Annotated in this window: 55 protein-coding genes (2 of these 55 running past the window's edge); 26 read left to right on the top strand and 29 right to left on the bottom strand. The window is 60.6% G+C overall.

Annotated elements, in window-relative coordinates:
- Together OKW98_RS08320 and OKW98_RS08315 are read right to left on the bottom strand one after the other, a co-directional pair.
- Positions 1-116, bottom strand: partial view of a PQQ-dependent sugar dehydrogenase gene (locus OKW98_RS08320; protein ID WP_265388738.1) — the 5' end (the start) only. 1066 nt of this gene lie to the left of the window's left edge; 116 of the gene's 1182 nt are visible here — the first part of the coding sequence; it begins with the start codon at positions 114-116; the stop codon falls past the left edge of the window.
- A gap of 41 nt (positions 117-157) precedes the next feature.
- On the bottom strand, positions 158-499 hold the full coding sequence (locus OKW98_RS08315; protein ID WP_265388737.1) for a hypothetical protein: 342 nt from the start codon (positions 497-499) through the stop codon (positions 158-160).
- Between the two features lie 438 nt (positions 500-937).
- Here OKW98_RS08315 and OKW98_RS08310 point away from each other — a divergent pair, with 438 nt between their 5' ends.
- The 3 genes from OKW98_RS08310 to OKW98_RS08300 all read left to right on the top strand — a co-directional run bounded on the left by OKW98_RS08310 (position 938) and on the right by OKW98_RS08300 (position 3499).
- Entirely contained in the window at positions 938-1774 is an 837-nt protein-coding gene (locus tag OKW98_RS08310) for an AraC family transcriptional regulator (RefSeq protein ID WP_265388736.1), read from the top strand.
- Positions 1775-1828: 54 nt separating this feature from the next.
- Entirely contained in the window at positions 1829-2431 is a 603-nt protein-coding gene (locus OKW98_RS08305; protein ID WP_265388735.1) for a LysE family translocator, read from the top strand.
- Between the two features lie 66 nt (positions 2432-2497).
- Complete coding sequence (locus OKW98_RS08300) at positions 2498-3499, top strand: diaminopimelate epimerase (protein WP_265388734.1); 1002 nt, start codon at positions 2498-2500, stop codon at positions 3497-3499.
- 7 nt (positions 3500-3506) lie between these two features.
- Here OKW98_RS08300 and OKW98_RS08295 read toward each other — a convergent pair whose 3' ends face one another.
- The 7 genes from OKW98_RS08295 to OKW98_RS08265 form a co-directional block, all read right to left on the bottom strand.
- Positions 3507-3944, bottom strand: a complete 438-nt coding sequence (locus OKW98_RS08295; RefSeq protein ID WP_265388733.1) for a nucleoside deaminase — start codon at positions 3942-3944, stop codon at positions 3507-3509.
- Positions 3945-4006: 62 nt separating this feature from the next.
- Positions 4007-4492: a hypothetical protein gene (locus OKW98_RS08290; protein WP_265388732.1), complete on the bottom strand. Its 486-nt coding sequence runs from the start codon at positions 4490-4492 to the stop codon at positions 4007-4009.
- Positions 4493-4777: 285 nt separating this feature from the next.
- Positions 4778-5329, bottom strand: coding sequence for a GNAT family N-acetyltransferase (locus OKW98_RS08285; RefSeq protein ID WP_265388731.1), 552 nt, complete (start codon positions 5327-5329; stop codon positions 4778-4780).
- A gap of 80 nt (positions 5330-5409) precedes the next feature.
- Positions 5410-6423 carry an ABC transporter substrate-binding protein gene (locus OKW98_RS08280; RefSeq protein ID WP_265388730.1) on the bottom strand — a complete coding sequence of 338 codons (1014 nt, stop codon included), beginning with the start codon at positions 6421-6423 and terminating at the stop codon, positions 5410-5412.
- 72 nt (positions 6424-6495) lie between these two features.
- Positions 6496-7005: a sigma-70 family RNA polymerase sigma factor gene (locus OKW98_RS08275; RefSeq protein WP_265388729.1), complete on the bottom strand. Its 510-nt coding sequence runs from the start codon at positions 7003-7005 to the stop codon at positions 6496-6498.
- 117 nt (positions 7006-7122) lie between these two features.
- Positions 7123-7902, bottom strand: a complete 780-nt coding sequence (locus OKW98_RS08270) for a phosphate/phosphite/phosphonate ABC transporter substrate-binding protein (protein ID WP_265388728.1) — start codon at positions 7900-7902, stop codon at positions 7123-7125.
- 29 nt (positions 7903-7931) lie between these two features.
- Positions 7932-8873: a fatty acid desaturase gene (locus tag OKW98_RS08265; protein WP_265388727.1), complete on the bottom strand. Its 942-nt coding sequence runs from the start codon at positions 8871-8873 to the stop codon at positions 7932-7934.
- Between the two features lie 123 nt (positions 8874-8996).
- On the opposite strand from OKW98_RS08265, the gene OKW98_RS08260 reads away from it, so the two are divergent.
- A complete protein-coding gene (locus OKW98_RS08260; protein WP_265388726.1) occupies positions 8997-9410 on the top strand; it encodes a GNAT family N-acetyltransferase in 414 nt (137 codons plus the stop codon).
- Between the two features lie 112 nt (positions 9411-9522).
- The gene (locus tag OKW98_RS08255; protein WP_265388725.1) at positions 9523-10353 is read left to right on the top strand and encodes a class I SAM-dependent methyltransferase; all 831 of its coding nucleotides are present in this window, start codon (positions 9523-9525) and stop codon (positions 10351-10353) included.
- Positions 10354-10563: 210 nt separating this feature from the next.
- On the opposite strand, the gene def is transcribed toward OKW98_RS08255, so the two are convergent.
- The 3 genes from def to OKW98_RS08240 form a co-directional block, all read right to left on the bottom strand.
- Positions 10564-11103 (bottom strand): peptide deformylase, encoded by a 540-nt coding sequence (def, locus tag OKW98_RS08250; RefSeq protein ID WP_265388724.1) that lies wholly within the window; start codon positions 11101-11103, stop codon positions 10564-10566.
- Between the two features lie 60 nt (positions 11104-11163).
- Positions 11164-12168: a YihY/virulence factor BrkB family protein gene (locus OKW98_RS08245; RefSeq protein ID WP_265388723.1), complete on the bottom strand. Its 1005-nt coding sequence runs from the start codon at positions 12166-12168 to the stop codon at positions 11164-11166.
- 268 nt (positions 12169-12436) lie between these two features.
- On the bottom strand, positions 12437-12628 hold the full coding sequence (locus OKW98_RS08240) for a CsbD family protein (protein WP_133777049.1): 192 nt from the start codon (positions 12626-12628) through the stop codon (positions 12437-12439).
- A gap of 666 nt (positions 12629-13294) precedes the next feature.
- Between OKW98_RS08240 and OKW98_RS08235 the strand changes: the two genes are divergently transcribed.
- Entirely contained in the window at positions 13295-13675 is a 381-nt protein-coding gene (locus tag OKW98_RS08235; protein WP_265388722.1) for a hypothetical protein, read from the top strand.
- Positions 13676-13737: 62 nt separating this feature from the next.
- Here OKW98_RS08235 and OKW98_RS08230 read toward each other — a convergent pair whose 3' ends face one another.
- On the bottom strand, positions 13738-14574 hold the full coding sequence (locus OKW98_RS08230) for a S1 RNA-binding domain-containing protein (protein ID WP_265388721.1): 837 nt from the start codon (positions 14572-14574) through the stop codon (positions 13738-13740).
- Between the two features lie 383 nt (positions 14575-14957).
- Between OKW98_RS08230 and OKW98_RS08225 the strand changes: the two genes are divergently transcribed.
- Both OKW98_RS08225 and OKW98_RS08220 read left to right on the top strand, forming a co-directional pair.
- Positions 14958-15137, top strand: a complete 180-nt coding sequence (locus OKW98_RS08225; protein WP_037012170.1) for a hypothetical protein — start codon at positions 14958-14960, stop codon at positions 15135-15137.
- 186 nt (positions 15138-15323) lie between these two features.
- The gene (locus OKW98_RS08220) at positions 15324-15809 is read left to right on the top strand and encodes a hypothetical protein (RefSeq protein WP_265388720.1); all 486 of its coding nucleotides are present in this window, start codon (positions 15324-15326) and stop codon (positions 15807-15809) included.
- Here OKW98_RS08220 and OKW98_RS08215 read toward each other — a convergent pair.
- A complete protein-coding gene (locus OKW98_RS08215) occupies positions 15781-15972 on the bottom strand; it encodes a hypothetical protein (RefSeq protein WP_265388719.1) in 192 nt (63 codons plus the stop codon). The genes OKW98_RS08220 and OKW98_RS08215 overlap by 29 nt on opposite strands.
- Here OKW98_RS08215 and OKW98_RS08210 point away from each other — a divergent pair.
- Both OKW98_RS08210 and OKW98_RS08205 read left to right on the top strand, forming a co-directional pair.
- Positions 15971-16714: a TorF family putative porin gene (locus OKW98_RS08210; protein ID WP_416148182.1), complete on the top strand. Its 744-nt coding sequence runs from the start codon at positions 15971-15973 to the stop codon at positions 16712-16714. The genes OKW98_RS08215 and OKW98_RS08210 overlap by 2 nt on opposite strands.
- A 63-nt stretch (positions 16715-16777) precedes the next feature.
- Positions 16778-17650: a DUF6279 family lipoprotein gene (locus OKW98_RS08205; protein ID WP_265388718.1), complete on the top strand. Its 873-nt coding sequence runs from the start codon at positions 16778-16780 to the stop codon at positions 17648-17650.
- Positions 17651-17667: 17 nt separating this feature from the next.
- Here the strand turns inward: OKW98_RS08205 and OKW98_RS08200 are convergent, their stop codons facing one another.
- Positions 17668-17991, bottom strand: coding sequence for a transcriptional regulator (locus OKW98_RS08200; protein ID WP_265388717.1), 324 nt, complete (start codon positions 17989-17991; stop codon positions 17668-17670).
- Positions 17992-18116: 125 nt separating this feature from the next.
- Entirely contained in the window at positions 18117-19469 is a 1353-nt protein-coding gene (locus OKW98_RS08195) for a DEAD/DEAH box helicase (protein WP_265388716.1), read from the bottom strand.
- A gap of 178 nt (positions 19470-19647) precedes the next feature.
- Between OKW98_RS08195 and OKW98_RS08190 the strand changes: the two genes are divergently transcribed.
- The 4 genes from OKW98_RS08190 (at position 19648) to OKW98_RS08175 (ending at position 23833) form a co-directional block, all read left to right on the top strand.
- Positions 19648-20991, top strand: coding sequence for a mechanosensitive ion channel family protein (locus tag OKW98_RS08190; protein ID WP_265388715.1), 1344 nt, complete (start codon positions 19648-19650; stop codon positions 20989-20991).
- Positions 20988-21764 carry a hypothetical protein gene (locus OKW98_RS08185; protein ID WP_265388714.1) on the top strand — a complete coding sequence of 259 codons (777 nt, stop codon included), beginning with the start codon at positions 20988-20990 and terminating at the stop codon, positions 21762-21764. Before OKW98_RS08190 ends, OKW98_RS08185 begins: the two co-directional genes overlap by 4 nt.
- A 265-nt stretch (positions 21765-22029) precedes the next feature.
- A complete protein-coding gene (locus OKW98_RS08180; protein WP_265388713.1) occupies positions 22030-22500 on the top strand; it encodes a MarR family winged helix-turn-helix transcriptional regulator in 471 nt (156 codons plus the stop codon).
- Between the two features lie 55 nt (positions 22501-22555).
- Positions 22556-23833: a PrpF domain-containing protein gene (locus OKW98_RS08175; protein ID WP_322114170.1), complete on the top strand. Its 1278-nt coding sequence runs from the start codon at positions 22556-22558 to the stop codon at positions 23831-23833.
- Between the two features lie 97 nt (positions 23834-23930).
- Here OKW98_RS08175 and OKW98_RS08170 read toward each other — a convergent pair whose 3' ends face one another.
- The 3 genes from OKW98_RS08170 to OKW98_RS08160 form a co-directional block, all read right to left on the bottom strand.
- Positions 23931-24167 (bottom strand): hypothetical protein, encoded by a 237-nt coding sequence (locus OKW98_RS08170; protein WP_265388712.1) that lies wholly within the window; start codon positions 24165-24167, stop codon positions 23931-23933.
- Between the two features lie 152 nt (positions 24168-24319).
- Entirely contained in the window at positions 24320-25186 is an 867-nt protein-coding gene (locus OKW98_RS08165) for a carboxylate/amino acid/amine transporter (RefSeq protein ID WP_265388711.1), read from the bottom strand.
- A gap of 389 nt (positions 25187-25575) precedes the next feature.
- Positions 25576-25890 carry a 3-phosphoglycerate kinase gene (locus tag OKW98_RS08160; RefSeq protein ID WP_065992674.1) on the bottom strand — a complete coding sequence of 105 codons (315 nt, stop codon included), beginning with the start codon at positions 25888-25890 and terminating at the stop codon, positions 25576-25578.
- A 50-nt stretch (positions 25891-25940) separates the two neighbouring features.
- Between OKW98_RS08160 and OKW98_RS08155 the strand changes: the two genes are divergently transcribed.
- From OKW98_RS08155 to OKW98_RS08145, 3 genes are all read left to right on the top strand, one after another.
- The gene (locus tag OKW98_RS08155; RefSeq protein WP_265388710.1) at positions 25941-26867 is read left to right on the top strand and encodes a LysR family transcriptional regulator; all 927 of its coding nucleotides are present in this window, start codon (positions 25941-25943) and stop codon (positions 26865-26867) included.
- 772 nt (positions 26868-27639) lie between these two features.
- Complete coding sequence (locus tag OKW98_RS08150) at positions 27640-28197, top strand: peptidylprolyl isomerase (RefSeq protein WP_265388709.1); 558 nt, start codon at positions 27640-27642, stop codon at positions 28195-28197.
- A gap of 188 nt (positions 28198-28385) precedes the next feature.
- Entirely contained in the window at positions 28386-30218 is a 1833-nt protein-coding gene (locus OKW98_RS08145) for an ABC transporter ATP-binding protein (protein ID WP_265389674.1), read from the top strand.
- A gap of 160 nt (positions 30219-30378) precedes the next feature.
- On the opposite strand, the gene OKW98_RS08140 is transcribed toward OKW98_RS08145, so the two are convergent.
- On the bottom strand, positions 30379-31506 hold the full coding sequence (locus OKW98_RS08140; protein WP_265388708.1) for a GNAT family N-acetyltransferase: 1128 nt from the start codon (positions 31504-31506) through the stop codon (positions 30379-30381).
- Between the two features lie 280 nt (positions 31507-31786).
- Here OKW98_RS08140 and OKW98_RS08135 point away from each other — a divergent pair, with 280 nt between their 5' ends.
- Positions 31787-33106, top strand: coding sequence for a putative porin (locus OKW98_RS08135; protein WP_265388707.1), 1320 nt, complete (start codon positions 31787-31789; stop codon positions 33104-33106).
- A 330-nt stretch (positions 33107-33436) separates the two neighbouring features.
- Here the strand turns inward: OKW98_RS08135 and OKW98_RS08130 are convergent, their stop codons facing one another.
- The 4 genes from OKW98_RS08130 to fadD2 all read right to left on the bottom strand — a co-directional run bounded on the left by OKW98_RS08130 (position 33437) and on the right by fadD2 (position 43611).
- Entirely contained in the window at positions 33437-34567 is a 1131-nt protein-coding gene (locus tag OKW98_RS08130; protein WP_265388706.1) for a beta-ketoacyl-ACP synthase III, read from the bottom strand.
- 409 nt (positions 34568-34976) lie between these two features.
- On the bottom strand, positions 34977-38888 hold the full coding sequence (gene hrpA / locus OKW98_RS08125) for an ATP-dependent RNA helicase HrpA (protein WP_265388705.1): 3912 nt from the start codon (positions 38886-38888) through the stop codon (positions 34977-34979).
- Positions 38889-39855: 967 nt separating this feature from the next.
- Entirely contained in the window at positions 39856-41553 is a 1698-nt protein-coding gene (gene fadD1, locus OKW98_RS08120; protein WP_265388704.1) for a long-chain-fatty-acid--CoA ligase FadD1, read from the bottom strand.
- A gap of 369 nt (positions 41554-41922) precedes the next feature.
- Complete coding sequence (gene fadD2, locus OKW98_RS08115; protein ID WP_265388703.1) at positions 41923-43611, bottom strand: long-chain-fatty-acid--CoA ligase FadD2; 1689 nt, start codon at positions 43609-43611, stop codon at positions 41923-41925.
- A gap of 227 nt (positions 43612-43838) precedes the next feature.
- Here fadD2 and OKW98_RS08110 point away from each other — a divergent pair, with 227 nt between their 5' ends.
- Together OKW98_RS08110 and OKW98_RS08105 are read left to right on the top strand one after the other, a co-directional pair.
- Entirely contained in the window at positions 43839-44783 is a 945-nt protein-coding gene (locus tag OKW98_RS08110) for an alpha/beta hydrolase (RefSeq protein ID WP_265388702.1), read from the top strand.
- Positions 44784-44823: 40 nt separating this feature from the next.
- Positions 44824-45294, top strand: coding sequence for a MaoC family dehydratase (locus OKW98_RS08105; protein ID WP_074891661.1), 471 nt, complete (start codon positions 44824-44826; stop codon positions 45292-45294).
- 436 nt (positions 45295-45730) lie between these two features.
- Here OKW98_RS08105 and ccoM read toward each other — a convergent pair whose 3' ends face one another.
- From ccoM to OKW98_RS08095, 3 genes are all read right to left on the bottom strand, one after another.
- Positions 45731-45847, bottom strand: coding sequence for a cytochrome c oxidase subunit CcoM (gene ccoM / locus OKW98_RS27325; RefSeq protein WP_322114169.1), 117 nt, complete (start codon positions 45845-45847; stop codon positions 45731-45733).
- 134 nt (positions 45848-45981) lie between these two features.
- Positions 45982-46143 carry a hypothetical protein gene (locus OKW98_RS08100; protein ID WP_265388701.1) on the bottom strand — a complete coding sequence of 54 codons (162 nt, stop codon included), beginning with the start codon at positions 46141-46143 and terminating at the stop codon, positions 45982-45984.
- A 66-nt stretch (positions 46144-46209) separates the two neighbouring features.
- Positions 46210-46557, bottom strand: coding sequence for an aspartate-semialdehyde dehydrogenase (locus tag OKW98_RS08095; protein WP_265388700.1), 348 nt, complete (start codon positions 46555-46557; stop codon positions 46210-46212).
- A gap of 206 nt (positions 46558-46763) precedes the next feature.
- Between OKW98_RS08095 and rapA the strand changes: the two genes are divergently transcribed.
- Positions 46764-49610: an RNA polymerase-associated protein RapA gene (gene rapA / locus OKW98_RS08090; RefSeq protein WP_265388699.1), complete on the top strand. Its 2847-nt coding sequence runs from the start codon at positions 46764-46766 to the stop codon at positions 49608-49610.
- Positions 49611-49759: 149 nt separating this feature from the next.
- Here the strand turns inward: rapA and OKW98_RS08085 are convergent, their stop codons facing one another.
- Positions 49760-51115, bottom strand: a complete 1356-nt coding sequence (locus tag OKW98_RS08085; protein ID WP_265388698.1) for a spinster family MFS transporter — start codon at positions 51113-51115, stop codon at positions 49760-49762.
- Between the two features lie 340 nt (positions 51116-51455).
- Here OKW98_RS08085 and OKW98_RS08080 point away from each other — a divergent pair, with 340 nt between their 5' ends.
- Positions 51456-51800: a YkgJ family cysteine cluster protein gene (locus OKW98_RS08080; RefSeq protein WP_265388697.1), complete on the top strand. Its 345-nt coding sequence runs from the start codon at positions 51456-51458 to the stop codon at positions 51798-51800.
- Between the two features lie 112 nt (positions 51801-51912).
- On the opposite strand, the gene OKW98_RS08075 is transcribed toward OKW98_RS08080, so the two are convergent.
- On the bottom strand, positions 51913-52212 hold the full coding sequence (locus OKW98_RS08075) for a DUF2288 domain-containing protein (protein ID WP_265388696.1): 300 nt from the start codon (positions 52210-52212) through the stop codon (positions 51913-51915).
- 327 nt (positions 52213-52539) lie between these two features.
- Here OKW98_RS08075 and OKW98_RS08070 point away from each other — a divergent pair, with 327 nt between their 5' ends.
- From OKW98_RS08070 to livG, 4 genes are all read left to right on the top strand, one after another.
- A complete protein-coding gene (locus OKW98_RS08070; protein ID WP_265388695.1) occupies positions 52540-53667 on the top strand; it encodes a branched-chain amino acid ABC transporter substrate-binding protein in 1128 nt (375 codons plus the stop codon).
- A gap of 215 nt (positions 53668-53882) precedes the next feature.
- Entirely contained in the window at positions 53883-54809 is a 927-nt protein-coding gene (livH, locus tag OKW98_RS08065) for a high-affinity branched-chain amino acid ABC transporter permease LivH (RefSeq protein WP_265388694.1), read from the top strand.
- Positions 54806-56068, top strand: coding sequence for a high-affinity branched-chain amino acid ABC transporter permease LivM (locus OKW98_RS08060; protein ID WP_265388693.1), 1263 nt, complete (start codon positions 54806-54808; stop codon positions 56066-56068). The genes livH and OKW98_RS08060 overlap by 4 nt, the downstream gene beginning before the upstream one ends.
- Positions 56068-56268, top strand: the beginning of a protein-coding gene (gene livG / locus OKW98_RS08055) for a high-affinity branched-chain amino acid ABC transporter ATP-binding protein LivG (RefSeq protein WP_122536637.1). The gene runs 567 nt beyond the window's last position; 201 of the gene's 768 nt are visible here — the first part of the coding sequence; it begins with the start codon at positions 56068-56070; its stop codon lies beyond the right edge, outside the window. Before OKW98_RS08060 ends, livG begins: the two co-directional genes overlap by 1 nt.

The following is a 56268-nucleotide window of genomic DNA, read 5'->3' as shown; positions in this document are numbered from 1 at the left end:
CTCTGGTAAGTCGCAGCCGTCGCTTGCACGGAGAAGCCTAGTAACGCGGAGGCACACAGGGTCGCCAGCAAGGTTTTGCGCAGGGCGATCTTGTGAAAAGGGGTGGCACGCAACATAGGCGATTCCTTCTGAATGGGAAGAGAGGCTGGCAATAGTTTCAGTTGCTGCGGCGTTCGGTATCGCCGGAAGGCCGAGCGGGTTGCTGCCGGGTTGGATAGCCGTTGCCGATGCCACCGTTTTCAAGGGTGGGCGGCCGTGTCTGGGTCGGGCCGAGATTCGGGCCACCGACACGGGGCGCAATGGAATCGGTGCCCTGACGGCTGTTGGGGTTGGCGCGGCGAACGGCGCCGTTGTCGGGGACGTTGATCGAGCGGCTCGGATAACCGGCGGCCGCCAGAAGCGGCGGCAAGTGCGCGGTGTGATCATCGGCCTGCGCCAGCCCGGCGGACAACCAGGCGCCGAGCAAGACGACGGCGAGGCGTCGCGGAAAAGGGTTCATCATTTACCTTCTGCGGGATGGGTAACGATTCCGGTCTTTGATGGCGTTCGAGCGCGTAGGTTCGCGCCGTCATGGTGGATGAGCAACGTGTAGGACCTTTCGCTTTGTAACAAGAGTAGTCGGCGGGCATGTCGAACAGACGCCCTGGACAGGCGACGCAATGGTGTGGGTTCACGCAATCCAATGTAGGAGCGCGCTTGCCCGCGAAGGCGTTGGGTCAGATTGCATCTTCGTCACAGACACACTGCATTCGCGGGCAAGCGCGCTCCTACAAATGCGTGGCAAGGCGACATGCGGAGGCAGGACTCAACACCTCGTCGCCTGCTGCACAAATCTTCCAGACCTGCCGTAAGCTGCGCGATACGGTGGCCGAGACTGACTGCCCACCCGCACCGCCCTGGACGCCCAACCCGCACCGCCCAATCATCGAGGCCCGCGATGTCCGACCGCAACTGGATCGAGCTCAAGCAGGACGCCACGTCCGGCATCGAGACAGTGCGCGCGCATTTCGAGGGCCATGCCTACGATCCGCACTGGCACGACAGTTATCTGGTGGGCATCACCGAACAGGGCCTGCAGCAATTCAATTGCCGTCGACAGCAGCACAACAGCACGCCGGGCAAGGTGTTCCTGCTCGAACCGGGCGACATCCACGACGGCACTGCCCCGGAAGCAGGCGGCTTCACCTACCGCACGTTGTACCTGGACCCGCGCTGGCTGGACCGGGAGTTGCGCGCGCAGTTTGAAGACGCGCCGGACAACGCCCAATTGAGCTTCGCAGCCACGCTGGCGCAAGACCCGCGTCTGGCCATCGCCACCGCCAACGCCTTCGAAGCGATGCACCACGACGAACTGCGCATCGTCCGCCAGACCGCCCTGGATCACCTGCTCGCCAACCTCACCAGCCATTTGCGCTGGCGCACCCTGATCAGCCCTGATCCACGCCTGCCACTGGTGGCGCAACGGGCACGTGATTACTTACACAGCCACTTGCATCAGGACATCGGCCTGGACGATCTGGCGCAGGTGACGGGCGTTGACCGTTTCCGCCTGAGCCGCGCGTTCAAGGCCGCATTCGGCCTGGCGCCCCATGCCTACCTGATACAACTGCGCCTGACCCGCGCCCGGCATCTGCTGGCGCGGGGCGAGGCGCCTGTCAGCGTCGCGGCGACCCTGGGTTTCGCCGATCAAAGCCATCTGGGCCGCTGGTTCCAGCGCGCCTATCGCATGACCCCGGCCGACTACCGCCGACGCTGCTCAAACGTTCCAGACTGACCGCCCACCGCGCGCCGATCATTGCTCCACGACCAATGACCGCCGAGTGGCCTTATGCAAACCCTCCTGCCCTTTCTGCTGTTCGCTTTCGTCGCGTCCATCACGCCCGGCCCGACCAACATTCTGGTACTGACCAACAGCTCGCGTTATGGCCTGCTCCGCACGCTACCGATTGTCCTCGGGGCCTGCACCGGTGCGGCATTGCTAGTGCTGATGGTCGGCACCGGGCTGGGCGATGTGCTGGCCCGTCATCGGCAAGTGCAAACGCTGATGTCATGGGCCGGCATCGCCTGGCTGACCTGGCTGGCGTGGCAGATCTTCAGCGCGCCCGCCGAAGCGATCGACCCGACGCAACCCCGCAGCGGCCCGACCCTGGGCCTGTGGGGCGCGGCGAGCCTGCAACTTGTCAACTCGAAAACCTGGATGATGGCGCTGGCCGTGGTCAGCGTGTTCGCGGGGACCGACGCCGATCGCATGCTGCGGGTGATGTGGCTGTCGCTGGCGTTCTTCCTGGTGTCGATCCCGTGCATGAGCGCCTGGGCCTGCCTGGGCGTCAGCGCCGCGAAATTCTGTCGTTCGGCGCACAGCATGAAGCGCTTCAATCAGTTGATGGCGGTGCTGTTGCTGGTGTCTGCGTGGTTGACGTTGGTGGTGTGAAGCACTGGCGGCGACGCGTGGGTCGGCGTGATTTAATGCGCGTCGACTCCCTGATCCGGACTGACCATGGCTCGCTTCTACGACGCTCGCGGCAATATCTACGCGGTGATTGCTCCCGATGCCCTGCGCACCCTCGGCGTCCCCCTGCCCCAGTCACCGGCAGAAGCCGCCGCCACCCGCCAAGCCTGGGCCGCCCAGGCGGTCACGGCGATCTGTGACTGGCCCGCAGGCCAGCGTCCACCTTGCAGCAAATCTCATCGCTCGGACGGTCTTCTGGTGGGACCCTTTCAGGACACCGCGCCGTTCGACCTGTTGATCGTCAACACCGACGGCACCCTCGCTGAACGCAGCGGCAACGGCCTGACCATCTTCGCTCAATCACTGACCGACTCAACACTTATCACCGGCAGCGCGCCGTTCACCCTGCGCGTTCATCACGACAATGCTGACTCGCTCAGCCCCGTCGCAACGCAAGCGGTCTCGGCAGCAGTCGAGGATGTGAACGGCTTCTGGCTGGACATCGGCGCGCCTGGGTTCGGCCGGCAAGCCGTAGGCGCGACAGGACCCGGTGTCAGCAACGCGAGGCTCAATGGGCGCAAGGCCAACCGGGTCGAGCCCATAGCGGCCTTGCACCCGGCATGGCAGACCAGCGTGTTCGTCAGGGTGGGGAATCCGCACTGCGTCACGCTGGTGGCGGATGTCGATGAACTGCCCAGCTTCGAAGACCTTCACGAGCCCGAGTTGTACGCTGCCCTGACCCGCATCGCATTCATCGCCGGCAAATCAGGAAGCGGCGACCCCTGCCCTGGCGGGGTCAATCTGCAATGGGCTGCGCGCCTGGGACCGAACCGTATCGCGGCGCGCGTGTTCGAACGGGGCGAAGGCCCGACGGCGTCGTCGGGCACAAGCGCCAGCGCGGTCGCGTCAGCAGCGTGGTTCTGCGGGTGGGTTCAAGCGGGTCTGGTGGAAGTGGTGATGCCCGGCGGCACCGCACCGTTGCGCCTGATCGAGCGCGACGGGCAGTTGCAGCAGGTGCAGTTGTTCGGGACGGCGCGAGTCAAGGCCTGACGCTGACCTACTCGCCAATGTCCTCATTCCACAGCTCAGGCTTGTCGGCAATGAACTGCTTCATCAGTCCCACGCAGGTCTCGTCGTGCAGCACATTCACCTCCACGCCACGGGACTTGAGCAACTCTTCTTCACCCAAAAACGTCTCGTGTTCGCCGACGATGATTTTGCGGATGCCGTACAGCAGGATCGCGCCGCTGCACATCGCGCAGGGCGACAGGGTGGTGTAGAGCGTGGCTTCGCGGTAGACGCGGGCGGGTTGGCGGCCGGCGTTCTCGAAGGCGTCCATTTCGCCATGCTTGATGGCGCTGCCTTCCTGGACGCGACGATTGTGGCCACGGCCGATGATCTTGCCGTCGTGAACGATGACCGAACCGATCGGAATACCGCCTTCGTCCAGGCCCTTCTGCGCTTCATCAATGGCCGCTTGCATGAACGGGTCCATGGTCTCTCCTTTCCTTCGTGACGGGGGATGATCGAAAAAAACGCCTCAGATAAAACGTGCGCTCAAGGCTTGGCTTTTTTCAGTGCGTTGTCCAGCGCGGTGGACACGTAAACCTTGAGCAACTCGCTGGAGCGGTCCTTCATGTCAGCGCCGACATCGCGCTGCTTGTTGCGGAATTTGCTGGCCACATCTGGCGCCGGGTCGGCGGCGTCCAGTGCTTGCAGCTCTTCGGGGCTGAAGGATGCGGCGTAGGCGGTCGCGAGGTTGCGGTCCCATTCTTGCTGATACTGCGGCTGCAAACTTTGCAGTTCGTCCTGCACGATTTCCTGCGCCTTGGTGCGGCCGACGGTCTCGACGATCGTGGCGAAGGTCACCGTGTGGGATGCCACCTGATAGCCGAGCCAGCCCAGGCTTTCGCCCAGATGCCGATCCTGTACGAAGGTCAGTGCGGAATCCTTGACCACTGGCGCCGGCGGGGTCTCGCCAGCGAGTGCCACGTTCTGCAGGCCCATCACCCCCGCCAGCGTCAGCCCGAGTGACGCTTTCATCATCGTCAACGCTGTCGATCTGCAATATCCCATGTCCTCTCCCGGCGACTTTTTATCGGTGATCAACGCTTTGATTGTCTGCTGGACGCTAACAGTTGAGGGCCGAGATATCCATCAATGAGCGATCCCCGGCCGAGCAGTGCACAACGTGTAGGACCGGCTTTAGCCGGGAAGAGGCCAGCGTGTACGCCGTGAGTTCTGCATTGGAATAGCTGACGCCTTCCCGGCTGAAGCCGGTCCTACGGGGATCGCGTACCTGTTGGCCCGGCTTCAGCCGGGAAAGTCTCAAGCCAATTCTGCTGAACCACCCAGCGCCCATTGCTGCGCGGTCATGCGGTAAATCCTGACGCCCTGGCGATGATACTGGCTGTGGACGAACCCGCCGAACCCGAGCTTTTTGATCACCTTGACCGACGCGAGATTGGTCGGCTGAACGATGGCAATCAACGATGGCACCTGCAGCGCTTCAAAGCCGTAAGCCACCGCGCTGCGCGCCGCCTCGGTGCCGAGACCTTTACCCCAGAATCGGGTCGCAAGCCGGTAGCCAATCTCGATCTCGTCCTTCTCATCAACCCGCTCGGCATTGAGACCGCAGAAGCCAGCCAGGGTTGAGGTGGATTTTTCCACCACTGCCCAAGGACCAAAGCCGCGCTCACGGTAGGAGAACTGGCACCAGTCGATGAACTCACCGGTGGCCTTTTCCGACAACACGCCTGCCACCGAATGGCGCATCACCTCGGCATCGCCCAGGATTTGCGCCAGCGCGGGGGTGTCGTCCGGGGTGAGTTCGCGCAGGATCAGGCGTTCGGTGTGAAGGGGAATGAATGAGGGGTTCATGAAGGGTGACTCGTGCATGAACGGAATTGCCTGCGAGACAAGCGGCAGCCCGCTTGTCCCACGGTTTGGTGAGAAAGCGCTTACAGGCCCGCCTTCACCTTGCTGGCAACCTCAGCTGGCACCCAGGCGGTCCAGACTTCCGGGTGATCCTTCAGGAAGCTCTTCGCCACGACACTTGGCTCTTGGCGCTTCTCGCTCATCTCGCCCAGGGTTTTGTTCAACTGGTCGATAGGCAGATCCACCTTTTCGAAGAAGCTCACCAGATCCGGATACTGCTGACGGAACGGTTCCGACACGCCGATGGCCAGATGCGCAGCGAGGGAGCTGGAGCCAATCGGGTTGGGATTGCTGGCATCGGCGAGGGTTTTCCAGGCGGCTTCGTTGAACGGCGGCTCTTCCAGTTTGATCAGCTTGAAGCGACCCAGCAGCGGCGTCGGCGACCAGTAGTAGAACAACACCGGCTTGCCGCGACGGATAGACGACGCGACTTCAGCATCCAGCGCCGCGCCCGAACCGGTGCGGAAGTTCACGTAGCTGTCGTTGAGTTTGTAGGCCTTGAGCTTCTGGGTGTTGACGATCTCCGAGGTCCAGCCGGTCGGGCTGTTGAGGAAGCGGCCCTTGTCCGGGGATTCCGGGTCCTTGAACACGTCTTTGTATTTGGGCAGGTCGGACACCGATTTCAGGTCTGGCGCCAGCGGTTTGATGCCGCGCTCCGGGTCGCCCTTGATGACGAATTCCGGCACCCACCAGCCTTCCGTTGCGCCTTTGACGATATTGCCCAGGCCGTGGACCTTGCCTTCCGCCTCGGCCTTGACCCACGCAGGGCTGCGGCCCGCCCACTCTTCGCCGATCACCTGAATGTCGTTCTTCGCCAGCGCCGCTTCGAGACTGACCGTGCTGCCCGGCAGGGTGTCAGTGGGATAGCCGTATCCTTTTTCCACGATGGTGCGCAGGATTTCGGTGATCAGGCTGCCGCTCTCCCAGGTGATGTCACCGAAATGAATCGGCGCGGTTTTTTCTGCGCCGTACGCCGACCCCGTCAGGGCAGCCAGTGCCAGCAGCGAGCCGCCCAGCAATTTTTTGATTGGTGTCATGGATGTCTCTCGTCGCTCGAAGATGGGAGGAGCTCAATCGGTTTGGCACAGTGGCCAGGCACAGCGCACGCTCTATTCCAGACAAGCGCGACGGCAACAGGTTTCAGCCTGATCCATATAGTCGCTCACCGAGCGCTGGGAAATACCCAGATGCGCGGCAATTTCAGGATAGGTCAGACCGCCGCGACGCGAGAGCACAAAGGTTGATTTGATCTTCGCGGGCAGACGGTCGAGGCGGCGATCCAGACGGTCAAGCATCTGCAGCGTGGCGGCGTGGCTTTCTGCCGAGGCGTAGGGGATATCCGCTTCTTGGGACAGGCCTTGCAGATAATTGCGCTCCTGATCGCGCCGCCGCCAGCGCTCATACACCAGGCGTTGGGCGATGGTGGTGAGCAGCGCGCGCGGGTCGCGAATCGGCACGACGTTGGGCGAAGCCAGCAGTTGCAGGAAGGTTTCGGACGCAACATCTTCGGCGCTCTGCTCGGAGTCCAGCAGCCGGCGCAAGCGCAGGCACAGCCACCCATGGTGCTGCACAAACAACTCGCTGAGGTAGTGGCGATGCATCACATCGGCGCCAGCCATAAGACATCCCCTGCCCTGATCTTTTTATCGTCGGGAGTTTCCGAGAGGGCATGCTAGCAAGCGCGGTTATGCAGTAAAAATACTTAAAAGTGATTCTTATAGATCACTACGGAATAACTAGAGCATAGGTAGGCCATGGGATACCGCCTGCTGCTGATAATCCAGCAGCACCTGATAATCCGCCTCACTTGCCGGCAACACTTCGCTGATCGCCAACACGTGGGCGACATCGGGGAGTTCGTTCAGCGCCTGATTCATCGCCTCGCGGATGGCATCAGCATCGGCGCCTAGGCGGGTGATGTAGGGCAGACACGGCCCGTTCGCCGTGCGCGCAATCACCTTCACTCCGGCGACTTCCTCACTGGCGTCGCCGGTCAGGTAGTCGAAGGTCACGCTGTCGATGGCGGCCAGATCGCCATCGCCCGCTTTGATCGCGGCCAGGCTTGCGCGATGACCGCCGGTGAGCGTGACGTCAGCGAAGAACTTCCCATGCTGTTGAAACGGCGCCAAGGCGTGGCGAAACAGGTTCATGCCGGAGTTGGAATCCCGAGAATTGAGCAGGCCATGACTGCCCCTGAACTCGACGAGGGCCTGACGCGGGTCTTCTTCGCGGGCAACCAACAGGCTGCAGTGGTTGCCATCGGCACTGTGGGGCAACTGATAAACAGGACGCCCGACCACCTGCACCTGGCCCCGCAACGCCGTCATCAGCGGATAGCCGCAGGTTTGCGTGAGCAGCAAGTGCGGCGACAGCCATAGCGCCTTTAGATCCAGAGCCTGCGCATCGAGCCGCTCCACGCCGAGGATGTCCAGTACGCGGCTCAGCCACTGTTCCTGCGCCTGCTCAATGCGCGGCGGCGCGACGTACATCAACAGCTCGGCGAAGCCTTGGGGCATGTTCGGTCTTCCTCATCAGACGTGGGGTTTCAGATGTAGGGATGTTGCGGGCTGTCGATAGGATTGAAGCTGTGACGACGAAAGAGTTCCGCGTAACCGGCCACCAGAAATCCGCCGCTGCGTGCCAGCCACTGCTCGCGTCGCGCCCGATACACGACGGGCATGTGATACCACGACAAGCCGGGCAAGTCGTGGTGGACCAGGTGCAGGTTCAGGTTCAGGAACAGCCAGGCCCACGGCCACGAGGCCTCGTTGATCACCGTGCGCTCCTGCGGTTGCTCGCCGGGGCGGTGCTCGTAGTAGGAGCGAACCATCGACACCGCCAGCGCCGGCACGCTGCACAAGATCACGTAATGCACGGCCGAGATCGCGCTGTATTGCTCGATGAACAAAAACATCAGCACCAGCAGCCCGCCATGGGTCGACCACATCCCCCAGGCCTGACGTTCGCCACGCAGCAATCGCCGGGTTTCGCCGACGATCAGGCTACTCAGCGCCAACGGCACGCCAAACACCAGACGCCCGGGCGGGGTCTTGTCGAGCCAGCGCAAAATACGCATCAGCTTGCCGGTCTGTTTCCAGTGCAGCTGACTCAGGTAGCGGCTTTCCGGGTCGCGGCCGGGAACGGTCAGATCCTCGTCGCAGTGGTGCTGCATATGGGTGTCGCGATACAGGGTATACGGGTACCAGACCGCGAAGGGCGCGTAACCGAGCACCTTGTTGAGGCGCAACGAACGCGTCGGGTGGCCGTGCAGCACCTCGTGTTGCACGGACATCCACAGCACCAGTAACGGGATCATCAACAGCGTCGTCGGCCAAACGCCCAAGTGCGGACTGGCGAGCAGCAACGTCGGCCAGCCTGCGTACACACCGATCAACAGCAACCAGGTCGGCCATTCCGTGCGGCCCATAAAGCTTGCGCGCAGTCGCTTGATCTCTTCGCGCTGTGCGTCGTCCAGGTAGTGGGGCATTGCCGGTTCCTGCATTCGGGCTGATAACCGGTTGTGCAATGGCGCAGGAAAAACTTGTAGATCGATTGGTTATGACGGTAGAACGATGCGCTGGATCCACCCTCAACCCGACGCCTGCCGCACATGCCCGACATCCAGTTTTCGACCCTTCCCGATGTGCAACGCCCGTTGCTGGAGAAGTTCTACCGCGCCCATCGCTCGCCCATGCGCGCCAAGGGTGAGGCGCAGATGTGGGTGGCGCGCAGGTCGGAGATCGTTGGCGGTTTATGCCTGAAGCCTTTTACGGACGGGCACTGGTTGACCGGGCTGTTTGTTGCGCCGGCCGAGCGTGGGCGAGGTGTCGCAGCGGGGTTGATCGCGGCAGCGCTGACGTCGGTTGAAGGCAAGGTCTGGTTGTTCTGTGAGCCTGAGTTGAGCAGGTTTTATCAGCGCATTGGCTTTGTTGAGGCTCAGGATTTGCCGCAGGAACTGGCCACACGGCTGGCGCGTTATCGGCAGACGAAGGGTTTGATCTCGCTTGTGCGCAGCGCTGATTGATCGGCTGGCAGGCTTAGAACCTTTCCTGCAGTACACCAAACCAAACGTGCCATCGCAGGCCCGGCCTTGCGTGCTAGCCTCGCCGATCATTTCTTGAACAAGCAGGATGCACATGAAGCCGGCGCTTATGGTTTTCTCTCTCGCGGCACTTTCGGCGACGGGCTTGGCGGTGGCGGCGAGTGCTGCGCCGGAATCCACCGTCAGTCACGAGCAGTTCACAACCGTGCTCAGCGGCAACTGGCGTTTACCGCAGAATGCGGCGCGCGATCAATACCGCCACCCCGAGCAGACACTGACGTTTTTTGGTCTGCGCCCTGATCAGACGGTCATCGAAATCACGCCAGGCAATGGCTGGTACAGCGAACTGTTGGCGCCGCTGCTCAACGACAAGGGGCATTACGTCGCTGCAATCGTCGACCCCGCCACCAGCGATGACGCGAAGAAATCCGCCGACAGCCTGAAGCAGAAATACGCCGCCGACCCAGCGCATTACAGCAAGGTCGCGGTCGTGGCCTACGCGCCCCAGGCGCCGGTCTTCGGCAAGCCAGGCTCGGCCGACACCGTGCTGACCTTCCGCAACGTGCACAACTGGGTCGACGCCGGCAACGAAGCGGCGACGTTCAAGGCGTTTTACGAAGTGCTGAAACCGGGCGGGACGCTGGGCGTTGTCGATCACCGGGCCAAACCCGGCACCACCGCCAAGGACAACGCACAAAACGGCTACCTGCCGACCGACTACGTGATCAAACTGGCGCAGAACGCGGGTTTCACACTGGCTGGTCAGAGCGAAATCAATGCCAACCCCAAAGACACCAAGGACTACCCCGACGGCGTCTGGACGTTGCCACCGGCACTGGTCAAGGGTGAGCAGGACAAGGCGAAGTTTCTGGCGATAGGCGAGTCCGACCGCATGACCCTTCGGTTCATTAAGCCGGTGAAATGACTGGCGTCGAGATGATCTTGCTGGGGCACTGCATTCTTCTGCAGGAGCCGGCTTGCTGGCGAATGAGGGGTTCCAGGCGACATCAATGGCGCTGACACATTGGGTTCGCCAGCAAGCCGGCTCCTACAGAAAACCGCATTCAGCCAGCTACAGCGACCTCGCTCCCGCAAGGGTCAGCGCGATACCCAGCGGACTTCTCAAATTGCATCGTCACTCGTCCGAGTTCGGGTCCATCCCCGGGAACAGCACTTCGATGAAGCCGAAGCGGCTGAAGTCGGTAATGCGTGACGGGTAAAGCCGGCCGATCAGGTGATCGCATTCATGCTGGACGACCCGCGCATGAAAACCGCGGGCTTCACGCTGGATAAGCTTGCCGTCCGGGTCAAAACCTTCGTAACGGATGTGCTCGTAGCGATCAACCACACCGCGCAGGCCCGGCACCGACAGGCAGCCCTCCCAGCCCTCTTCCAGGGTTTGCTCCAGCGGCGTGATCAGCGGATTGAGCAGAATAGTCTGGGGGACCTCCTCTGCATCCGGATAACGATCGCTGCTCTCGAAACCGAAGATCACCAGTTGCAGATCAATGCCGATCTGCGGCGCGGCCAGGCCGACACCGCCGACGCTTTCCATGGTCTCGAACATGTCCTCGATGAGCGTCTTCAGCTCACGGGAACCGAACATCGATTCAGGGACAGGTGGCGCGATGCGCAGCAAACGCTCGTCGCCCATCTTCAGAATTTCGCGAATCATTGCGGGCCCTCTACAACAGGCAGAAGCGCCACCAGTGGACGCCTTCTGCCGTGAGCGTTATCAGAATTTATCGGTCTTCAGCACCGACGGCACAGGGGTGTAGTCGTCATCATGGTCATGGGTGTGATCGCGGCCAAGGCCCGAGACATGCTGCTTGAGGTGCACCGCCTCACCGTCAGCGATGCCGTCGCGTTCGCCCGCTTCCTTCTCACCCTTCTCCTTGCCTTCGGCAGACATATGTTCAATCACGGCGTTCATCTCAGCGCCCAGCAATAACACCGCCGCCGAAATGTAGAAATACAGCAGCAACACGATGATCGCCCCGATGCTGCCGTACATCGCGTTGTAGTCGGCGAAAGTCTTCACGTAATAGGCAAAGCCCAGAGAAGCAACAATCCACACCACGACCGCAAGCACTGAGCCCGGGGTGATGAAGCGAAAGCTCTGTTTAACGTCGGGCATCACGTAGTACATGATCGCCACCGCGACCATCAGCAGGATGATGATCAGCGGCCAGCGCAGAATCGTCCACAGCGTGACAATGAAGTCTTCCATGCCGATCTGCGAGGCAAGCCAGTTCATGACCACCGGGCCGGTGACCATCAGCGCGGCAACCGTGAGCAACATGCCGGCGATGCCGATGGTGTAGAACACCGACAGAGGGATGCGTTTCCAGGCCGGGCGCGCTTCAACCACGTCATACGCGGCGTTCATGGCACTCATCATCAATCGCACGCCGGCGGAGGCGGTCCAGAGCGCGATGACGATACCGATCGACAGCAAGCCGCCCTTGGACTGTTGCAGCTGGTCGATGACCGGGTTGACTTGGTCGAGGGCCTGCGGCGGCAGGACCAGCTCGGACTGCAGTCGCAGCCAGCTGAAAAAGTCCGGCAGGTGCAGGAAACCGATAAGGGCAATGAGGAAGAGCAGAAACGGGAACAGCGAAAACAGCATCTGGTAGGCCAGCGCGGAGGCGTACGTCGACATCTCGTCATCGACAAACTCTTTGACCGTTCTGACCAACACTGTCTTGATGCTGAGCTGGCGCAAGTCCGGGAATATCATGGCGTCTCCTTTCGCGACACAGATGTAGCCGAAGCACGGTTATTGATTCAAGGGTATCTACAAGCGGTATGCATACGAGCGGGCAATCGCGTTGAAATTCCGTCAGTTGCCCGAACGGGCAGGCTTTTTACAGGCTGGCCGGGGTGTTGGCTACATTTGATGTGTTTCACGGGGTCGGGAGCGCAAACGATAACGGCCATCAGAAGATGGCCGTTACGGTGTTGCGAATCAGGTCGCCTGAAGCATGCTGGCTCCGGACGCAAGGGATTCAGACCTTGTCGACGCCTTTTTTCACGGCGTCTTTTGCGTCGCCAACGGTTTGTTGGACTTCGCCTTTGATTTCTTGCGCTTTGCCTTCGGCACGCAGTTTGTCGTTGTCGGTCACTTTGCCGACGCCCTGCTTGACGTTGCCTACTGCTTCGTTAGCCATGCCTTTGACTTTATCGCCGGTGCTGCTCATAGGGTTCACTCCAGGGTGAGAATAGGATGTCATTAACTCGACACTAGAACTGACCGGAGCCGTGAATCAGAGGTTCCAATTATTTCGCTAAGCCGCGTGGATTAGTGCTCTGCCTAACGGCAGAGCTGTTTCGCCTTCGGCGAGTTACTTGGCAAAGTCGAAAGTCGCACCATCCCCAAGTAACCAAAGGTGCTTGCTCCTGGCTGGGTTCCTCCTGCGTCGGAATACCCTCACTCCGACGACGCTCCGTGGGCCCGCGCCGAACGGACATCCATGTCCTGACGGCGCTCTCGCCGCATCCATGCGGCTCGGCCCACTGCGCATCGTCTGCGTTCGGCCTGCGCCCAAGTCGCGTTTGGTGGTGTCTGGGCTTTATGCGTATGAAGATCAAGAGCAGATCAAAAGCGCGCTAAGCAGATCAAGGGCTTCCCGGCTGAAGCCGGTCCTACAGCGGGCGGCGCCGGTGCCACTGACTGCATGCATTGCTTTTAGTGGGACCGGCTTTAGCCGGGAAGAGGCCCGTCCAGGCGCTGACATCCGGAGAACACCAGTCGCGCCAGCCAATTTTGCCTTTATGTTTCCCCGAGAACCCCGGAGAATGCGCGACCGAACCGGCGGCGCTCAGGGCGTCGGGCCAGGTTGACGAGACCGTGATCCAGGAATGTTATGAAACTCGATAAGCAGCAGGCCATTGCGCGCCGTAATGAACAGCTCGGCGGCGCCGTGCTCGGCACCAATAACACGCACTTCGCCGTACTCGACCCCAAGCGCAATATCTGGTGGTTTGATTTGCCCATGAGCCGTCTGGCGGTGGGTCAGTACGAGTGGCTGCATCTGCTTCTGCACACGCCGAGCACGGATGAGTTGATTCACCTGAAGGTGACGACCAAGTTCATGCGCGACCAGAAAGACGATGTGGTGATCCGCAATGAAGGCAAGCGCAAGTCCACCGTGAGCCTGGAGCTCTCGGCTGACAAGGATTCGTACTTGAAGGACATGCGCCCGAACGGCGCGAATCTGAGCTTCGCCAGCTTCGTACAGAAGTGACCTGGCAAAGCTAATCAGAAGGCTGCAGCGCAGGTTATCCAGCGCTGCAGCCGAGTCTCACGTCAGACCAGTTCGATACGGTCGGCGTGAATGACGATCTGGCCCTGTTTGTACAGCGCGCCGATCGCTTTCTTGAAGTTGCCTTTGCTGACGCCGAACAGGTTACTGATGACCTGCGGATCGCTCTTGTCGCTGACGGGCAAGACGCCGTTGTTGTCACGCAACTTGCCGAGGATCTGCGCGTTGAGGCTGCTGGCAAGCTGTTCGCCCACCGGCTGCAGGCTCAGGCTGATGTTGCCGTCGCTGCGCACTTCCTTGATGAAGCCTTTTTCCTGTTTGCCCGAACGCAGGAACTTGAACACTTCGTTCTTGTGAATCAGCCCCCAGTGCTTGTTGTTGATGATCGCCTTGAAACCCATCGCGGTCTCTTCGGCTACCAGCAAGTCGACTTCCTGGCCCACTGAATAGTTGGCCGGCACCTTGTCCAGATAACGATCCAGACGCGTGGTCGCGGTGATGCGGCGCGTGTGCTTGTCGAGGTAGACATGCACCACGCAGTAGTCGCCGGCTTTCAGCGGCTGCTTTTCTTCCGAGTACGGCAGCAGCAAATCCTTGGGCAGTCCCCAATCCAGAAAGATGCCAATGCTGTTGACTTCAACCACTTTGAGGCTGGCAAATTCACCGACCTGAACCTTGGGTTTTTCGGTGGTGGCGATTAACTTGTCATCGCTGTCCAGATAAATAAAGACGTTGAGCCAGTCTTCATCTTCGCTGGGAATATCTTTGGGGATATATCGATTGGGCAGCAAGATTTCGCCATCTTGCGTCCCATCCAGATATAAACCGAAGTTCGTGTGTTTAACCACTTGCAAACTGTTGTAGCGCCCGACTAAAGCCATGTGCAGATACCCTCGTTACGTGGGCGGCATTCTACCCGAATTCGGGCGGGCGTTCCGGCGGGCATTTCGGATCGACGTCTGGCGACGGCGTCTCCGCGTTGCAAATCAACGCGTTGATGAACGGCACAGCGCAGGCGGTGTCGGGCTCAAGCCATTCGTCAGGTCGTCGAGCCTGGGCTCAGCCTTGAACGCTGGCCGGATTCGGCAGAACAGCAGATTGAACATCGCAGTGAAAACAGTGAGTTAGCCGTTATTTTCGGAAAATGTTTGCGCTGCTCCGCACGACCGCTAGCCCTCCCCTCATCCGATAATACCCAAGCAATTTCCGGCCAATTCCGATAGGATGGCCGGCCGTATTAAATTTATATAGGTCAATAGCAGCCATGCGTGTAAAAGCATCCAACTCGAAAGCCAAGCCAGCTCCTGCCGTTGAGACCAGCGATTCGATCAACGCGCAAATTGCAGCTTTCCTGAAGTCCGGTGGCGAGATCCAGCAGATCGCCAAAGGTGTCAGCGGCCAGACCTTCGGCCCATCCAAACAGATCTCCCTCGGCAAAAAGTAAATTTTCTCCCGCCTCCGCGGTCGACATCCAGGCGCTTTGATCACAAGGCGCCAGGTCTATCGCTCCCTCGCTGCACAAAGCTCTGCTTTACTCTCGTCACATGACTGCTCATTGATGCTGCTACCCATGGGTCATGGGAAACAACGGACGATGCCCTGAACTGCTGAAGTCTCTGCGGAAACCGATATGAACAAACGGATGATCATCGGCGCCCTGCTAAGCCTCGGGCTGACCGGCTGTGCGACCCACGGCTGTGACACCTCGGTGGCAGGCAGCCCATGCCGCGCCGACTATCTGCTGTATCAGAACGACATGCTCCAGGCCAAGCTGCTGATCAACGAGCGCCGCGCGGAAAACGATGAGCTCGCCAGTGCGCTGCTCCAGCGGGCAGTGCGGGAAGACACAACCGGCGAGGCCGAGTTTTACCAGGCTGTTCTGCTCTTGCGTCAGAACGCCAACCCGAAGAGGGTGGATGCCAAGCTCAACGATTCAGCCGATCGCAATTACCCGCTGGCCATCGCCCTGCAGGCGCAACGTGCCGGTATGGAAGATCAGGAAAAGGCCCGCACCTACCGTGCCCGATACGAAAAACTCGATGTCGCCACCAGCGGTTACCCCTCCTTTCCCCAAGCGTTAATCGTCGTCAATCAGCTGATTTCCGCTGCGAACTGATCGCAAGGATCAGCGCATCTGCATCGAATCGACCAATGGTCGCGAGACAGCGCCAATCGGCGGTATCCTTGCGACGCTCTAGCTCGCGGTTCTTGTCGGGCCATTCGGCTTCCGGATAGATACCTTCGACCCACTCCTCTGAAACCTGAAAGGAGTGAAGCATGCCTTATGCTCGCTGTTTTACCCGTTGGACCGGTGCGGTGTTCGCCTGCGCCGCCCTCATGCATCACGCCGCCAGCGCTCAGGTGATCGAGCGGGAGCTGGGCGACTTCAGCCTCAAGCTTGGCACCACGCCGAGCCGCACCATGGCCCAGGGCCTGGTGACGCCGAGTGGTGCCGATTCCAAGTTCCATGGCGGCCTCGACCTGACCCACGACAGCGGTTTCTACTTCGGGCAATGGTCACCCAGCGCAGGGCTGACCCCCGACACCGCGCTGGAAGTCGACTCCTACATGGGGTTCAAGAAGCCTTTCGATAAAACCCTCGGTTACGAGCTTGGCGTCATCCGCTACAGCTACCCGAATACCGACCAGCTCGACAGCCACGAGCTTTACGCCGGTTTCCGGATTTTCGACAGTCGCATCGGCACCGCCTTCAGCACCGACGCCGGTCGCCAGGACAGCACCCTGTTCCTCGACCTGGGCAGCATGATTCCGCTGGGCCTGGACCTGCGCATGCAGTACGGCAACCACCAGCTCGACTCGCCTTCGGTGATTGACGGCGGTGGCGTGGTCAACGCCTACAGCGACTGGTCGTTCAACGTGTCGCGCCCGTTGCTGGGCATGGACATGAACCTGATGTACAGCGGTTCGAGCCTCACCGGCGCCGATTGCAGCGCCTACAGCGGGCACAACCCGCAGTGCGAAGGCACCGTGACGCTGAAGGTCGTGCGCTCGTTTTTCTGATGGGTTGAACCGCTGTGACCTGACTTGCTCTATAACGGGGAGACGAACCGGCAAGGAGCTGTTATGGGCATTGTGTTGAAGACCTTTATTTCGCTGTGGCTGAGCCTGACGCTGTTGGCGGGGTGCAGTCAGATTGGTCTGACGTATCGGCATCTGGACTTCATCATTCCCTGGTCGCTCAACGACTACCTGGACATGAACGCTTCGCAGAAAGACTGGCTCGATGAGCGCTTGAAAGAGCACTTGAGCTGGCACTGCACCACGCAAATTCCCGGTTACCTCGACTGGCTGGACCGTCTGCAAGGGATGGTCGAAAACAATCAGGTCAACCAGGAGCAGCTGACGGCACGCACCGCCGAAGCGCGGCAAGCCATCGCCACCCTCTCCAAAGAAATCACGCCCTCTGCGGTCGAGCTGCTTCGTCAGCTGGACGATCAGCAAGTGGCCGAGATGGAATCCGCGTTCGCCAAGGACCTGCGCAAGCACGAGGCCGAGTTCGTCGACCAGCCGCTGGACAAACAGATCAGTGAACGTGCTGAACGCATGGAGAAACGTCTGACCCCGTGGATGGGCAAACTCAATGCCGCCCAGCAGGCGCGGGTGATGCAGTGGTCGACGTCCCTGGGCGAGCAAAATCGGCTGTGGATCGACAACCGCGCGCACTGGCAGTCGCTCTTACTGGCGGCGGTGAAACAGCGCAAGGCTGGGGATTTCGATCAGAAGATTGCCAGTCTCCTGCAAGACCGTCAGACCTTCTGGACACCTGAGTATCGCGAAACCTATGACCATACCGAGCAGGCAGCGATTTCTTTGATTGCGGATCTGATGGCGCAGAGTACGGCTGAGCAACGACAGAAGTTGCTGGCGAAGATCGCCGATGTGCGCAAGGACTTTACTGATTTGAGTTGCTACAAGAGCATGAAAAAAGCGTCCTGATCAGGACGCTTTCAGCATCAGGCGATCTGCGCCTTGGCGGCCACCTCGTCAAAGGTCTCCGGATCCAGCGCATCGGCCTGTTCATCCAGTACCTGACGCGGATGGTCGTTGCCCGGGATGCTGCTGTCGATCATCGCCAGCAAGCTCGCGCCCCGTGGGGCGAGGCTAACGCCTTCGCCCTTCCCGCCTGCGCCGCTCATGTGGGCGGCAATGAAGCCACGCTCGAGCAACAACGCGTTCAATCCTGCGGCAGACGCCTCTGATGCATCGGCGTTTGCGACGCTGTTTTGCACGTCGTGCAACAGGCGCTCGATCAGGTCCCAGTCGTATCGTTTAGACATGTTTCAACCTCCAGTGGGCCAACAGGGCAATACCCGTGACATCCGGTCATCGGGCTTGATGCTCAGTGGTTGTGACCCAGTGGAGGGCCAGCCGTTCAGCGGGCTGGCCGGGAGGCAGGAGGGGCTTATTCAGCGACCGGCGGACGCGTTACGCGCTTTTTCAGCGGCGCCATCCCGTCCTGGCTGACCAAAGGCTCGGCCTTCGGACGGTTTACCGACTTGCGTTTGGTCGGGCCCTTGGCGACGGCTTTCTTTTTGTCGCCCTTCTTGTCACCTTTGCCATCGGTTTTTTTCTTCTTCACGCCGACAGCCTTGCCCGACGCCTTGACCTTTTTCGGCCCGGTGTAGGTGCCTTTGACTTCCTTGATCGTGCGGCGCTCGAACTTCTGTTTCAGGTAACGCTCGATGCTGGACATCAGGTTCCAGTCACCGTGGGTGATCAGCGAGATCGCCAGACCTTCGCCACCCGCACGGCCGGTGCGGCCAATACGGTGAACGTAGTCGTCACCGGTACGCGGCATGTCGAAGTTGATGACCATGTCCAGGCCGTCAACGTCCAGACCACGGGCCGCGACATCGGTCGCCACCAGGATCTTCACGCCGCCCTGCTTCAGACGATCAATCGCCAGCTTGCGGTCCTTCTGGTCTTTGTCGCCGTGCAGCACGAAGGCTTTGTACTCGAGTGCCACAAGACGGCCGTAAATGCGGTCTGCCATGGCGCGGGTGTTGGTGAAGATAATGGCTTTCTGGTAGGTCTCGTTGGCCAGCAGCCAGTTGAGGACCTGCTCTTTGTGCACGTTGTGGTCGGCGGTGATGATCTGCTGACGGGTGCCCGGAGCCAGCTCGCTGACGCTGTTGACCTGCAGGTGCTGCGGGTCTTTCAGGACTTTGCCGATCATTTCGCGCAAGCCCGAACCACCGGTGGTGGCCGAGAACAGCATGGTCTGCTCACGATTGGAACACTCGCCGGCCAGACGCTCGACGTCTTCGGCAAAACCCATGTCGAGCATGCGGTCGGCTTCGTCGAGGACCAGCAGTTCAACCTGCTTGAGGTCGAGGTTGCCTGCGTTGAGTTGCTCCAGCAGGCGGCCCGGCGTACCGATCAGGATGTCCGGGACCTTGCGCAGCATGGCGGCCTGGACCTTGAAGTCTTCGCCGCCGGTGATCAGGCCGGCCTTGATGAACGTGAACTGGGAGAAACGCTCCACTTCCTTGAGCGTCTGCTGGGCCAGCTCACGAGTCGGCAGCAGGATCACGGCGCGGATGTCGACGCGAACCTTGGCCGGGCCCATCAGGCGATTGAGCATCGGTAATACGAACGCGGCAGTCTTGCCGCTGCCGGTCTGCGCCGTCACCCGTAGATCGTGTCCTTCCAGCGCCAGCGGAATGGCCGCTGTTTGCACAGGCGTAGGCTCGACGAAATTGAGTTCGGCCACGGCTTTTAGCAGGCGTTCGTGCAGGGCGAATTGGGAGAACACGGGTGTTACCTCGGCGTAATACAAAAAAACAGTCGCATAGGGTACCGGTTTAAGCCGGATTCGCCGAGCCTCTTTAGCTCAAAGGGCCTATTTTGTTACCGGATTTGCCCTACTCTGCCCTCGCTTCCTTATCAATGCTCTAATCGCGCCCCCTTTCTGATCAGGAGATCCAGCGCCCATGGACACCCATTCGCTTTGGCTACGCGCCCAGGAAATCTGGACGCTGCTGGAAAACCAGCCAATGCTGCGCACGATCACCGGTTTGCTGTTGCTGCTCGTCGCTGCTTTCGCGCTCGGGCGGCTGGCGCGATGGATGATCCTCTACGCCATGAAGGCGCTGAGCCGCCAGCCGTCGCTGTTCTGGCTTCACGATTTTCTGCACAACAAAGTCTTCCATCGACTGGCCCAGGTCACGCCCTCGGTGGTGATTCAATTCGGGCTTAACCTGGTCCCGAACCTCAGCAATGCTGCCAATCACGTGCTCGGCAATATCGCGCTGGCGTTCACCATTCTCTTTCTCATGCTCACCGTCGGCGCGCTGCTCAACGCGTTGCTGGACATCTACGCGCGCACCGAGCACGCCCGCACCCGCTCGATCAAGGGCTACGTGCAGCTGACGAAAATGATCCTGTACGTGTTCGCGGGCATCATCATCGTCGCCACGCTGATCGACCGCTCGCCGTTATTGCTGCTCTCGGGGCTCGGCGCGATGTCGGCGGTGATTCTGCTGGTCTACAAGGACACTCTGCTGTCCTTCGTCGCCAGCGTGCAACTGACTAGCAACGACATGCTGCGCGTCGGCGACTGGATCGAAATGCCGCAGGTTGGCGCCGACGGCGACGTGGTGGACATCACCCTGCACACCGTCAAGGTGCAGAATTTCGACAAGACCATCGTCTCGATCCCGACCTGGCGCCTGATGTCCGAGTCGTTCAAAAACTGGCGCGGCATGCAGCAGTCCGGCGGGCGCCGGATCAAGCGCAGCCTGTTCATAGATGCCAGCGGCGTGCGGTTCGTTTCCGATGAAGAAGAACAGAAGCTGACCCAGGTTCGCCTGCTGACCGACTACATGGGCCGCAAGAAAGCCGAGCTCAAGGCGTGGAATCAAGCCCAGGGCAACGTCGCCGAGATGTCGGCCAATCGTCGGCGCATCACCAACATCGGCACGTTCCGCGCCTACGCGCTGGCTTACCTGAAAAGCCACGTTGATATTCACCCGGACATGACCTGCATGGTCCGCCAGATGGAAGCCACGGCCCAAGGCGTTCCGCTGGAAATCTACTGCTTTACCCGCACGACCAGTTGGGGTGACTACGAGCGCATTCAGGGGGATATCTTCGATTACCTGCTGGCCGTGCTGCCGGAGTTTGGACTGGGGGTTTATCAACAGCCAAGCGGGGCGGATTTGCGGATGGGGTTGGCGAAGATGTCGTCGAATGACAGTGCGCAATTGCCAGTGGCATCCAGGCCGGAAGTGGCAACGCCAGTCAAAATCCCTCTGCGCGGATCGGAACATTTATGAGTCAGGTCCCCAACGCTTACCTCGGGGTATGGAAACGGCGGTTGATCCAGCGTCGCTCAGGGCACTCGGACAGCGAGACGGCGGTGTATTGGCTTCAGACACCGCGACTGTTCGCCGACCTGCGAATCCCCAATCACCCGCTGCCGGGTCTGGCGCTTGAAAAGCTCAGCGACGCTCAGCATCTGGCGTTGAGTGAACAGCAAGGCTTCGCCGGGGTGACGCAGGTCGACACCGACATTTGCCAATGGCATCGCAACATGGACTATCAGCCGGTCAATGGCGACGAAGACATTGGACGCATGCACTTTGAGACCAGCGATTGCCTCATCGAAACAGCGCTGGATGACAGCTACTACGAAATATGGGATCGACTGCCTCGCTCGGTTGGCGTATGTCGCGGGCAGTGGTTGCAGGCGGTAGATGACCCGACACGTCAGGCCTGCCTGTTGCTGGCCGGCGACTACTTTCTGTTCGCCGCGAGCCGTCCTGAGCCACTGCCGCCGGGTCCCGATTTACGAACGTTGCTCAGCCACTCCGAAAGCCGCGAAAAAACCCTCTCGCTGCTGGCCTGCGAATTGTCGTTCGGCCAACACAGCGCAGGTGAGGCGCCCTGGAAAATCGAGTGTTCGACACTGCCCGCGAACATAGGCCAGGTTCTGTTGCCAGCTTCGGTGGATCCTAATGCCCCGGACTTATTTGCCAGTGAAGCTGTGTTGTCTTCATTGGGGACGTTTATGCCACCCGGGGGTTGGTGCTGTGCGCCAGATCCATAACTAACCGATTCGCTAAAGCTCGAGTCACAGCATCGCGATCTGTTACGTGCCACATCTCAAAGCCGGAAGCGAGGCGAAGACCGTGTTCTCCTATCCTCGGACCTCATAGGTGAGTGCGCCTACTGGCAAGTCATCAGGTGAGACCGAATGCTTGTGCGCGTTCGGGCCAGCCCCTCATCTGCATCAGATAACCAGCAATCGCGATAGCGCTTTACCGACTAATACATTAGCGCTAATGTAAATTCCGAATCATCAGGTGCCATTTATGGTTCAGAAAATAACGCCCGGCCTGGGTGAGCTACTCAGATTGGTGTCTGAAAAGGTCGAGCAGGGCGCAGAGGCTCACTATCGGCTCATGGGCCTGCGTTATCGAGCACGCTACACACCCGTCCTGCGAGCGATCCAGGTGGGCGCCGACAGCGTGACTGCGATTACCGCCTGCACTCATTTAACCCAGGGTGCGATTAGCCAGACGGTCAATGCCATGGAAGCAGATGGCCTTATTCGTCGCGTCCCGCTGGCGGACGGCAGAAAAAGCCGGCTTGAACTCACCCCTCACGGCGCCGGCCTGGTCGAAACACTGACCCGTCATTGGGAGACGACTTTTGCGGTGATCGAGGAGCTGGAAATGGAAATCGGCCATCCACTGCGAAGCGTTTTGGAAGACACGGCCAGCGCGTTGACGCGGCTCGATTTTTCGGAGCGGCTTGGGCGAATGAAGGCCCGCCAAGATTAAAGATTTACGCTAACTCAATTGCGTTGTTGATTAACTGCCCGACAAGGAGCTGCCTGTGTCTAACGACAATGCGTTTTCTCTAGCTGGATCTGGATTAACCCTTCGGCGTCATTCAGGCGTCCTGGAAATACCCGTGCATTACATGCGTGGCGGGACGTCGACAGGCATCGTGGTCTGGGAGGCGCTTCTGCCCCAGGACGAGTCCCTGCGCGCTGAACTCCTGCGACATTTGATGGGCGTCCCGCAGGCCGGTGCCGAACGAGGCAACCGCCAGATAACGGGGCTCGGACGCGGACCCGCGACCAGTAACAAGGTGTTCCTGATGGGGGTCGAGCAGACAGCCAATGGCGTACGCCTGATCAGTACACTCGCCCAACTGGCCAGCGATCATGCTGATATCGATTGGAGCGTCAACTGCGGAAACATGTCCAGCGCCCTGCCGTTGTGGGCGATCGATGCCGGTTTGTGCCAATTGCCACCGGGTCAGACCTGCGAAATCGAGATAAAGAACACCAACACGGGCGTGCTGACCATCGCGCGAATGAAACGCGATGAACACAGCCATTTCGCCACCGCTGAAATTCCTGGAGTGACGGGCGCCTTTCCCAGCGTCGATCTGTTCTTGCAGTCGCCTGTTGGCAACAAGACCGGGGCGCTGCTACCCACAGGCGCGGTGATGGATGTCATCGCAGGGCATGAGGTGTCGTGCGTCGACGTGGCGGTGCCAATGGTCATTGCTCAGGCAAGCAGCTTCGGTAAAACGGGCCACGAACCCATCGCCGAGCTTGAAGCCGATCTGCCCTTCATGGAAGCGCTGCGAGAGGTGTGGATTGAAGCGGGCTTGAAGATGCGTCTGCGCCGCAGGGACGGTGAATTGATGAGTCGTGCCGAAATCGAGCGCAGCGAAACCATTCCGAAAGTGTGCATCGTTGGCGCGCCTCGCAATGGCGGCAATATCGCGGTTCGTTACTTCACCCCCCAGACCGGGCATGCGTCGATGGCCGTCTCGGGCGGTTGCTGTCTGGCGGCAGCCTGCTTGATACCAGGCACTACCGCGCACCGATTGGCGACTGGAATTGCTGCCTTGGGCACTGAGTTCGCCGATGTGGAGGTCAGTATCGAAAACCCCGCCGGGCGTTTGGACGCTACGGTGGTGGCTGCGCTGGAAGACGGCGAAATCAACATAACCAGCGCGGCCTACCGTCGGAGTGCGCAGATCCTCATGCGAGGGTATGTGCCGCTTTACCGGGCCTCTGCCGAACTCGCCAGTGCGCTGTCCGAGCGTATGCCATCCAATGATGTGCCGAGTGCCAGTTTCTTTAACGGAACTTGAACCCGAGATACATCCACAATCCCCACTCAATTAACTAACCCACAAAAAGCCCGGCAATTGCCGGGCTTATGTTTTGCGTTTGTAAATCTATAAAGACTTAACGATCACGCTGGTAGCTAGAACCAAACTCTTTGCGGTTTTCAGCAACGGTCACGGTGCCGGAAGTCTGGGTAGCGAAAGGCTTGACGGCCTCTTTGCTGGCGACTTTGCTATCCAGAACGGCAGCGCTGGAAGCATCGACGATGGCGCGTTGGTTAATGTGCTCAGGGCTGGCGAATGCAGAACCGGTAGCCAGGATGGACAATGCGAAACCGAATGCGATGGACTTTTTCATGATGTAGATCTCCGCGAAGTGGCTGGTAAGTGTGTTAAGTCGTTTCGTTGGGGCCAATCTATTCGGTTGATCCCGACATGAAAAACCACGCATGGAGATATCTAACATCACCCTCGCTGATGTCGTTAACGCGGGCGTCTAACCCGGCTGTTTCAGAGAACGGCTCGGCGTTGCACAAGACCGCGGCGACTGATCCATACCGATGAAACAATCACCAACCCGCCTAAAAACAGCTTGCCCAGGTCCTCGTTCTGCCCCCAGATCAACAGATTGATCAGCAGCCCCACCGGCACGTGCAGGTTATTCATCACCGCCAGTGTGGCGCCGTTGACAAGGCACGCGCCTTTGTTCCACCAATACATGCCGAGCGCGGTGGAACACAGGCCGAGGAACAACAACACCACCCACTGGTGAGGCGCATCCGGCAGATGCTGCGCGTTGCCGAACAGCAGAAACGCCGGTAACGCCACGGCCAGGGCGCCGAGGTAGAAATAGCCGAAACGGCGGTAGTGCGGCAGATCACTCGGGTAACGGGCCACCAGATGTTTGTAGAGCACCTGCCCCGCTGCGTAGGTGAAGTTCGCCACCTGCAGCAACAGGAAGCCGCCGAGGAAATTCGGATCGACCCGGTCGTAGCGGATGATGACCGCGCCGAGCACCGCGACCAATGCGGCCAACAGGCCCCACGGATTGAAGCGCCGATTGAGGGCATCCTCGATCAGCGTGACGTGCAGCGGCGTCAGGATGGTAAACAGCAGTACTTCGGGAACCGTCAGCACACGGAAGCTCAGGTACAGGCAGACGTAGGTGACGCCGAACTGAAGCGCGCCGATCAGCAGCATGCCACGCATGAATGGCGGCTCGACCCGACGCCAGCGCGTCAGCGGGATGAAGACCAGGCCGGCCAGCACGACTCGAAGCAGCACGGCAAAGTAGCTGTCGACATGCCCGGCCAGATAAACGCCGATCAGGCTGAAGGAAAACGCCTGAATCAGCGTCACAAAAAGTAGATAGCCCATGGTCGCCCCTTTTTTTGAAGGCGGCGACCTTAGCCGGTTGGCCATGGCGTGTCTATTGAACGGGTCGGCGGGGCCACCGTTTGCGGCGTTGTCTGACCCGGAAAGAAAAAACCCGATCGACCCGGCGCATTCCTGCAGGTCGATCGGGCAATGCACTCAGGAGCGAAGGAGTGCCAATGGAGTGTCGATGAACGCGAGCATCATCGGGCGGGGGATTAACGGGCGATTAAGGAACGTATTGGATGTTGCTCCAGCACGGAAACGCCCCTGTGCTTGGCCTGTCAGCGGCTGGCGTCTCGATCAAAGAAGCCGACTATCGACCCGAACCCATCTAAGAATTTGTTTTATCGACGTAGCCGAAGTACGCTCCGTCGACGCCGATGCGCGGGTTACAGAGGCTCACAGCTTAGGGAGATGCGCAGCTTGACGATGTCGCGGGTGAACTTGGCGGTGACTTCGGTGCTGCTCTTTGGCGCGACCTGGACCCGGCGCGTGCGCGGGGCTTCCGGACCGTTGCGAAAGACCACGCTGCACTTGGCCGGGACATCGCCAAAGTTATTCAGGGTGATGTTGCCGATGTCGTAGGCGACGTCATGACTGTTGTAGTCGACCTGCACGCCCTTGATGTCTTTCTCGACGTCGATGGGGTAGGCGAACGCGCTCAGCGGCAGCATCGCCAGCAGCACACAACAGATTCTTTTCATGGGGCAGTCTCCATTCAGGGACCGCCAGCTTAGGACAACAGGAGCGAGAGATGAAAGCGCCCCGCGTCACCCTTGATCAATGGCGCACGCTGCAAGCCGTTGTCGACCATGGCGGCTTCGCGCAGGCCGCCGAAGCGCTGCACCGCTCGCAGTCGTCGGTCAGCTACACCGTCGCCCGAATGCAGGATCAGCTCGGCGTTCCGCTGTTGCGCATCGACGGCCGCAAAGCGGTGCTGACCGAGGCCGGCGAGGTGTTGTTGCGGCGCTCGCGGCAACTGGTGAAGAACGCCAGCCAACTGGAAGACCTGGCCCACCACATGGAACAGGGTTGGGAAGCAGAGGTGCGGTTGGTGGTCGACGCTGCGTACCCGAACGCGCGACTGGTGCGGGCCCTGACAGCCTTTATGCCGCAGAGCCGCGGATGTCGGGTGCGGCTGCGTGAGGAAGTGCTGTCGGGCGTCGAGGAAGTGTTGCTGGAAGGTGTAGCCGATCTCGCCATCAGCGGCTTCAGCATTCCGGGTTATCTCGGGAATGAGATGAGCAAGGTCGAGTTCGTCGCCGTCGCCCACCCCGGGCACGCGCTGCATCAGTTGCAACGTGAGCTGAATTTCCAGGACCTGGAAAGCCAGTTGCAGGTGGTGATTCGTGACTCCGGGCGCAATCAGCCGCGCGACGTCGGCTGGCTCGGTGCCGAACAGCGCTGGACGGTGGGCAGCCTCGCCACCGCGGCTGCGTTTGTCAGCAGCGGGTTGGGCTTTGCCTGGCTGCCGCGTCATGTCATCGAGCGAGAGATCCAGGAAGGCGTGCTGAAGATCCTGCCGCTGGACAAAGGCGGCAGCCGTCATCCGACGTTTTTTCTTTATTCCAGCAAGGACAAACCTCTGGGGCCTGCGACGCAGATTCTCATTGAGTTGATTCAGAGTTTCGACACCGCGCCGCTGGATGTGCCCTTCCCGGGGCCGCAGCAGATGCTGTGAAGAACCCGTGCAGTCAGTGGGACTGGCTTTAGCCGGGAATGCGTCGGGCATCACACCGCAAGTTTGAGGGTGCTGCATCCGGCCTCTTCCCGGCTGAAGCCGGTCCTACGAATGCACCGCATTACCCTGTGGGACCGGCTTTAGCCGGGAAAGCGTCGGGCGCCACACCGCAAATTTAATGGTGTTCACACTGGCCTCTTCCCGGCTGAAGCCGGTCCCACGAGAACAACGCGTGCGGTCTGTGGGACTGGCTTTAGCCGGGAAAGCGACAGGCGTCACACCGCAAATTTGAGGGTGCTCAGACTGGCCTCTTCCCGGCTGAAGCCGGTCCCACAAGAACAATGCGTGCAGTCAGTGGGACCGGCTTTAGCCGGGAAGGCGTCGGGCGTCACACTGCGAAACTGAGGGTGATCACGCTGGCCTCTTCCCGGCTGAAGCCGGTCCTACGAGAACAACATGTGCAGTCAGTGGGACTGGCTTTAGCCGGGAAAGCGTCGGGCGCCACACTGCAATTTGAGGGTGATCATGCTGGCCTCTCCCCGGCTGAAGCCGGTCCTACGAATGCACCGCATTACCCTGTAGGACTGGCTTTAGCCGGGAAGGCGTCAGGCGTCACACCGCAAATTTGAGGGTGTTCACACTGGCCTCTTCCCGGCTGAAGCCGGTCCTACGAGAACACGCCTCGCCACACCCCCACTGTGCAAATTCCCGCAAACGTGCTTCCCTTACGTCCTGTTTTTTCGCAGTCGACATCAATATCAGGACTCTGCCCATGCTGAAGAAAATCGCCCTCTCCGCCGCTGCCGTGTTGTTCGCCGGCAATTTGATGGCCGCTCCGGCGCCTCACGTTGTGCTGACCACCAGCTTCGGCGATGTGGAAATCGAGCTGAACCAGGACAAGGCGCCCGTCAGCACCCAGAACTTCCTCAAGTACGTCGACAGCAACTTCTACAACAACACCATTTTCCACCGCGTCATCCCGGGCTTCATGGCTCAGGGCGGCGGGTTCACGGCGCAGATGCAACAGAAGCCCACCAACGACCCGATCAAGAACGAAGCCGATAACGGCCTGCACAACGTGCGCGGCACTGTCGCCATGGCGCGGACCTCGGACGTGAATTCGGCCACCAGCCAGTTCTTCATCAACGTGAAGGACAACGCGATGCTCGACCACGGCACCCGTGACTACGGCTACGCGGTGTTCGGCAAAGTCGTCAAGGGCATGGACGTCGTTGACCAGATCGTCAATGCGCAAGCCGGCAACAAGGGCGGCATGCAGAACGTGCCGCTGGACCCGATCCTGATCAAGACGGCCAAGCGCGTGAACTAAGCTTGCCGCAAGCGTAAAAGCCGGGCGCCTGCCCGGCTTTTGCATTTAAGGGCCCGGCCCCTTGAATCAGCGTGAGCAATCGCGTTTTCATGTGGTCTGATCCGAAGACTGCCATCGGGCCGCTCTCAAGCCGCTGCACCCAATCCCCATTCAAAGGAGAGCCCGCTCAAGCGTGGGCGTCATTGCCAATGCTCTATCGCCGTTTTGAACAGCTGATCGATATCTTCCGCGAAGCCCCCACCGCCGCCCCGCCCAACACCGTCACGTCGTTCTACGTGTATTACCTGCGTCAGGTGTGGCCCAGCTTTGCCGCACTGCTGGTGGTCGGACTGATCGGCGCGTTGATCGAAGTCTCGCTGTTCAGCTACCTGAGCCGCATCATCGATCTGGCCCAGGGCACGCCCAACCCGAATTTCTTCCGCGAACATGCGTTCGAGCTGACGTGGATGGTCGTCGTTGCGCTGGTGCTGCGGCCGATCTTCGTTGCCCTGCATGACCTGCTGGTGCATCAGACCATCAGCCCCGGCATGACCAGCATGATCAACTGGCAGAACCACAGCTACGTGCTCAAGCAGAGCCTGAATTTCTTCCAGAACGACTTCGCCGGGCGCATCGCCCAACGCATCGTCCAGACCGGCAACGCGCTGCGCGACTCGGCGGTGCAGTCGGTTGACGCGTTGTGGCACGTGCTGATCTATTCGATCAGCGCGCTGGTGCTGTTCGCCGAGGCCGACTGGCGCCTGATGATTCCGCTGCTGAGCTGGATCTTCGCGTTCACTCTGGCGCTGTGGTACTTCGTGCCACGGGTGAAAGCTCGCTCGGTCATCTCCTCCGATGCGCGATCAAAACTCATGGGCCGCATCGTCGATGGCTACACCAACATCACCACGCTCAAGTTGTTTGCCCACACCAATTCCGAGCAGCAGTACGCCCGCGAGGCCATCAGCGAACAGACCGAGAAAACCCAGCTGGCAGGCCGCGTGATTACGGAAATGGACACCGTGATCACCACGCTCAACGGCATTCTGATTGTCACCACCACGGGCCTGGCATTGTGGTTGTGGACCCAGTCTTTGATTTCTGTGGGCGCGATCGCGCTGGCGACCGGTCTGGCGATTCGGATCGTCAACATGTCCGGCTGGATCATGTGGGTGGTCAATGGGATTTTCGAAAACATCGGCATGGTGCAGGACGGTCTGCAGAGCATTGCGCAGCCGGTGGGCATTACCGATCGGGATGCTGCGCCGAAGCTGGCCGTCAGCCGTGGCGAGGTGAAATTCCAGGACCTCAACTTCCAGTACGGCAAGGGCAAGGGCGTGATTCATGGCCTGAACCTGGACATCAAGGCGGGCGAGAAAATCGGGTTGATCGGGCCGTCGGGTGCCGGTAAATCGACGCTGGTAAATCTTCTGCTGCGCTTGTATGACGTACAGGGCGGACGGATCCTTATAGACGATCAGGATATTTCCCACGTCGCTCAGGAAAGCCTGCGTTCGCACATCGGCATGATCACCCAGGACACGTCGCTGTTGCACCGCTCGATCCGCGACAACCTGCTGTACGGCAAACCGGACGCGACCGACGCTGAATTGTGGGAAGCCATGCGCAAGGCCCGCGCCGATGAGTTCATCCCCTTGCTGACGGATTCCGAAGGCCGTACCGGGCTGGATGCTCATGTGGGCGAGCGCGGCGTGAAGTTGTCCGGTGGTCAGCGTCAGCGCATCGCCATCACCCGCGTGCTGCTCAAGGACGCGCCGATCCTGATCATGGACGAAGCGACGTCAGCGCTGGATTCAGAGGTGGAAGCGGCGATTCAGGAGAGTCTGGAAACGCTGATGCAAGGCAAGACGGTGATCGCGATTGCCCACCGGCTGTCGACCATCGCACGGATGGATCGCCTGATCGTTCTGGAGAACGGCGTCATCGCTGAAAGCGGAACCCACGCCGAGTTGCTGGCGCATAAAGGGTTGTATGCGCGGTTGTGGGCGCATCAGACGGGCGGGTTTGTCGGGGTCGATTGATCAAGACACCGCGCGAACCGTAGGAGCCGGCTTGCTGGCGAACGCGATTGCCCAGCCCATTGACGGTGAGTGGCAAATCCGGTTCGCCAGCAAGCCGGCTCCTACAGAGGAATGCGATGGGTCAGGCACATCGACGGTGGCTGCCGCATCGCGTTCATCTTCATTCCGCCTGCCGATACGGCAACGCCCCGCGCGCTTCTTCGGCGTACGCCAGAATCCCCGCCCGTTCCTGGGTCAGAAAATCCGCCACCGCTTCTCGCAGCCCCGGGTGCGCCAGGTAATGCCACGAGTGGGTGATGACCGGCTCGAAGCCGCGAATCAACTTGTGCTCGCCTTGGGCGCCGGCGTCGAAGCGCTTGAAGCCGTGGGCGATGGCGTAATCCATGCCCTGATAGAAACACGTCTCGAAGTGCAGCCGGTCGAACTCGGCCAGGCAGCCCCAGTAGCGGCCGTAAAAACTGTCGCCGCCAATCAGACTGAATGCCATCGCTACGGGCCGTGAACCCTGTCGCGCCAGCACCACACGAATCGCTTGGGGCATGCGCTCGGCCACCAGGCTGAAGAATTCTCGGGTGAGGTAAGGCGTTTGCCCACGCACTTCGTAGGTATTGGAATAGCAGGCGTAGACGAAATCCCAATGCGCCTCGCTCAGCTCGTGCCCTTCGAGCCAGTCGAAATCAAAGCCCTGCCCCGCCACTTGCTCGCGTTCTTTGCGCATTTGTTTGCGCTTGCGCGAGCTCAAGGCGTCGAGGAAATCGTGAAAATCCCGGTAGCCACGGTTCTGCCAGTGGTATTGGCAGCCGATGCGCTGCAGCCAGCCGGGTTGTTCAGCGAGCAACGCGTCAGCCACCGGGTCGGTGAAGTTGACGTGAACGCTGGACAGCTCCTCGCCCTGGGCATAGCCCGGCAGGCAGGCCAGCAGTTCGCGGCCCTCTTCGGGGGTCTTCGCCAGCAGGCGCGGCCCGCTGACAGGACTGAACGGCACGGCCACCAGCAGCTTGGGGTAATAGGCCAGACCGGCGCGACGGCAGGCGTCCGCCCAGGCGTGATCGAACACGTACTCGCCGTAAGAATGCCACTTGCGGTACGCCGGCAGCGCAGCGATGAGTTGCTCGCCCTCGTAGTGCAGCAAGTGCTCGGCGCGCCAGCCGGAACGTGGGCCGAGGCTGCCGCTGTCTTCCAGCGAACTGAGAAAGCCATGGCGCAGAAACGGCGAATCGCCAGGTATCAAGGCGTCCCACTGTTCAGGCGCAAGGTCCGACAACTTATCCAAACGGTGTAACGACATCTCGCCACTCCAGGTCACGCCAACGTGTTTCGAAGTATCACCTATTCATAAGTGCTGCACATGAATTTACGCACGGCAACGCTCTAGCCCGCAGGTCCAACGAAATTTTCACATGTCATCGACATGCCATCACCTTGCCACCGTTTCGTCATAAACGCTGGCAATACTGGCGCCTGTTTTTAGAGCCACAGGTTCTAAGAATTCGGACTTTTTCCCGCCCGCCTTTGGTCGGTTGATCCCCGGATGATTCGGTCATCCCTTCTCGATTACGGAGATTGATATGCGTCTTGCTTACACGAAAACTGCGGCAGCCCTGTGTGGTGGTGTGCTGCTGGCCATGAGCGTTCCGGCCAGTGCCGCAGTCGACGCAAAACTGCTCGACATGCTCAAGGCCAACGGCTCGATTTCACCTGCCCAATACGCCGAACTGCAGACCGAGCTGAGTAAAGATCAGCTGGCTCAACAGCAGGCCCAGAAAGCGACCTCCGACCAGATCGCCGCTGCCACCACTGCCAAGTCCTCCGAACTGTCTGCCTTCGAGCAGAAAGTGGCATGGGCAGCGAAGACTCAATTCAAGGGCGACGTTCGCGTTCGGCAGGAGACGGTCAAGATCGACGACCAGAACAACAGCCAGGATAAAAACCGTCAGCGTATCCGTGTGCGTCTCGGCGCCTACAGCGAGATCAACCCGCAAGTCAGCACCGGTATCCGCATCGCCACCGGTGGCGACAACAAGGCCAACTCCACCAACGTTGACCAGAACGACTACTTCACCAAGAAAGACCTGTGGCTGGATCAGGGCTTCATCGACTACCACCCGACCGCCATCCAGAACCTGCACGTCATCGGCGGCAAAATGGCTCAGCCATGGGTCAGCGAAGGCGACGTGATCTGGGACAACGACATCAACCCTGAAGGTCTGGCCGCGACTTACAGCCTGCCGATCAACAAGGGCTTCGAGCTGTTCGGCAGCGCCGGTACTTACACCCTCAAGGACAACATCAGCGGTGAAGGTACGCAGTTCAAGAACGACCTGCGCCTGAACGCGGCTCAGTTGGGTACGCGGATCGCCATCACCGACAACGTGAAAATGACGGTCGGCGGTTCGGTCTACAACTACGAAAACTCCAACGACTGTAATCCGGCCGCTGCCAGCACCAGCACGACGTTCTGTGGCTTGAGCATCAACGGCAACAACACCACTGACTTCCGCCTGTACGAAGGCTTTGGTCAACTGGACCTGACCGGCTTCGTGGTACCGGTCGGCCTCTACGGTCAGTACGTGGTCAACAGCGGTACCAACAGCGACGAAGACACCGCCTGGTTGGCCGGTGTGAAAACCAAGGTGTTCGGTTTCGGTCTGGACTACAACTACCGCGATACGCAGCGTAATGCTGTGGTGGGTGCTTTCACCGACTCAGACTTCGCCAACGGCACGACCGGTTCGCGCGGTCACAAGCTGAGCGTTTCCTACGACATCGACAAGAACTTCGCAGTCGGCGCGACGTACTTCCTGACCAAAGCGGATTTCGCGACATCTGCGCTGCCACGTGATCAGGACGCCAACACGCTGCAACTGGACGTGCTGGCGAAGTTTTAAGAGAGACAGCTTCAAGCTGCAAGTTACAAGCTGAAAGCTTGAAGCGGCGCGCTGCTGCCGTTTGAAGCTGCTAAAAATCTCACGCCCGCCGTTGCCCTGTCGGATCCCCATCATCCGTTCCGACAGAGCAACGCCGGGCTTTTTTGTTGCGATGCCATACGCCGAACTCTGTAGGAGCGTGGCTTGTCCCGCGATCGGCTGCGCAGCAGTCGTGATACAGACGCGAGGCGTGTCAGAGGCAACCCCATTCACAGGTTTTACTGCCGCTGCGCGCCAGATCGCGGGACGAGCCACGCTCCTACGTCATCAACCGCGGTCATTCAGGGCGCTTTATTTCTTGCGCAGAATCACGCTACCAATCGAATACCCCGCGCCAAACGAGCTGAGTACGCCCAGCGCGCCGCTTGGCAGGTCGTCCTGGTATTCGTGAAACGCGATCACGGAACCGGCGGAGCTGGTGTTGGCGTAGCGGTCGAGGATCACCGGGGCTTCCTCGACGCTGGCGTCGCGGCCCAGCAGTTTCTTCACGATCAGGTGGTTCATGCTCAGGTTGGCCTGATGCAGCCAGAACCGTTGCACGTCGCCAATGTTCAGCTGGTTCTCGTCCAGGTGCGCAGCCACCAGTTCGGCGACCATTGGGCAGACGTCGCGGAACACCTTGCGGCCTTCCTGCACGAACAGCTTGTCCTGCTTGTCCTGCTTGCCTTCGCCCTCATCCGCCGTGCGGTTGAGGAAACCGAAGTTGTTGCGGATGTTATTGGAGAACGTGGTCAGCAGCTTGGTGCCGACGATATCGAACTGGTGCTGTGAGGTTGCCAGGTCAGCACGCTCGACCACCACCGCCGTGGCCGCATCACCGAAGATGAAGTGGCTGTCACGGTCGCGGAAATTAAGGTGAGCGGTGCAGATTTCCGGGCTGATGACCAACAGCGCCCGGGCCTGGCCCAGTTTGACGCTGTTGCATGCGGTCTGGATGCCGAACGTGGCCGATGAGCACGCCACGTTCATGTCAAAGCCGAAGCCCTGAATGCCCAGCGCCGCCTGGATTTCGATGGAGATCGCCGGGTACGCGCGTTGCAGGTTGGAACAGGCGACGATCACGCCATCAATGTCAGCGGCGGTCTTGCCTGCACGCTGCAGGGCCTGTTTGGCCGCGGCAACGCCCATCTCGCAGAGGATCGACCATTCGTCATTGGCGCGTTCGGGCAGGCGCGGCTTCATGCGCTGCGGATCGAGAATGCCATCCTTGTCCATCACGTAACGGCTTTTGATGCCGCTGGCTTTTTCGATGAACGCCGCGTTGGATTCCGTCAGTGCCTGAACCTCTCCCGCTTCGATCGCGGCGGCATTTTCGGCGTTGAACTGGGCAACGTAGGTGTTGAAAGACTGCACCAGCTCATCGTTGGAAATACTGTTGGCGGGGGTGAAAAGCCCGGTGCCACTGATCACGACTTCGTACACGGTCGTTCCTCTCGAGATAAAAGCAGCTCATTGACGGCAGCAGCTGAACAGCCAGCACAAGCGGGGGCGTTGGCGATCTGGGACGAAGGTCCCAATGCAACGAGGCAGCAACCTGCTTGGCGGACGACGGATGTTGATGACGCTATGAAGTTTAGCCGCGAAGTTTGCCATAACGGCCGCCATTTCGCGCTATCGGGTGACACGAACGGGGCAGTCATCCCTGCCCCACAGGCCGCTCCGATATTCGGTTGGATGCTGGAGATCCACTGTAGGAGCGCGCTTGCCCGCGAATGGGGTCTGTCGGTGGCATATGAGTCGCCTGACACACCGCGATTCGCGGGCAAGCGCGCTCCTACAATAGATCCCGATCAAGACAAGGATTTGCGCTGAATGCAGGACCGTTAAGGCATCACCCCTCGACCTGGGTCCACTGCTTGTTCAGGCGCTTGTCAGAGATCGGCACTTTGGTCCCCAGCTGCTGCGCGAACAGCGAGACGCGGTATTCCTCCAGCCACCAGCGATACACCACCAGCTCAGGGTCACGCTTGCCTTCCTGGGCATGTTTGTCGGCGCGGGTCTGGTACTGCGCCCAGAGATTGCCCAGCTCGATGCTCCAGACCCGGTCTTTCTGTGCCTGGCTGCCGAGTTTCTCAAGACGGATCTCAATGGCCTTGAGGTAACGCGGCAATTCCTTGAGCCACACCGCCGGTGTTTCGCGGACGAACCCGGGATAGACCAGTTTGCTCAGCTGACCCTTGATGTCGTTCAGCGCCACGGCCTGGGCCAGGTCGATCTTGCCCTTGAAACGCTTTTGCAGGCCATGCCACAGCTTGAGAATCTCCAGCGTCAGCCTCGCCAGCCGCTCGGCATGCTCGGTCAGACCGCCGCGCTTGCGCTCAGCCAGCGACAGCAGCCCGGCGCCATCTCGCGGCAATATCGTTTCGCCCTCAAGGATGCAGCTGTCGAGGCTCGCCAGCAGGATGTCTTCGATCAGCCCATCGACCCGACCCAGGTCGCGGTACAGCAAGGCCAGCTCGGTCTGACCCGGCAACTTGCTGCGCAGGAACTTGGTCGGCTCGGCCAGTTGCTGCAACAACAGCCGTTGCAGCGCTCGACGGTGCTGGTATTCGGCCTCGGCCTGGGTCGAGAAGCGCCCTTCCTTGACCGCACCGCCCTCTTCCACCAGCGCCGGATACACCGTCATCGACAGCCCGGCGATCTGCTGCTGAGTCTTCTCGGCCACCGCCGCAAAGCCCTTGGCCTCAACCGGCTGCTGACCTTTCGCCGACTGCGGCACCGCCAATGCCGCCTGTCCGGCTTCGGCGAAACGCGCGGTCAGCTCATCCAGCTCACGGCCTTCACCGAGGAACTTGCCGTTGGCGTCGACCACCTCAAGGTTCATTTTCAGGTGGTTTTCCACCTGCTGCGCAGCTTCCGCCCAGGCTTCGTCGGTCACCCGCACGCCGGTCATGCGCAACAACTCACGGCCCAACGACTGAGGCAACGAGCCTTCGGCGAAGACCATCCGCTGCAACGCGGCTTTAACGAAGTCCGGCACCGGCACGAAATTCTTGCGCAACGCCTTGGGCAGATTGCGCACCAGCGCCACGCATTTGGTTTCCAGCAGCCCCGGCACCAGCCATTCCAGGCGCTCGGCCGGCAACGACAGCAACAGCGGTGCCGGCACGCGCAGGGTCACGCCGTCACGAGGGTGGTTGGGCTCGAAGTGGTAGGTCAACGACAGGGTCAGTTCGCCCAGACGCAAGGTGTCCGGGTACTGATTGGCCGTGACCTCGCTGGCTTCGCGGGCGAGGACATCTTCCTCGCGCATGATCAGCAGCTGCGGGTTCTTCTGGCTCTCCATCCGGTACCAGGCGTCGAAGGTCGCGGTCTGGTGAATATCCGCCGGCAAGCGTTCGTCGTAATAGCGGTACAGGGTTTCTTCGTCGGCCAGAATGTCGCGGCGACGCGCTTTGGCTTCCAGTTCGTCGAGCTGCTCCAGCAACTGGGCGTTGGCCGCGAGGCATTTGGCCCGGGACTGGATTTCACCGCGCACCAGCCCTTCGCGGATGAAGAACTCGCGGGACACCACCGGATCGATCGGCCCGAAATGCACCGGCCGACGGCCAACGACGATGAGGCCGAACAGGGTGATCTGCTCGAAGGCAACGACCTGGCCGCGCTTCTTTTCCCAATGGGGCTCGAAGTGGTTTTTCTTGATCAGGTGCCCGGCAAGCGGCTCGATCCAGTCCGGCTCGATCTTCGCCACCATGCGCGCATACAGCTTGGTGGTTTCCACCAACTCGGCGGCCATGATCCATTGCGGGCGCTTGCGCCCCAGCCCGGAAGACGGATGCACCCAGAAGCGTCGCTGACGCGCGCCCAGGTAGTCGCCGTCTTCGGTCTTCTGACCGATCTGACTGAGCAGTCCCGAGAGCACCGCTTTGTGGAATTTCGGAAAATCGGCCGGCTCTTTATTGACGGTCAGTTGCAAGTCGCGGCAGATCAGGCTGAGCTGACGATGGGAGTCACGCCATTCCCGGAGACGCAGGTAATTGAGGAAATTACGCCGGCACCAGTTACGCAGCGGACTGGCGGTCAGGGCCTGGCGCTGTTCTTCGAAACCACGCCACAGATTGACCAGCCCGGCGAAGTCGGAGTCCTGATCTTTCCACTGGGCGTGGGCTTGGTCGGCAGCCTGCTGACGCTCCGGCGGACGCTCGCGCGGGTCCTGAATCGACATGGCGCTGGCGACAATGAGCACTTCCTGCAAGCTGCCCTGCTTCGCCGCTTCGAGCAACATGCGGCCCATGCGCGGGTCCACCGGCAGGCGCGCCAGTTGTCGGCCCATCGGCGTCAGGTTGTTCTCGCGGTCGACCGCCGACAGCTCCTGCAACAGGTTGAAGCCGTCGCTGATCGCCTTGCCGTCCGGCGGCTCGATGAACGGGAAATCGGTGATCTGACCCAGACGCAGGTGCAGCATCTGCAGGATGACCGCGGCAAGGTTGGTGCGCAGGATCTCCGGATCGGTGAATTCAGGCCGCGAGAGGAAATCCTCTTCGCTGTACAGGCGCACGCACAGCCCCGGTTCGACCCGACCGCAACGGCCCTTGCGCTGATTGGCACTGGCCTGGGAAATCGCTTCGATGGGCAGTCGCTGAACCTTGGCGCGGTAGCTGTAGCGGCTGATGCGCGCGGTGCCGGTGTCGATGACGTAGCGAATACCCGGCACGGTCAGCGAGGTTTCGGCAACGTTGGTCGCCAGCACCACGCGACGGCCCGGGTGCGACTGGAAGATGCGTTGCTGCTCGGCCGGCGACAGGCGCGCGTACAGCGGCAGGATTTCGGTGTGCTTGAGTTGCGCCTTGCGTAGCATTTCAGCGGCGTCACGGATTTCCCGCTCGCCGGGCAGAAACACCAGCACATCGCCGGGGGACTTGCGCTCGCTGCGTTCGAAGGCGGCCAGCTCGTCCAGCGTGGCGAGAATCGCCTGATCGACCGTCAGGTCTTCCTCGACGCTGTTGCCCTCTTCGTCCTGCTGGGCCGTCATCGGCCGGTACCAGGTTTCCACCGGAAAGGTTCGGCCCGAGACTTCAATGACCGGCGCCTTGTCGAAATGCTCCGAGAAGCGTTCGAGGTCGATGGTCGCCGAGGTGATGATGACCTTGAGGTCCGGGCGACGGGGCAGCAGGGTTTTCAGATAGCCGAGCAGGAAGTCGATGTTCAGGCTGCGTTCGTGGGCTTCGTCGACGATGATCGTGTCGTAGCGCTCAAGATAGCGGTCGTGCTGGGTTTCGGCGAGCAGGATGCCGTCGGTCATCAGCTTGATCAGGGTGTTCTCGTCGCTCTGATCTTCGAAGCGCACCTGATAACCCACCAGCCCGCCCAGCGGCGTGCCGATTTCCTCGGCGACCCGGCTGCCGACGCTGCGCGCTGCGATGCGACGCGGCTGGGTGTGGCCAATCAGACCGTGCTGACCGCGACCGATTTCCAGGCAGATCTTCGGCAACTGAGTGGTTTTGCCCGACCCGGTCTCGCCAGCGATGATCAACACCTGATGCTCAAGAATCGCTTTCTTGATCTCGTCGCGCTTGGCGGCGATGGGCAGGTTTTCGTCGTAGCGCAGGGTCGGCACGCTGTGCGCGCGATTGACCACCCGCGCACAGGACGCCTGCACGCGCTCGACCCACTGCGCCAGCTTCGTCTCGTCCGGTTTCTTGCGCAGCTCATGCAATTGCCGGCGCAAGCGATGACGATCGCTGATCATCGCGTGGTCGAGGCTCTTGAAGAGGTGGTCGATGGAAGTCGAATCGTCGGTCATCAGGGCGCGGAATCTTTCTATCTGAATGCAGGGCGCGGATTGTCGCAGATTTGGTGGGGTGGAGGCAGGTCTGTGGCGCAAAGGCATTCACGGGCGGGGTGTAAGTCCTCGCGCGCAATGTGGAGCGCCACCCCTGTCGCTCCCACGAGGTCGTGACGGCTTCCACATGGAGGGTTTATGCCAAAAAGATTAATCGTGGTCATGCGGGCCTCTTCCCGGCTAAAGCCGGTCCCACCAAGAGCAGCGCGTGCATTGAGTAAAATATGTGGCGATCACACCGACCTCTTCCCGGCTAAAGCCGGTCCCACCAAGAGCAGCGCGTGCATTGAGTAAAATATGTGGCGATCACACCGACCTCTTCCCGGCTGAAGCCGGTCCCACCAAGAGCAGCGCGTGCATTGAGTAAAATATGTGGCGATCACACCGACCTCTTCCCGGCTAAAGCCGGTCCCACTAAGAGCAGCGCGTGCATTGAGTAAAATATGTGGCGATCACACCGACCTCTTCCCGGCTGAAGCCGGTCCCACCAAGAGCAGCGTGTGCATTGAGTAAAATATGTGGCGATCACACCGACCTCTTCCCGGCTGAAGCCGGTCCTACAGTGGGTGCGCAGTAGGTCTGTAGGACCGGCTTCAGCCGGGAAGCTTGTGATCCGCTTTTGATCTTCGGACGCAAAAAGTCCAGTCACTGCCAAACGCGACTTGGGTGCAGGCTGAGCGCAGGTCTCGCGCAGTGGGCCGAGCCCCATGGATGCGGCGAGAGCGCCGTCAGGACATGGATGTCCGTTCGGCGCGGGCCCACGGAGCGGGACCGGAGTGAAGGAACCCCGACGAAGTCGGGGCCCAACCAGGAGCAAAAGCCCTTGGTTACTTGGGGCTTTATCAAGTAACTCGCCGAAGGCGAAACCCGAGGCCGATAGGCCGTTAGGCCGACCACGCTGGCGGGGGCTGTGGTGATGAGCGCTGACTTACGCCGGCTTTTTCAGCGCCAGCTTTTTCAGCTCTTCGTCGCGCAATTCGCGGCGCAGGATCTTGCCGACGTTGGTGGTCGGCAGGGCGTCGCGGAATTCCACGCTGCGCGGCACTTTATAAGCAGTGACGTTGGCGCGCATGTGCTCCATCACCTGATCCTTGCTCAGGGTCGTGCCCGGCTTGCACACCACAAACAGCTTGATCGCCTCGCCGGATTTCTCGTCCGGCAGACCGATGGCCGCGCACTGCAGGACGCCCGGCAAGGTCGCCAACACGTCTTCCAGTTCGTTCGGGTACACGTTGAAGCCGGAGACCAGAATCATGTCCTTCTTGCGATCAACGATGCGCATGTAGCCATCCGGCTGGATGATCGCGATGTCACCGGTCTTCAACCAACCGTCGGCATCGAGCATCTCGTCGGTGGCGGCCTGGTTTTGCCAGTAGCCCTTCATCACCTGCGGGCCCTTGATGCACAGCTCGCCCACTTCACCCAACGGCAGCTCTTCGCCCGCGTCGTTAATGGTCTTGCACAGGGTCGAGGGCACGGGAATGCCGATGGTGCCCATCTGGATCTTCTGGAACGGGTTAACCGACGCAACCGGGCTGGTTTCCGTCATGCCGTAGCCTTCGCAGATCGAGCAGCCGGTCACTTCTTTCCAGCGCTCGGCCGCCGCCGTTTGCAGCGCCATGCCGCCCGACAGGGTGAGTTTGAGCGAGGAGAAATCCAGCTGGCGGAAGTCGGCGTTATTGCACAGCGCGACGAACAGCGTGTTGAGCCCGACGAAGCCGGAGAACTTCCACTTCGACAGCTCTTTCACCATCGCCGACAGATCACGCGGGTTGCTGATCAGCACGTTGTGGTTGCCGCTCAGCATCATCGCCATGCAGTGAAAGGTGAACGCATAGATGTGGTACAGCGGCAACGGCGTGATCAGAATCTCCGTGCCTTCGTTGAGGTTGGCCGCCATCAACGCCCGGCACTGCAGCATGTTGGCGATCAGGTTGCGATGGGTGAGCATCGCGCCCTTGGCCACGCCAGTGGTGCCGCCGGTGTATTGCAGCACCGCGACGTCGTCGCCGTTGGGCGAAACATCCCGCACCGGCTGACCGTGACCCTTGGCCAGCACGTCGTTGAATTTCACCGCCTTGGGCAAGTGGAACGGCGGCACCATCTTCTTCACGTACTTGATGACGCTGTTGACCAGCAGGCGCTTGAGCGGCGGCAGCAGGTCGGCGACTTCGGTGACGATGATGTGCTTGATGCCAGTCTTGGGCACGACCTTCTCGGCCAGGTGCGCCATGTTCGCCAGGCAGACCAGCGCCTTGGCGCCGGAGTCGTTGAATTGGTGTTCCATTTCCCGCGCGGTGTACAGCGGGTTGGTGTTGACCACGATGAGCCCGGCACGAATGGCGCCGAACACCGCGACCGGGTACTGCAACACGTTGGGCAACTGCACGGCGATGCGATCGCCCGGTTGCAGGTCGGTGTGCTGTTGCAGATACGCCGCGAAGGCGCCGGACAGCGCGTACATTTCGCCGTAGGTGAGGGTCTTGCCCAGGTTGCTGAACGCAGGTTTTTTGGCGAAGCGCTCGCAGGACTGTTTCAATACGGCCTGTACGTTCGGATACTGATCCGGATCGATATCGGCGGCGATACCTGTCGGATATTTATCCTTCCAGAAGTTTTCGAGCATAAAAGCCGACTCCTCAGCGACAGCGTTTCTACACACCGCTTAATGCGATGATTTCTTGTGTTTGGAATTTTGTAGTAACCACTTTTTGTTGACCGATGGTACAAAAAGCGGGGCGAGCGTATCAGCTTTGCCAGAGGCCGCCTAGAGCCTAAAGCGGGCTCTCCAGTCACATATCTGACTCTTGAATATGCAACGGTCACGTTTAGAGTAATGAACCTAAATGTCGGAAATGTCTTACGTGATGTTCGTTTACACGGTCTGAAAAAACCCTAACGCAAAACACCAGGCAAAAAAAACGGCGTGATCATCACGCCGTTTTGTCAGGTAAAAAGCTGTGGGTAAACGCTTATGGGGCCAGGCGATGCCGGATCAGGCGATATCCCGCAACTCCCGCCGCAGGATTTTCCCCACCGGCGTCATCGGCAACGACTCACGCAGCACGATCTGCTTGGGAATCTTGTAGCCGGTGAAGTTCTCCTTGCAGTATGCCTTCAACTCCTCGCTGGTCAGCGTTGCATCCCTCGGCACCACGAACAGCTTCACAGCTTCGCCCGAACGGTCGTCCGGAACGCCGATCACCGCACAGTTCGCCACTTTCGGATGCCGCGAGACCACGTCTTCGATCTCGTTCGGGTAGACGTTGAAGCCCGAAACGATGATCAGGTCCTTCTTGCGATCCACGATGCGAATGAACCCGTCCGGGTCGATCACCGCGACGTCGCCGGTTTTCAGCCAGCCTTCGCCGTCCAGCACTTCGGCGGTGGCCTCCGGCTTGTTCCAGTAACCGAGCATGATCTGCGGCCCCTTGAGGCACAGCTCGCCGCGCTCCCCCACGGGCAGTTCGACCCCGTCGTCGCTGATGACCTTCGCCGTGGTGCCTGGCACCGGCATGCCCACCGTGCCCAGCCGGGACTGATTGCCATAGGGATTGGCGGTGGCGACGGGGGAAGTTTCGGTCAGGCCGTAGCCCTCGACAATCGGGCAGCCGGTCAGCTGCACCCAGCGTTCGGCGGTGGCCTTGACCAGCGCGGTGCCGCCGGAATTGGTCAGGCGCAACGTCGAGAAATCCAGCTGCTTGAATTCGGGATGCTCCATCAGCGCCACGAACAGCGTGTTGAGGCCGATCATCGCCGAAAACTTCCACTTCTTCAGCTCCTTGATGAAGCCGCCGATGTCCCGCGGGTTGGTGATCAACAGGTTGTGATTGCCGCTGACCATCATGCACATGCAATTACAGGTGAACGCATAGATGTGATAAAGCGGCAGCGGCGCTACCATGATCTCGCTGCCCTGCTTGAAGATCGGCAGCCCGTCGGGCCCATGCTGGAGCATGCAGGCATAGACCTGCTGCATGTTGGCGACCAGATTGCCGTGGGTCAGCATTGCCCCTTTCGGCGAACCGGTGGTGCCGCCGGTATACTGCAACACGGCGACGTCATTCAGCGCCAACGGCACGTGCTGCAGACGATCGCCCTTACCCAGTTCAAGCACGCGTTTAAACGGGATTGCCTGTGGCAAGTGGTACGCAGGCACCAGCTTCTTGACCTTCTCGACCACCGTATTGATCAGCCAGCCTTTGGCCGCCGACTGCATGTCGCCCATCTTCACTTCGATGAGGTACTGAATGTCGGTGTCCGGCAGCACCTCCTGCACGTTCTTGCCGAAGACGTTGAGGTAGACCAGTGCGCGCGCGCCGGAATCCTTGAATTGATGGCGCATTTCCCGGGCGGTGTACAGCGGGTTGGTGTTGACGACGATCAGGCCGGCGCGCATGGCACCGAACACGGCGATGGGGTACTGGATCAGGTTGGGCATCTGCACAGCGATGCGGTCGCCGGGTTTGAGGTCAGTCTGCTGTTGCAGGTAACCGGCAAACGCTGCCGATTGGCGCTCAAGCTCGGCGTAGCTCAGGGTGACACCCATGTTGCTGTAGGCCGGCCGATCGCCGTACTGGCGGCAACTGCGCTCGAACACCTCCACCACCGATGAGTACGCCTGAAGGTCTACCTCAGAAAGAACGCCAGCGGGGCGCTTGTCGTTCCAGAAGTCAGGTTGCATGTTGTTTTTATCCTCTTACCTGAGTGTGCTGGCCCCGTGGTATTTAAAACGGGCGTTTGCCGGACGTTAGCAGCTATGGCATAGAAGGCAAATAGTCGTCGCCACGTCATCACCGGTGTGAATCTTGCGGGTAACCAGCCTGCCATCCGGCTACCGCTATACACTCAAGCGAAGCGCTCGCCACTGCGTTTTTTGAGACAACTTTTTACAAGGGCCAGGGAAACGCGATGGAACACGAAGCTTTTTGGCTGGACGCTCAAGATCACAGCCGCCTCTACGTGCATGCCTGGAGGCCGATGGGCAATGCCCGGGCGGTGATCCTGCTTTCCCACGGCATGGCTGAGCATGGCGGGCGCTATGACAGACTGGGCATGGCATTGATGCGGGCAGGTTTCGCCTTGTATGCCGCCGATCAGCGTGGCCACGGCCATTCCGCGACCTATGGCACCCTGGGTCATTACGCCGATCAGGACGGCTGGAACAAAGTGGTCGGGGACCTCGCCACACTCAAAGCGTCGATTGCGGTGCGCCATCCGGGGGTGCCGGTGTTCCTGCTGGGTCACAGCATGGGCAGCTACATTGCCCAGGGTTATTTGCTGCACCACAGCGCCAGTTTGCAGGGCGCGATCCTCAGCGGCTCGAATTACCACCCCGTCACGTTCTACCGCTCGGCGGCCCTGGTCGCCCGAATGGAGCGCTGGCGGCAAGGCCCGACCGGGCGCAGCGCGCTGATCGAACACCTGTCGTTCGGTTCTTTCAACAAACGCTTCAAGCCTGTGCGCACCTGCTTTGACTGGCTCAACCGCGACCCGGCCGAGGTCGACGCCTACAGCAACGACCCGCTGTGCGGCTTTCGCTGCACCAATCAATTGTGGCTGGACCTGCTCGGCGGCCTGCAGCAGATCAGCAAGCGTTCGAACCTGGCGCAGATTGATCCCGGATTGCCGATCCTGATTATCGGGGGCGAATGTGATCCGGTGAGCGATGGCAAGCGTCTCACGCATCTGGCCGACGCTCTGAGCGGCACCGACCACCCGTTTGTTACGCTGAAGGTCTATCCGCAGGCGCGTCACGAGATTTTCCACGAGATCAATCGTGAAGAAGTCACCCGTGACCTGCTCGCCTGGCTAGAACAGGCGCTGCAACAGTCAAGGCCGCGCCGCAGCGAATGACGTCAGTGGTTCATCTTTCCTAAATGTCACAGGACACCCCATGACCCAAGTCACCAACACGCCGTACGAAGCCCTCGAAGTCGGTCAGACTGCCAGCTACAGCCAAACCGTCGAAGAGCGTCACATCCAGCTGTTTGCAGAGATGTCCGGCGACCGCAACCCGGTGCACCTGGACGCCGAGTTCGCGGCCAAAAGCATGTTCAAGGATCGCATTGCCCACGGCATGTTCAGCGGCGCATTGATCAGCGCGGCGGTGGCCTGCGAACTGCCTGGCCCGGGCACGATTTACCTGGGCCAGCAGATGACCTTCCAGAAGCCGGTGAAGATCGGCGACACCTTGACCGTGCGCCTGGAAATCCTCGAGAAACTGCCGAAATTCCGCGTGCGCATCGCCACTCGCGTGTTCAACCAGAACGATGAGCTGGTGGTGGATGGCGAGGCCGAGATCCTCGCGCCACGCAAGCTGCAGACCGTGACCCTGGCCGAGCTGCCGCCCATCACCGTCGGCTGACGCGGTTCTGTAGATACCAACTTGCTGGCGAACGCATTTGTTCAGAGACTGCTGTGCTGAATGACCCACCGCCATCGCGGGCAAGCGCGCTCCTGCACTGGATTGGCGTTAACGCTGAAACCTGCGCCATGCATAGATCCGGCTGGATTAGCGTTAACGCTATACCTGCGACCTGCACAGATCCGTAGGAGCCGCCGGGGTTGCGCTCCACCTTGCTGGCGAACGCATTTGTTCAGCCGCCGCGTGGGTGTAGGGACGATCGGGTTCGCCAGCAAGCCGGTATCAACGGAATAGATTGATGCGCATCAGAAGATGCCGGCGCGCGCAGAGCATTTTTATTCCGTATCCGGCAGCAAATGCCGCAGCAATCAGCACATAAAAAAAATGGGCAACCGAAGTTGCCCAAAATGCCTTGCGTGCTCTTTGTATAGAAAACTCAGCGTCTTCCGCGCCGGGGTGAGTCTTTCCAGATGAACAGCCCGACGCACGAGTAAATCGCCATCATCAGCCCCACCGTCATGACGCCGGCTATCACTGCGTGGTCGAGAAACATGCGCACTCCTTCTGCCCGAACCTGTTTGATGGGCGCAGATTAACCAGAGGGGCGGCGGGAGGAATTGACTCAGGTCAATGCCGGCGTGGATCGCAAACAGCGGCCGGCAGACGGGGGACGAACGGAAGGCAGGGTCAGCGTTTTTTCGGTTTGCTCTTGGCTTTCTTCCTGCCCTTGCCCAGCGGCATGGCCTGCTCGAAAGCGCTTCGTACTTCGTTCAGCCGTTTGTCATTGAGGTCGTGAACACGCTTGGCGCGTTCGGCGCTCAGGTCGACCAGTTTTCCGTCATCGCTCATGGCGTATCGCTCGTATATAGCTGTTGCCGCCAATAATGCGCAATCAAAGCGGCGCTGACCAGCGCCTCAGACTTTCAGATCGACCCACAAACCCTGGCGCGGCTCGTCGTCGATGATCGGCACCACCGGCACGGTGTCGTCGGCATTGAGGAAATCCCCGGGGATGGCCGGGCCTTCTTCAAGATCGGGATGGCGGTCAGCCACGCGCCGGTCGCTGCGGCGGCGTTGATGGCGGCGTTGTTCTTCGCGCAGCAGCAATTCGGCCTGCTCGCGGTCACGTTCGCCCATGTCGATGTTGGTTTCGCTCGAACTCTTTTGAATCGGCGTTACCGGCGGGATATCCGGGGTGGGTTTGACCGGGTCCAGCTGCGAAGTCACGGGGGCCGCGCTCAGTGGAATCAGCGGTGGCAGCATGGTAATGGTCTCCTGTTATCAAGCTGTCGGCTGCCGTTTCGTCGACTTGAGCCGATTCAAGCGCGAGTTTCGACTATGTTTTTCCCAGCAAGTGCCCACGCCAGGCGCGCCACTCACTATATCCGGGCGTTTTTACAATGTGGCTTTGGCCTGGGCGCCTTGTTCCGTTAACATAGTCGGCTTTTTCAAGGCGGGAGTCAGGCAGCATGTCGCAGCAGTATCAACCGGGGCAACGCTGGATTAGCGACAGCGAAGCCGAGCTGGGTTTGGGCACCGTTCTGGCACAGGACGGCCGCTTGTTGACCGTGCTCTATCCGGCCACTGGCGACACGCGCCAGTATGCTTTGCGCAATGCGCCGCTGACGCGGGTGCGCTTCTCGCCGGGTGACACCATCACCCACTTCGAAAACTGGAAGATGACCGTCCGCGAAGTCGACGACGTCGACGGCCTGCTGGTCTACCACGGCCTCAACGCGCAAAACCAGCCCGTGACCCTGCCGGAAACCCAGCTGTCGAACTTCATCCAGTTCCGCCTGGCCACCGACCGCCTGTTCGCCGGGCAGATCGACCCTCTACCGTGGTTCTCCCTGCGTTACCACACCCTCGAACACACCAGCCGCCAGCTGCAGTCCTCGCTGTGGGGCCTGGGTGGCGTGCGCGCGCAACCGATCGCGCACCAGTTGCACATCGCCCGCGAAGTCGCTGACCGTATCGCGCCGCGGGTCTTGCTGGCGGACGAAGTGGGGCTGGGCAAAACCATCGAAGCCGGTCTGGTCATCCACCGCCAATTGCTGTCGGGCCGCGCCAACCGCGTGCTGATCCTGGTGCCGGAAAACCTGCAGCACCAGTGGCTGGTCGAAATGCGCCGCCGCTTCAACCTGCAGGTCGCGCTGTTCGACGCCGAACGCTTCATCGAAAGCGATGCCGGCAACCCGTTCGAAGACACGCAACTGGCGCTGGTGTCGCTGGAATGGCTGGTTGAAGACGAAAAAGCCCAGGACGCCCTGTTTGCGGCGGGCTGGGACATGCTGGTCGTCGACGAAGCCCACCACTTGGTCTGGCACGAAGAAAAGGCCAGCCGCGAATACTCGCTGGTCGAGCAACTGGCCGAAGTCATTCCCGGTGTGCTGCTGCTGACGGCAACCCCCGAGCAGCTCGGTCAGGACAGCCACTTTGCCCGTCTGCGCCTGCTGGACCCGAACCGTTTTCACGACCTGCACGCCTTCCGCGCCGAGAGCGAAAACTATCGCCCGGTGGCCGAAGCCGTTCAGGAGCTGCTCGATAAAGGCACGCTGTCGCCCAAGGCCAATGAGACCATCCGTGGTTTCCTCGGCGCCGAAGCCGAAGCGCTGCTGACCGCGGTTGCCGCCGGCGACGCCGAAGCCAGCGCCCGCCTGATCCGCGAACTGCTGGACCGTCACGGCACCGGCCGCGTGCTGTTCCGCAACACCCGCGCTGCCGTGCAAGGGTTCCCGGAGCGCAAGCTGCACCCGTACCCCCTGCCCTGCCCGGCTGAATACCTGGAGCTGCCGATTGGCGAACACGCCGACCTGTACCCGGAAGTCAGCTTCCAGGCCCAGAGCGAGCTGAGCGAAGAAGAACGCTGGTGGCGCTTCGATCCGCGCGTTGAATGGCTGATCGACACCCTGAAAATGCTCAAGCGCGTGAAGGTGCTGGTCATCTGCGCCCATGCCGAAACCGCGATGGACCTGGAAGACGCCCTGCGCGTGCGCTCCGGCATACCGGCGACGGTCTTCCACGAAGGCATGAACATCCTCGAGCGTGACCGCGCGGCAGCCTACTTCGCCGACGAAGAATTCGGCGCCCAGGTGCTGATCTGTTCGGAAATCGGCAGTGAAGGCCGCAACTTCCAGTTCTCCCATCATCTGGTGCTGTTCGACCTGCCTGCGCACCCGGACCTGCTGGAGCAGCGGATCGGGCGTCTGGACCGGATCGGCCAGAAGCACATCATCGAGCTGCACGTGCCGTATCTGGAAACCAGCCCGCAAGAGCGGCTGTTCCAGTGGTATCACGAGGCCCTCAACGCATTCCTCAACACCTGCCCGACCGGCAACGCGCTGCAACACACGTTCGGCCCGCGCCTGTTGCCGCAGCTGGAAGGCGGCGACGAGGACGACTGGCAGGCCCTGGTGACCGAGGCTCGTAACGAGCGCGTGCGCCTGGAAAGCGAATTGCACACTGGCCGCGACCGTCTGCTGGAGCTGAACTCCGGCGGCGCGGGCGAAGGCGAGGCGCTGGTCGAAGCCATCCTCGAGCAGGACGATCAATTCACCCTGCCGATCTACATGGAAACCCTGTTCGACGCGTTCGGCATCGACAGCGAGGACCACTCGGAGAACGCACTGATCCTGCGGCCGAGCGAGAAGATGCTCGACGCCAGCTTCCCGCTGGGCGACGACGAAGGCGTTACCATTACCTACGACCGTAATCAGGCGCTGTCCCGCGAAGACATGCAGTTCATCACCTGGGAGCACCCGATGGTGCAGGGCGGCATGGATCTCGTGCTGTCCGGCTCGATGGGCAACACCGCCGTGGCATTGATCAAGAACAAGGCGCTGAAACCCGGCACCGTGTTGCTGGAATTGCTCTACGTCAGTGAAGTAGTCGCGCCGCGCTCGCTGCAACTGGGCCGCTACCTGCCGCCGGCTGCGCTGCGTTGCCTGCTGGACGGCAACGGCAACGACCTGTCGGGCCGCGTGTCCTTCCTCACCTTGAATGATCAGCTGGAGAGCGTGCCCCGGGCCAGCGCCAACAAGTTCATCCAGGCCCAGCGCGACGTGCTCAACCCGCAGATCAACGCCGCCGAAAGCAAGATCGCGCCGAAGCACGCTGAACGTGTGGCCGAGGCGCAGCGACGCCTGGCGGCAGACACCGACGAAGAGCTCGCGCGGTTGACCGCGTTGCAAGCGGTCAACCCAACCGTGCGCGACAGCGAACTGGCGGCGTTGCGCGAACAACGTGAGCAAGGCCTGGCCATGCTGGAAAAAGCCGCGCTGCGCCTGGAAGCGATCCGGGTGTTGGTAGCAGGTTAATCAGGTTCGCCGCAGCTCATGCGGCGAACACACAACCTGTAGGAGCGCGCTTGCCCGCGATTGCGGTGTGTCAGTTACCGCATCTGTAATTGACACACCGCGATCGCGGGACAAGCCACTCTCCTACAGGCCTGCACTCAACCTGACATCTACGCCGCCGACGGCCTCACCCCCTGCCCCACCGGCTCATCCGCCACCATCCCCTCGCGCATCCGCAACGCATCGGCGCTGAAACACGTCGACGCCTTCGCCAGAAAGACCAGCGCGAAAAACAGCGCCACCGGTATCAAGTACATCGCATCGTGCAGCCCCACCGCCTTGAACGGTTCGGTCATCTGCTCGACCTGCGCGGCGTACATGGCCGAGTGAGCGAAATGGTCCGACAGCAAGCCCACCACCACCGGCCCCAGGCCACCACCCAACAGATACAAACCGGCAAAAAACAGCGCCATGGCCGTCGCACGCAGCCGGGGCTGCACCACGTCCTGGATCGCGGTGTAAACGCAGGTGTAGAAGTTGTAGGAGAACAGCCAGCCGAGGCTGAACACCCCGACGAACACGCCGATCTCGATGCGCCCGGCGTGCAGCGCGTAACCGGTACACAGCGTTGCGACCACCATGCTCATGGCGGCAAACATCAGGCGGCCGTTGCTCCAGCGTTGATGCAGCTTGTCCGCCACCCAGCCGCCGACGGTCAGGCCAACAAGACCGGTCACGCCGACGATCATGCCGGTGGCCATCGCTGCTTCCTGCAGAGGGAGTAAAAAGTAGCGCTGCAGCATCGACACCATGAACGAGTTGCACGCGTACGTGGCGAAGTTGAACGCCAGGCCGGCGAGCACCAGCCAGCGAAACGTGGGGATCGACAATAAGCGGCGGATCGGCCGGTGGATTTTTTCCTGGGAAATGGCCACGCTTTCGGCAGCGCCTCGGGCCGGCTCGCGAATGAAGAACATGAACAGCGCCAGCACCAGCCCCGGCACTGCGGCGATGAAGAACGGCGCGCGCCAACTGCCGAAGGCCTGGACCATCGCGCCGATGGTGAAGAACGCCAGCAACAGCCCCAGCGGCAGGCCGAGCATGAAAATGCCCATGGCGCGGGCGCGGCGGTGGGCCGGGAACAGGTCACCGATCAGTGAGTTGGCGGCGGGCGCATAACTGGCCTCACCGATCCCGACGCCCATGCGCACCAGCAGAAACCCCCAGAAGCTGCCGACCAGCCCATTCACCGCCGTCAGCGCACTCCACACCGCCAGGCCCCAGCCCATCAACTTGCGCCGCGAGCCGTTGTCGGCCATGCGGCCCAACGGCAAACCGGCTACTGCGTACACCAGCGTGAAGGCGGTGCCGATGATGCCGAGCTGAAAATCGCTCAGCGACCATTCCTTGCGAATGGGCTCGATGATGATCGCGGGGATCGTGCGGTCGAAGAAGTTGAACAGGTTGGCCAGAAACAGCAGAAACAGAACGCGCCAGGCGTTCGCCGCCTGAGTCGAATGATCCATGAGTCGATCTCTTTTCTTGTTATTGATGACTGACTTCGGCTAGCGGGCTGATCACGTGGCTAGCGGTCCCGGTCTGCGAGATTTGCGCGGTCCCCGATCTGTGGCGATAAACACATCCACGCCCAATCTGTGTAGTTCCCGCTCCGCGCCTTGTCTGCAAACATTCGCACCGCTGATACCCGACCATGGGAACGCACAGAGCCGGCCTGATCCAGCATCGTATGGCCGACATCTCCGGCGTCCCGACCCTCAGGATATATTTCTCGTACCCACTTCCCAGCGCCCACGGGAAGCCTAGAATGAGCCGCAGATTGCCCCTCCTCCCCTTCGGTTTTAACCCATGTCCGATGTCAGCCCGTGTCTGAATTGTGGTGCCTGCTGCTCACAATTTCGCGTTTCGTTTTTCTGGGGAGAATGTGCATCGGCGGGAGGAACAGTGCCCGATGCGCTGGTGGAGAGCATCAGCGCGAGCCGCGTGGCAATGATCGGGACCGACTGTAAGTCGCCGCGGTGCGTTGCACTGGTCGGAGAAGTCGGCGTCAAGGTCAGCTGTTCTATCTATGAACAGCGCGCGACTACCTGCCGCGAATTCGATCCCGTCTGGGAAGATGGCGAGCACAACAGCCATTGCGACGCGGCACGGGCCGCTTTTGGTTTGCCGCCGGTTATTCCAGCGGCAGCGTGAGTCGACCTCACGCAAATTCAATGAGAGATTTTGCTACCGGCGACACACCTTCAGTTACTGCCCTACCCACTTTGCCACCATCCGGCGCACCATTACCGAGCATCCAAGAGGGTCACGCCCTTTCGTGGATCAACACCCAGGGTGCGACGACGACGGCCCACAGCGGCGGATCGCGCTCCAAAAGATCCAGGGCCTTTGATTCAGAGACCTTGCCGACCTCCCCGCTGCTCACCCACGCCGCGACCTGCGCCTCGCTGTTCTCGGCAAATGCCTGCGCCACAGCGATCAAATCCAGCGTCGGCTCGACCCACAACAGGGCACCCTTCGCAAAGAACGGTTGCAATTCTCTCCAGGTAATCGAAGCGGTTTCGCCAAGCAGTTTGGCATAGAGGGTGCTAGGTTCTTGCGTCATGGGTTTTCACCGTATTGGAAATCGGCGCAATGATAGCGCCGCCTTTCGTACCGACAAACCCGGATTCAAGTGATTGATTGCAGGGAAGTTCGCGCAAGCCGACCGGTTCGTCGCCCGACCGGGCAAAACAGCCGGCTTGATTGTGTATCTTTCTGTCGATTAAGCGACATCCACAGGCTTTGCCCCCCGCCGCCAGCTATTCAAGCGCTCGACCGGCGCTCTAAACTGTTCCGGTACAGTTGCTGGGGGTGGAGCCTTGAGATTCAATCCCGTCCTGCAGCTTTGGCCGTCAGGATTATAAAAACGACAACGCAAGAGTGGAGCATCATGACTAAGGGTATGAATCAGATTTCCAAGCTGTTTGCCGCACTGGTTCTGGCGGGGGTCGCCAGTCACTCGTTCGCAGCTGACACGATCAAGATCGGCATCGCCGGCCCGAAAACCGGCGCTGTGGCCCAATACGGCGACATGCAGTTCAGCGGCGCCAAAATGGCCATCGAGCAGATCAACGCCAAAGGCGGCGTGGACGGCAAGAAGCTTGAAGCCGTTGAGTACGATGATGCCTGCGACCCGAAACAAGCGGTCGCCGTCGCCAACAAAGTGGTCAACGACGGCGTCAAGTTCGTGGTCGGCCACCTGTGCTCCAGCTCCACTCAGCCTGCTTCGGACATCTACGAAGACGAAGGCATCATCATGGTGACCCCGGCTGCCACCAGCCCGGAAATCACTGCCCGTGGTTACAAAATGATCTTCCGCACCATCGGCCTGGACAGCGCCCAGGGCCCGGCCGCCGGCGACTACATCGCCAAACAGGTCAAGCCGAAGATCGTTGCGGTCATCCACGACAAACAGCAGTACGGTGAAGGCATCGCCACCGCCGTCAAGAAGACCCTGGAAGCAGACGGCGTGAAAGTCGCCCTGTTCGAAGGCATCAATGCCGGCGACAAGGACTTCTCTTCGCTGATCGCCAAGATGAAGCAAGCCAACGTCGACTTCGTCTACTACGGCGGCTACCACCCCGAGCTGGGTCTGATCCTGCGTCAGGCACAGGAAAAAGGCCTGAAAGCCGGCTTCATGGGTCCGGAAGGCGTGGGCAACGCTTCCATCTCGCAGATCGCTCAGGACGCGTCCGAAGGTCTGTTGGTGACTCTGCCGAAATCCTTCGACCAGGATCCTTCCAACAAGGCGCTGGTTGATGCATTCGCCGCGAAGAAAGAAGACCCGAGCGGTCCGTTCGTGTTCCCGTCCTACGCCGCTGTGGAAGTGATTGCTGACGCGATCACCACCGCCAAGTCCGAAGACACCGCCAAAGTGGCTGCAGCCATTCACGCCGGTACCTTCAAAACCCCTACCGGTGAGCTGTCTTTCGACGACAAGGGTGACCTGAAAGACTTCAAATTCGTCGTTTACACCTGGCACAAAGATGGCACCAAGACTGAAGCCCCTGTGAAATAACGCGGCCTTCATGCTTACCCGAAGCCCACTGCAACCGCAGTGGGCTTTGTTTTAGCCGGGCAGCGAATTTCACAAGAATTCCGACCCCTGAACATCTTGAAACCGCACCAGTGAACCACTGGGCTCGTGCCGGACGCGGACGTAGATCACGACGCGCGAGCGGGAAAAAGACTTCACCAGTGAAACACCAGGCAGGTTTTTAGGAGCACTCAGCAATGCCGATAGATCTCTATCACTTTCTTCAACAGCTGGTTAATGGGTTGACCATTGGCAGCACTTACGCCTTGATTGCCATTGGCTACACCATGGTTTACGGCATCATCGGCATGATCAACTTCGCCCATGGCGAGGTGTACATGATCGGCTCGTATGTGGCGTTTATCGCCCTGGCCGGTCTGACCATGCTTGGCCTGGACAGCCTGCCCCTGCTGATTACCGCAGCCTTCGTCGCCAGTATCGTCGTGACCAGCGCCTACGGTTACGCCATCGAGCGAGTTGCCTATCGCCCGCTGCGCGGCAGCAACCGTTTGATCCCTCTGATTTCCGCCATCGGCATGTCGATTTTCCTGCAGAACACCGTGCTGTTGTCGCAGGACTCAAAAGACAAGTCGATCCCCAACCTCATTCCCGGCAACTTCGTTTTCGGCCCCGGCAGCAGCCATGAAGTGGTGATCTCGTACATGCAGATCCTCATCTTCGTCGTCACGCTGGTGGCCATGCTCGGTCTGACCTGGTTTATCTCCCGCTCTCGCCTGGGTCGCGCCTGCCGTGCCTGCGCCGAAGACATCAAGATGGCCAACCTGCTGGGGATCAACACCAACAACATCATCGCCCTGACCTTTGTCATCGGCGCCGCTTTGGCGGCAGTCGCTGCGGTCCTGCTGAGCATGCAGTACGGCGTGATCAACCCCAACGCCGGTTTCCTCGTCGGCATCAAAGCCTTCACCGCTGCGGTACTGGGCGGCATCGGCAGTATCCCGGGCGCGATGCTCGGCGGTCTGGTGCTGGGCATCGCCGAAGCCTTTGGCGCCGACATCTTTGGCGACCAGTACAAGGATGTGGTGGCGTTCGGTCTTCTCGTATTGGTGTTGTTGTTCCGGCCAACCGGCCTGCTCGGCCGTCCGGAGGTTGAAAAAGTATGACCAGGAATCTCAAATCGGCCCTCTTCAGCGCAGTGCTGGTGCTGGCCGTCGCTTACCCGATCCTCGGGCTCAAACTGGACATCGTCGGGATCAATCTCGCGGTGGTCGGCGCCAGTACCACGACCGTGCTGTTGATTTTCGCCGCTGCGTTTCTGATGTTCCTGCGCGTGCTGTTCAACGAACAGATCAGCGCCATGTGGCGTTCGCGTCCGCAGAAACAGCTGGTGTCCGACAAGGCCAGCAACTTTCTGACCCTGCCTTCGACCCAACGCTGGTTCCTCGGCGCATTGGTGATTGCTGCGCTGGTGTGGCCGTTCTTCGGCTCGCGCGGTGCAGTGGACATCGCGACCCTGATCTTGATCTACGTGATGCTCGGCCTGGGCCTGAACATCGTCGTCGGTCTGGCCGGGTTGCTCGACCTGGGTTACGTCGGCTTTTACGCCGTGGGCGCGTACACCTACGCCCTGCTGCAGCACTACTTCGGCTTCGGTTTCTGGGTCTGCCTGCCGCTGGCCGGCCTGGCGTCGGCGACGTTCGGCTTTCTGCTGGGCTTCCCGGTCCTGCGCCTGCGCGGGGACTATCTGGCCATCGTGACGCTGGGTTTCGGTGAAATCATTCGCCTGTTCCTGCGTAACCTGACCGACATCACCGGCGGCCCGAATGGCATCAGCAACATTGAAAAGCCAACGCTGTTCGGCCTGTCGTTCGAGCGCAAGGCGGCTGAAGGCATGCAGACGTTCCACGAATACTTCGGCCTGCCCTACAACTCCATCAACAAGGTGATCTTTCTCTACCTGATCGCCCTGCTGCTGGCGCTGTTGGCGCTGTTCGTGATCAACCGGTTGCTGCGCATGCCCATCGGCCGCGCCTGGGAAGCCCTGCGTGAAGACGAAATCGCCTGCCGCGCCTTGGGCCTGAATCCGACCATCATCAAGTTGTCGGCCTTCACCCTCGGCGCTGCATTCGCCGGTTTTGCCGGCAGTTTCTTCGCCGCGCGTCAGGGTCTGATCACGCCGGAGTCGTTCACCTTTCTGGAGTCGGCGATCATCCTCGCCATCGTGGTCCTGGGCGGCATGGGCTCGCAGCTGGGCGTGATCCTCGCTGCCGTCGTGATGATTCTGTTGCCTGAACTGCTTCGCGAATTCAGCGAATACCGGATGCTCGGCTTCGGCGCCTTGATGGTGCTGATGATGATCTGGCGCCCTCAGGGCTTCCTGCCGATGCAGCGTCCCGTCATGAAACTCAAGGGGGAGCGCTGATGAGCCGTCCACTTCTGCAAGCGTCCGGCTTGTGCATGCGCTTTGGCGGTCTGCTGGCCGTCAACGGCGTCGGCCTGACCGTCAACGAGAAGCAGGTCGTGTCGATGATCGGCCCGAACGGCGCCGGCAAGACCACTGTTTTCAACTGCCTGACCGGTTTCTACAAACCCACCTCTGGCACGATTCTGCTGGACGGCGAG

This window comes from Pseudomonas sp. KU26590 (assembly GCF_026153515.1).
Lineage (GTDB): Bacteria > Pseudomonadota > Gammaproteobacteria > Pseudomonadales > Pseudomonadaceae > Aquipseudomonas.
Note: the sequence above shows the minus strand (reverse complement) of the source record. Positions and strands in the feature narration are given on the sequence as shown.

Excerpts from the sequence above, each read along its gene's own strand:
- OKW98_RS08315 (WP_265388737.1), bottom strand. The coding sequence starts at position 499 with ATGAACCCTTTTCCGCGACGCCTCGCCGTCGTCTTGCTCGGCGCCTGG.
- OKW98_RS08310 (WP_265388736.1), top strand. The coding sequence starts at position 938 with ATGTCCGACCGCAACTGGATCGAGCTCAAGCAGGACGCCACGTCCGGC.
- OKW98_RS08305 (WP_265388735.1), top strand. The coding sequence starts at position 1,829 with ATGCAAACCCTCCTGCCCTTTCTGCTGTTCGCTTTCGTCGCGTCCATC.
- OKW98_RS08300 (WP_265388734.1), top strand. The coding sequence starts at position 2,498 with ATGGCTCGCTTCTACGACGCTCGCGGCAATATCTACGCGGTGATTGCT.
- OKW98_RS08295 (WP_265388733.1), bottom strand. The coding sequence starts at position 3,944 with ATGGACCCGTTCATGCAAGCGGCCATTGATGAAGCGCAGAAGGGCCTG.
- OKW98_RS08290 (WP_265388732.1), bottom strand. The coding sequence starts at position 4,492 with ATGAAAGCGTCACTCGGGCTGACGCTGGCGGGGGTGATGGGCCTGCAG.
- OKW98_RS08285 (WP_265388731.1), bottom strand. The coding sequence starts at position 5,329 with ATGAACCCCTCATTCATTCCCCTTCACACCGAACGCCTGATCCTGCGC.
- OKW98_RS08280 (WP_265388730.1), bottom strand. The coding sequence starts at position 6,423 with ATGACACCAATCAAAAAATTGCTGGGCGGCTCGCTGCTGGCACTGGCT.
- OKW98_RS08275 (WP_265388729.1), bottom strand. The coding sequence starts at position 7,005 with ATGGCTGGCGCCGATGTGATGCATCGCCACTACCTCAGCGAGTTGTTT.
- OKW98_RS08270 (WP_265388728.1), bottom strand. The coding sequence starts at position 7,902 with ATGCCCCAAGGCTTCGCCGAGCTGTTGATGTACGTCGCGCCGCCGCGC.
- OKW98_RS08265 (WP_265388727.1), bottom strand. The coding sequence starts at position 8,873 with ATGCCCCACTACCTGGACGACGCACAGCGCGAAGAGATCAAGCGACTG.
- OKW98_RS08260 (WP_265388726.1), top strand. The coding sequence starts at position 8,997 with ATGCCCGACATCCAGTTTTCGACCCTTCCCGATGTGCAACGCCCGTTG.
- OKW98_RS08255 (WP_265388725.1), top strand. The coding sequence starts at position 9,523 with ATGAAGCCGGCGCTTATGGTTTTCTCTCTCGCGGCACTTTCGGCGACG.
- def (WP_265388724.1), bottom strand. The coding sequence starts at position 11,103 with ATGATTCGCGAAATTCTGAAGATGGGCGACGAGCGTTTGCTGCGCATC.
- OKW98_RS08245 (WP_265388723.1), bottom strand. The coding sequence starts at position 12,168 with ATGATATTCCCGGACTTGCGCCAGCTCAGCATCAAGACAGTGTTGGTC.
- OKW98_RS08240 (WP_133777049.1), bottom strand. The coding sequence starts at position 12,628 with ATGAGCAGCACCGGCGATAAAGTCAAAGGCATGGCTAACGAAGCAGTA.
- OKW98_RS08235 (WP_265388722.1), top strand. The coding sequence starts at position 13,295 with ATGAAACTCGATAAGCAGCAGGCCATTGCGCGCCGTAATGAACAGCTC.
- OKW98_RS08230 (WP_265388721.1), bottom strand. The coding sequence starts at position 14,574 with ATGGCTTTAGTCGGGCGCTACAACAGTTTGCAAGTGGTTAAACACACG.
- OKW98_RS08225 (WP_037012170.1), top strand. The coding sequence starts at position 14,958 with ATGCGTGTAAAAGCATCCAACTCGAAAGCCAAGCCAGCTCCTGCCGTT.
- OKW98_RS08220 (WP_265388720.1), top strand. The coding sequence starts at position 15,324 with ATGAACAAACGGATGATCATCGGCGCCCTGCTAAGCCTCGGGCTGACC.
- OKW98_RS08210 (WP_416148182.1), top strand. The coding sequence starts at position 15,971 with ATGCCTTATGCTCGCTGTTTTACCCGTTGGACCGGTGCGGTGTTCGCC.
- OKW98_RS08215 (WP_265388719.1), bottom strand. The coding sequence starts at position 15,972 with ATGCTTCACTCCTTTCAGGTTTCAGAGGAGTGGGTCGAAGGTATCTAT.
- OKW98_RS08205 (WP_265388718.1), top strand. The coding sequence starts at position 16,778 with ATGGGCATTGTGTTGAAGACCTTTATTTCGCTGTGGCTGAGCCTGACG.
- OKW98_RS08200 (WP_265388717.1), bottom strand. The coding sequence starts at position 17,991 with ATGTCTAAACGATACGACTGGGACCTGATCGAGCGCCTGTTGCACGAC.
- OKW98_RS08190 (WP_265388715.1), top strand. The coding sequence starts at position 19,648 with ATGGACACCCATTCGCTTTGGCTACGCGCCCAGGAAATCTGGACGCTG.
- OKW98_RS08185 (WP_265388714.1), top strand. The coding sequence starts at position 20,988 with ATGAGTCAGGTCCCCAACGCTTACCTCGGGGTATGGAAACGGCGGTTG.
- OKW98_RS08180 (WP_265388713.1), top strand. The coding sequence starts at position 22,030 with ATGGTTCAGAAAATAACGCCCGGCCTGGGTGAGCTACTCAGATTGGTG.
- OKW98_RS08170 (WP_265388712.1), bottom strand. The coding sequence starts at position 24,167 with ATGAAAAAGTCCATCGCATTCGGTTTCGCATTGTCCATCCTGGCTACC.
- OKW98_RS08165 (WP_265388711.1), bottom strand. The coding sequence starts at position 25,186 with ATGGGCTATCTACTTTTTGTGACGCTGATTCAGGCGTTTTCCTTCAGC.
- OKW98_RS08160 (WP_065992674.1), bottom strand. The coding sequence starts at position 25,890 with ATGAAAAGAATCTGTTGTGTGCTGCTGGCGATGCTGCCGCTGAGCGCG.
- OKW98_RS08155 (WP_265388710.1), top strand. The coding sequence starts at position 25,941 with ATGAAAGCGCCCCGCGTCACCCTTGATCAATGGCGCACGCTGCAAGCC.
- OKW98_RS08150 (WP_265388709.1), top strand. The coding sequence starts at position 27,640 with ATGCTGAAGAAAATCGCCCTCTCCGCCGCTGCCGTGTTGTTCGCCGGC.
- OKW98_RS08145 (WP_265389674.1), top strand. The coding sequence starts at position 28,386 with ATGCTCTATCGCCGTTTTGAACAGCTGATCGATATCTTCCGCGAAGCC.
- OKW98_RS08140 (WP_265388708.1), bottom strand. The coding sequence starts at position 31,506 with ATGTCGTTACACCGTTTGGATAAGTTGTCGGACCTTGCGCCTGAACAG.
- OKW98_RS08135 (WP_265388707.1), top strand. The coding sequence starts at position 31,787 with ATGCGTCTTGCTTACACGAAAACTGCGGCAGCCCTGTGTGGTGGTGTG.
- hrpA (WP_265388705.1), bottom strand. The coding sequence starts at position 38,888 with ATGACCGACGATTCGACTTCCATCGACCACCTCTTCAAGAGCCTCGAC.
- fadD1 (WP_265388704.1), bottom strand. The coding sequence starts at position 41,553 with ATGCTCGAAAACTTCTGGAAGGATAAATATCCGACAGGTATCGCCGCC.
- fadD2 (WP_265388703.1), bottom strand. The coding sequence starts at position 43,611 with ATGCAACCTGACTTCTGGAACGACAAGCGCCCCGCTGGCGTTCTTTCT.
- OKW98_RS08110 (WP_265388702.1), top strand. The coding sequence starts at position 43,839 with ATGGAACACGAAGCTTTTTGGCTGGACGCTCAAGATCACAGCCGCCTC.
- OKW98_RS08105 (WP_074891661.1), top strand. The coding sequence starts at position 44,824 with ATGACCCAAGTCACCAACACGCCGTACGAAGCCCTCGAAGTCGGTCAG.
- ccoM (WP_322114169.1), bottom strand. The coding sequence starts at position 45,847 with ATGTTTCTCGACCACGCAGTGATAGCCGGCGTCATGACGGTGGGGCTG.
- OKW98_RS08100 (WP_265388701.1), bottom strand. The coding sequence starts at position 46,143 with ATGAGCGATGACGGAAAACTGGTCGACCTGAGCGCCGAACGCGCCAAG.
- OKW98_RS08095 (WP_265388700.1), bottom strand. The coding sequence starts at position 46,557 with ATGCTGCCACCGCTGATTCCACTGAGCGCGGCCCCCGTGACTTCGCAG.
- rapA (WP_265388699.1), top strand. The coding sequence starts at position 46,764 with ATGTCGCAGCAGTATCAACCGGGGCAACGCTGGATTAGCGACAGCGAA.
- OKW98_RS08085 (WP_265388698.1), bottom strand. The coding sequence starts at position 51,115 with ATGGATCATTCGACTCAGGCGGCGAACGCCTGGCGCGTTCTGTTTCTG.
- OKW98_RS08080 (WP_265388697.1), top strand. The coding sequence starts at position 51,456 with ATGTCCGATGTCAGCCCGTGTCTGAATTGTGGTGCCTGCTGCTCACAA.
- OKW98_RS08075 (WP_265388696.1), bottom strand. The coding sequence starts at position 52,212 with ATGACGCAAGAACCTAGCACCCTCTATGCCAAACTGCTTGGCGAAACC.
- OKW98_RS08070 (WP_265388695.1), top strand. The coding sequence starts at position 52,540 with ATGACTAAGGGTATGAATCAGATTTCCAAGCTGTTTGCCGCACTGGTT.
- livH (WP_265388694.1), top strand. The coding sequence starts at position 53,883 with ATGCCGATAGATCTCTATCACTTTCTTCAACAGCTGGTTAATGGGTTG.
- OKW98_RS08060 (WP_265388693.1), top strand. The coding sequence starts at position 54,806 with ATGACCAGGAATCTCAAATCGGCCCTCTTCAGCGCAGTGCTGGTGCTG.